This is a genomic window from Citrobacter sp. Cpo221 (genome assembly GCF_030332345.1).
Classification (GTDB): domain Bacteria; phylum Pseudomonadota; class Gammaproteobacteria; order Enterobacterales; family Enterobacteriaceae; genus Citrobacter; species Citrobacter portucalensis.
Genome location: NZ_JAOWIA010000057.1, coordinates 131,485 through 189,155 on the forward strand (window position 1 = coordinate 131,485; position 57,671 = coordinate 189,155).

The following is a 57,671-nucleotide window of genomic DNA, read 5'->3' on the forward strand; positions in this document are numbered from 1 at the left end:
CGCCGGAGGAATATCGGCAACACAATCATTTGGCCGGGATCTCAAAAAATGCCTGGAACTAAAACGGGTCTATTTACAGTGAGCATGCCTGGTTTTTGGGGAAACGTTTTGGGGAGAGTTTTGGGGAAAGAATTTTGAAGGCCCAAAAAAACGGGAACCAATCGGCTCCCGTTCTCATACAACCCAGAATGTGGATTACATGTTTTCGATGATTGCGTCACCAAACTCTGAACATTTCAGCAGCTTAGCGCCGTCCATCAGACGTTCGAAGTCATAGGTTACGGTCTTGGCGTTGATTGCGCCTTCCATACCTTTAACAATCAGGTCAGCCGCTTCAACCCAACCCATGTGGCGCAGCATCATTTCAGCAGACAGAATGATGGAACCTGGGTTCACTTTATCCTGACCTGCATACTTCGGTGCAGTACCGTGGGTTGCTTCGAACAGAGCGCATTCGTCACCGATGTTTGCACCCGGCGCGATACCAATACCACCAACCTGTGCGGCCAGCGCATCGGAGATGTAGTCACCGTTCAGGTTCATACAGGCAATCACGTCATACTCAGCCGGACGCAGCAGGATCTGTTGCAGGAACGCATCGGCGATAACGTCCTTAACCACGATCTCTTTACCGGTTTTCGGGTTCTTGATTTTCACCCATGGACCGCCGTCGATCAGTTCACCACCGAATTCTTCACGCGCTAACTGGTAACCCCAGTCTTTGAACGCGCCTTCGGTGAACTTCATGATGTTGCCTTTGTGTACCAGGGTAACTGAATCACGATCGTTGGCGATGGCGTATTCAATCGCTGCACGCACCAGACGTTTAGTCCCTTCTTCAGAACACGGTTTGATACCAATGCCGCAATGTTCCGGGAAGCGGATTTTCTTCACGCCCATCTCTTCGCGCAGGAATTTAATCACTTTCTCAGCATCGGCAGAGTCAGCTTTCCACTCGATACCCGCGTAGATATCTTCGGAGTTTTCGCGGAAGATGACCATGTCGGTCAGTTCAGGGTGTTTAACCGGGCTTGGTGTGCCCTGATAATAACGCACCGGACGCAGGCAGACATACAGGTCAAGTTCCTGACGCAGAGCTACGTTCAGAGAGCGAATACCGCCGCCAACAGGGGTGGTCAGAGGGCCTTTAATGGCAACACGATATTCACGAATCAGATCTAAGGTCTCAGCAGGCAGCCAGACGTCCTGGCCATAAACCTGAGTGGATTTCTCGCCGGTGTAGATTTCCATCCAGGAGATTTTACGCTCGCCTTTATAGGCTTTCTCGACAGCAGCATCGACAACTTTGATCATCGGTGGGGTTACATCAACGCCGATACCGTCGCCTTCAATGAACGGGATAATCGGATTTTCAGGAACGTTGAGTTTGCCGTTTTGCAGGGTGATCTTCTTACCTTCCGCCGGAACAACTACTTTGCTTTCCATTCACCTCTCCTTCGAGCGCTTCTGGTTCTGCTCGTCTGTCATCACGCTGCATGTGCATTTGCGTCCTGCTACACGGATGCGTTAGAGCAACTTTTTGTTAATGATTTGTAATGAGCGTGTCAATACTACCCTATTGTTCGCCGCCATGAAAGACACTCGTTCTTAGGCTATAATGCGGCAATTGATATAATCTGAAAATACCATGCAAAAAACTTCTTTTAGAAATCACCGGGTTGAGCGATTCAGCTCACGACAAGTCACTAAGCAGCGTAAAGAAAACCAGCCAAAACGCGTGGTTTTGTTCAATAAACCCTACGATGTTTTGCCACAATTTACTGACGAGGCTGGCAGAAGCACGTTAAAAGATTTTATTCCCGTGCCGGGAATTTATGCGGCGGGCCGACTCGACCGGGACAGCGAAGGGCTTTTGGTGCTAACCAATGACGGCGCGCTGCAGGCGCGGTTAACGCAACCCGGTAAGCGTACCGGGAAAATTTATTACGTCCAGGTTGAAGGCGAGCCGACAGCAGAAGCGCTGGACGCCCTGCGTAACGGAGTAACGCTCAATGATGGCCCCACGCTACCCGCAGGCATTGAAGTAGTAGAGGAACCCGTATGGCTGTGGCCGAGAAATCCGCCGATTCGGGAACGGAAAAACATTCCCACCAGCTGGTTGAAAGTTACCTTATATGAAGGCCGCAACCGTCAGGTACGTCGTATGACAGCGCATGTTGGATTTCCTACGCTGCGCCTCATCCGCTATGCCATGGGGGATTACACGCTGGAAAATCTTGCTAACGGCGAGTGGCGGGAACTGAAATCGTAACCGTACGGTTTAACGTGAGTGTTAACAGGGAAGAATGAAAAAAATGGATAAGCAGCTTTTTGCAGCATTCATCCTGCTCGGCGCGTCACCGTTTTGTTCAGCAAAACTGGACTGTGAGACGATTGCCGGAACAGCAGCCGGAGAGGCAAACTACCTTTATGAGTCTGCCAAAGTAAAAACCGACTCACGCCTGCATTTCTATTCTGCACCAGCAACAGAGTGTCAACTCCCCGCGTTCATGGTCAATGGCGACACCGTCGAGGTGCTCAGGAGTTCACAGCGCTACAAAAGCACGGGCATGCTTTCCAAAGATGAACCTTATCGTTACGTACGTTATCGGGACGCTAAAGGAACCTTCGCCACCGGCTGGGTCTCGGTAGTTGGGTTAACGCCGTTATCCAGTCCGCTTGCAGTAAGCGCGTCTTGCCAGACATGGGCAAATAAAGCGATGTCGCAGCGCGGGTTCTTACCCTCCTCCTCCGCAAACCACTATCAGGTAACAGGAGACACCCGCGCATGGTTCTATGCGATGCCAACCGAACAGTGTCGCAGCCCGTCCGTATTTTTAGTGCCCGGCGACCTCGTCTCTGTACAAGAACAATCCAACGATGATTTTATGGAAGCGGTCTATTACACCACCGATCGCCAAATCATACGCGGCTGGTTAAAAAAGTCGCAGTTACAGGCTATAAACAGCGGTGACCACTATCGCGGCGACATCAACCCGTTGTCGACAGACAAAGCAACAAGAGTCGCCACCCTTGGGCTACGTCACGACCACCAATGTATCTTTTATGAAAGCTGGAATGCTAAAAAGGCCATTGAAATTATCGTGCGCGAGGATCATCAAACCGCATTGTGCCGTGGAGGGGCCGACCCACAAACGTCACCTCCCGTGGCTTATATCAGTATCGACAAGGCCAGCGGTGAAATTAGCTGGCCTGATGTTACCGAAGGATTTGCTGAGGAATAAGGGGAAAACATGTTCAAACCGCACGTCACGGTCGCCTGCATTGTGCATGCAGAAGATAAATTCTTAGTCGTTGAAGAAACGATCAATGGCAAGGCCTTGTGGAATCAACCGGCAGGACACCTGGAAGCCGATGAAACGCTGGTGCAAGCCGCAGCACGCGAACTATGGGAAGAAACGGGCATTAAAGCGCAGCCGCAGCATTTCATTCGTATGCATCAATGGATTGCGCCGGACAGAACGCCCTTTTTGCGTTTTCTTTTCTCTATCGAGCTTGCCAATATGTGCGCTACAGAACCCCATGACAGCGATATAGATTGCTGTCGCTGGGTCAGCGCAGAAGAGATTTTCTCTGCGCCAAACCTGCGTTCGCCGTTGGTTGCAGAGAGTATTCGCTGTTATCAGAGCGGACAGCGCTACCCACTGGCCATGATCGGCGAATTTAACTGGCCGTTTACAGAGGGTGTCAAGTAAAGGGCTGCGTGCTAGAATATGCCGCCTTGAAGTTCAATGTCGTGAGTATTCCTATGTCTGAAAGCCCAAAAAAAGTGATCGTCGGCATGTCCGGCGGTGTCGATTCCTCCGTTTCTGCCTGGCTGTTACAACAACAGGGCTATCAGGTAGAAGGCCTGTTCATGAAGAACTGGGAAGAGGACGATGGCGAGGAATACTGCACAGCGGCCGCCGACCTTGCGGATGCGCAGGCTGTCTGTGACAAACTCGGTATTGAACTGCATACCGTCAACTTTGCCGCAGAATACTGGGACAACGTCTTTGAACTGTTCCTTGAAGAGTACAAAGCGGGCCGTACGCCGAACCCGGATATTCTGTGCAATAAAGAAATTAAGTTTAAAGCCTTCCTTGAGTTTGCCGCAGAAGATTTAGGTGCCGATTACATCGCCACCGGTCACTACGTGCGTCGCGCGGATGTCGACGGCAAAAGCCGCCTGCTGCGTGGGCTCGATGGCAATAAAGACCAGAGTTATTTCCTCTATACGCTCGGCCATGAGCAAATCGCGCAAAGCCTGTTCCCGGTCGGTGAACTGGAAAAACCGCAGGTGCGTAAAATTGCCGAAGATCTTGGTCTGATTACGGCCAAGAAAAAAGACTCCACCGGCATCTGCTTCATTGGCGAACGTAAGTTCCGCGAGTTTCTTGGTCGTTACCTGCCGGCTCAGCCAGGCAAAATCATCACCGTTGACGGCGAAGAGATTGGCCAGCATCAGGGGCTGATGTACCACACTCTGGGTCAGCGTAAAGGTCTGGGTATTGGCGGAACGAAAGAAGGGACAGAAGATCCATGGTATGTGGTGGATAAAGACGTTGAGAACAACATTCTGGTTGTCGCTCAGGGTCATGAACATCCACGTCTGATGTCCGTTGGGCTGGTGGCGCAACAGCTGCATTGGGTCGATCGCGAACCGTTCACCGGCACCATGCGCTGCACGGTGAAAACCCGCTATCGTCAGACCGACATTCCGTGCACCGTTAAGGCACTGGATGCTGAGCGTATTGAAGTCATTTTCGACGAGCCAGTCGCGGCGGTCACGCCGGGTCAGTCGGCTGTCTTTTACAATGGCGAAGTGTGCCTCGGCGGCGGCATTATCGAACAACGATTGCCTCTGCCGGTATAATTACTTACACATTTGATACAAGGAAGCAGTGAACGTGGCAAAGAATTATTATGACATCACCCTCGCCCTGGCAGGCATTTGTCAGTCGGCACGCCTGGTGCAGGAACTGGCGCACCAGGGGCATTGTGATGCCGATGCATTACACGTTTCACTGAACAGTGTCATCGACATGAATCCCAGCTCTACGCTGGGCGTGTTTGGCGGCAGCGAAGCCAATCTGCGTCTTGGCCTTGAAACGCTGCTTGGCGTACTGAACGCCAGCAGTCGTCAGGGACTGAACGCGGAACTCACCCGCTATACGCTAAGCCTGATGGTGCTGGAGCGTAAGCTGTCAGCGGCCAAGGGCGCTATGGACACGCTGGGAGACCGTATTAGCGGCTTGCAGCGCCAACTAGACCATTTTGATTTGCAGTCAGAAACGTTGATGAGTGCGATGGCTGGTATTTATGTTGACGTCATCAGCCCACTCGGCCCGCGTATTCAGGTCACGGGTTCCCCGGCCATCCTTCAGAGCCCACAAGTACAGGCTAAAGTACGCGCTTCGCTGCTGGCTGGCATCCGTGCTGCCGTGCTCTGGCATCAGGTTGGTGGAGGCCGTCTGCAACTCATGTTTTCTCGTAATCGCCTGACGACTCAGGCAAAACAAATTCTTGCTCATTTAACCCCGGAGTTGTGATCTATGGAATTATCCTCACTGACCGCCGTTTCCCCTGTCGATGGACGCTACGGCGATAAAGTCAGCGCGCTGCGCGGGATTTTCAGCGAATACGGTTTGCTGAAATTCCGCGTACAGGTTGAAGTACGCTGGCTGCAAAAACTGGCCGCGCACGCAGCGATCAAGGAAGTTCCTGCTTTTGCTGCCGACGCAATCGGTTTCCTTGATGCGATCGTCGCTAACTTCAATGAAGAAGATGCTGCGCGCATCAAAACCATTGAGCGTACGACCAACCATGATGTGAAGGCAGTTGAGTATTTCCTGAAAGAGAAAGTGGCGGATATCCCGGAACTGCACGCTGTTTCCGAATTTATCCACTTTGCGTGTACTTCAGAAGACATCAACAACCTGTCTCACGCGCTGATGTTGAAAACCGCACGCGACGAAGTGGTTCTGCCGTACTGGCGTAAGCTTATCGACGCGGTGAAAGATCTGTCTGTACAGTATCGCGATATTCCTCTGCTCTCCCGTACCCACGGTCAGCCAGCCACCCCTTCTACGCTAGGCAAAGAAATGGCTAACGTGGCTTACCGTATGGAGCGTCAGTATCGTCAGCTCAACCAGGTTGAAATTCTTGGTAAGATCAATGGTGCAGTCGGTAACTATAACGCCCACATCGCCGCTTACCCGGAAGTTGACTGGCATCAGTTCAGCGAAGAGTTTGTCACCTCGCTGGGCATCCAGTGGAACCCGTACACCACGCAGATTGAGCCGCACGACTACATTGCCGAGCTGTTTGACTGCATCGCCCGTTTCAACACCATCCTGATCGACTTTGACCGCGATGTCTGGGGTTACGTGGCGCTGAACCATTTCAAACAGAAAACCATCGCGGGTGAAATCGGCTCTTCCACCATGCCGCACAAAGTTAACCCCATCGATTTCGAAAACTCCGAGGGTAACCTGGGTCTGTCTAACGCGGTTCTGCAGCACCTGGCGAGCAAACTGCCGGTCTCCCGCTGGCAGCGTGACCTGACTGACTCTACCGTTCTGCGTAACCTGGGCGTAGGTATTGGCTATGCGCTGATCGCCTATCAGTCCACGCTGAAGGGCGTGAGCAAACTGGAAGTGAACCGCGATCATCTGCTGGATGAACTGGATCATAACTGGGAAGTTCTGGCAGAGCCGATTCAGACCGTGATGCGTCGCTACGGTATTGAGAAGCCGTACGAGAAACTGAAAGAACTTACCCGCGGTAAGCGCGTTGACGCCGAAGGTATGAAGCAGTTTATCGACGGTCTGGCGCTGCCGGAAGAAGAGAAAACTCGCCTGAAAGCAATGACGCCTGCCAATTATATTGGTCGCGCCATCACCATGGTTGATGAACTGAAGTAATCTGTTTGATGCCGGAGCGTGCTTGAGCCTGTTCCGGTCTTCCGTTCATATCGTAGTAAGCCGGAAAGCATCAGCGCTTCCGGCTTTTTTATTGTCCGCGAGATTATCCCTTCCCCCGGTTTATTAAATGTTTATCCCCACAGCCACATAATCAGCGTTAAACTATTCATACCATTATTTTAGGGAGAAACGATGATGCGCGTACTGGTTGTCGAGGATAATGCTTTATTACGCCACCACCTCAAGGTTCAGTTACAAGATTTAGGGCATCAGGTGGATGATGCAGAAGATGCGAAGGAAGCGGACTATTATCTGAATGAACATCTGCCGGATATCGCGATCGTTGATTTAGGACTCCCCGATGAAGATGGTTTGTCGCTGATCCGCCGCTGGCGCAGTAATGAGGTTTCGCTGCCGATTCTGGTATTAACCGCGCGCGAAGGCTGGCAGGACAAGGTGGAAGTCCTCAGCGCTGGCGCTGACGATTATGTCACCAAACCGTTTCACATCGAAGAAGTGGCTGCGCGCATGCAGGCACTGATGCGCCGCAACAGCGGTCTGGCATCGCAAATTATCTCCCTTCCGCCTTTTCAGGTGGACCTCTCTCGACGCGAGTTATCCGTCAATGATGAAGTTATCAAGCTCACTGCGTTTGAATACACCATTATGGAAACGCTCATCCGTAATAATGGCAAAGTGGTCAGTAAAGATTCGCTCATGCTGCAGCTTTATCCGGATGCCGAGCTGCGCGAAAGTCACACCATTGATGTTCTAATGGGACGTCTGCGTAAGAAAATACAGGCGCAGTATCCGGACGACGTCATCACCACCGTGCGTGGTCAGGGATATCTTTTTGAACTGCGCTAATGAATAAACTATTGCGTCATTTTTTCCCGCTATCGCTGCGGTTGCGCTTTTTACTGGCAACTGCGGGCGTGGTGTTGGTGCTCTCACTGGCCTACGGCATGGTTGCCCTGGTGGGCTACAGCGTCAGCTTTGATAAGACAACGTTCCGCCTGCTGCGGGGTGAAAGTAATCTGTTTTATACCCTGGCAAAGTGGGAAAACGGCAAGATAAACGTCGAGCTGCCTGAACATCTCGATATGCAAAGTCCAACAATGTCGCTGATCTATAACGAAAGCGGTGAATTGTTGTGGGCGCAGCGCAATGTTCCCTGGCTGACGAAAAGTATCCAACCGGACTGGCTAAAAACGAACGGTTTTCATGAAATTGAAGCCAATGTAAACGCCACCAGCACTTTACTGGGCGAAGATCACTCCGCTCAGCAGCAGTTAAAAGAAGTCAGAGAAGATGATGACGACGCCGAAATGACCCACTCCGTGGCGGTGAACGTCTACCCCGCCACAGCCAGAATGCCGCAACTGACCATTGTGGTTGTCGACACCATTCCTATAGAGCTAAAGCGCTCGTATATGGTCTGGAGCTGGTTTATTTATGTCCTGGTCGCCAATCTGTTGCTGGTCATTCCGCTGTTATGGGTGGCCGCCTGGTGGAGCCTGCGGCCAATTGAGTCGCTAGCGCGTGAAGTCCGTGAGCTTGAGGAACATCATCGTGAGATGCTAAACCCCGCCACCACACGCGAATTGACCAGCCTGGTTCGCAATCTCAATCGACTTTTAAAAAGCGAACGTGAGCGCTACGATAAATACCGCACCACGTTAACCGATCTCACCCATAGCCTGAAAACGCCACTGGCGGTACTGCAAAGTACGCTGCGCTCAATGCGTAATGAAAAGATGAACGTCAGCGACGCAGAGCCTATCATGCTGGAACAAATCAGCCGTATTTCCCAACAGATAGGCTATTACCTGCATCGCGCCAGTATGCGTGGCAGCAGTGCCCTACTCAGCCGCGAGCTGCACCCGGTCGCGCCGTTGCTGGATAAGCTCACCTCGGCGCTGAATAAAGTGTATCAGCGTAAAGGGGTCAACATTAATCTCGATATCTCACCTGAGATCAGCTTTGTGGGCGAACAGAATGACTTTGTCGAGGTGTTGGGCAACGTCCTGGATAACGCCTGTAAATATTGTCTGGAGTTTGTCGAGATTTCGGCGCAACTGTCTGAGGATCAGCTGCATATTCTGGTCGAAGACGATGGTCCTGGTATTCCGCAAAGCAAACGGGAAGTGGTGTTTGACCGTGGACAGCGCGTAGATACACTACGTCCCGGACAAGGCGTCGGTCTGGCGGTGGCGCGAGAAATCACCGAACAGTATGACGGGCAAATTATTGCTGGTGATAGCCTGCTGGGTGGCGCGCGCATGGAAGTTATTTTTGGCCGCCAGCAGCCGGGCCAGAAAGACGAGTAATCGTCGCATGTAATAAATATGTACTGACTTCACGCTTGAGGTTAAGTATCCGTTATAATCGGTTGCAGATACCAGCCTGCGGGATGCTCACTATGGAATACCAACTCACACTTAACTGGCCCGATTTTCTTGAACGCCACTGGCAGAAACGCCCGGTGGTCTTAAAACGCGGGTTTAATAACTTTATTGATCCTCTTTCTCCTGACGAACTGGCTGGACTGGCAATGGAAAGCGAGGTCGACAGCCGACTCGTCAGCCATCAGGATGGTAAATGGCAGGTTAGCCATGGTCCCTTCGAAAGCTACGACCATCTTGGCGAGAACAACTGGTCTTTGCTGGTGCAGGCGGTCAACCACTGGCACGAACCTACCGCCGCGCTGATGCGCCCGTTCCGTGAATTACCGGACTGGCGTATCGACGATCTGATGATTTCTTTCTCTGTACCCGGCGGCGGCGTTGGCCCGCACCTGGATCAGTACGATGTATTTATCATTCAGGGAACCGGTCGTCGTCGCTGGCGCGTAGGCGAAAAGCTGCAGTTGAAGCAGCACTGCCCTCACCCGGATCTTCTTCAGGTCGACCCGTTCGAAGCCATCATTGATGAAGAGCTGGAACCCGGCGATATCCTGTACATTCCACCGGGATTCCCGCACGAAGGCTATGCGTTAGAAAACGCGATGAACTATTCGGTTGGCTTCCGCGCGCCAAACACTCGCGAGCTGATCAGCGGGTTCGCCGATTACGTTTTGCAACGCGAACTGGGCAGCACCTATTACAGCGATCCTGACCTGCCACCGCGCGATCATCCGGCAGATGTTCTGCCGCAGGAAATGGACAAGCTGCGCGAAATGATGCTGGGTCTGATTAATCAGCCAGAACATTTTCAGCAGTGGTTTGGCGAGTTTATCTCTCAGTCTCGTCATGAGCTGGATATTGCCCCGCCGGAGCCACCGTATCAGCCAGACGAAATTTATGATGCCCTGAAACAAGGTGATGTTTTAGTGCGTCTGGGCGGATTGCGCGTATTGCGCATTGGCGATGACGTCTACGCTAACGGTGAGAAAATTGACTCGCCACATCGTCCTGCGCTGGAAGCGCTGGCCAGTCATATTGTGCTGACGGCTGAGAACTTTGAGGATGCGCTGGAAGATCCTTCTTTCCTTGCCATGCTTGCCGCGCTGGTCAACAGCGGGTACTGGTTCTTCGAAGGGTAATAGACTGTGCCTGATGCGACGCCATGCGTCTTATCAGGCCTACTGGAGTGAAATATTGTAGGCCGGATAAGCAAAGCGCCATCCGGCAACTACACATGCTTTATTTTTGTTTCGCGGCCAATTCAGCAATACGCACAATCACCTGCACCGCTTTTTCCATTCCTTCCAGCGTCACAAACTCATGCTTGCCATGATAGTTGTAGCCGCCGGTGAACAGATTCGGACACGGTAATCCCATAAACGACAGCTGCGCGCCGTCAGTGCCGCCACGGATCGGTTTCAGCACCGGCTCAATATCACAATCGCGCATCGCCTGCTGGGCGATATCCAGCACGTGCGGATGCTCAATCACTTTTTCGCGCATATTGTAGTAACTGTCTTCAATCACCAGTTCGATATAGCAGTCTGGGTGTAACCCTTTGCCAACCTTCTTGGCGATATCCATGATCTTGCGTTTACGCGCTTCAAACTGCTTACGGTCAAAATCACGAATAATGTAGTGCATATCCGCCCGATCGACCGTCCCTTTCATGCTCGCCAGATGATAAAAGCCTTCATAGTCTTCCGTCTTTTCAGGGCTTTCATCTGCCGGAACCTCAGCGTGAATACGCGCCGCCAGGGACAGCGCATTCACCATCACCCCTTTTGCGGTGCCGGGATGCACATTGTTGCCAACAATTTTGATATTAACCGACGCGGCGTTGAAGTTTTCAAACTCCAGCTCACCTACGCCACCACCGTCAACGGTATAGGCCCACTGCGCATCGAATGCCGCAACATCAAAATGCTTCGCCCCTTTACCCACCTCTTCGTCCGGCGTAAAGGCCACGCGGATATCACCGTGCGGAATATTTTTTTGGATAAGCACAGCCAGTGCGGTCATGATTTCCGCCACGCCTGCTTTATCATCCGCGCCCAACAACGTTTTACCGTCTGTGGTGATCAGCGTCTGACCCAGAAGTTGATGCAGCACCGGGAACATCACCGGCGATAAAACTTCATCACCAATGCCTAACGCAATATCGCCACCGCGATAGTTTTCAACGATTTGCGGATTGACATTTTTACCGCTGAAATCCGGTGAGGTATCCACATGGGAAATAAAGCCGATCGCAGGAATATTGCCAGCAACGTTAGCAGGTAACGTTGCCATCAGCGTGCCTTTTTCGCTCAGTGAAATATTAACCAGCCCCATCTCTTCGAGCTGTTGTTTGAGCAGTTGTAATAATTTCCACTGTCCTTCGGTGCTGGGTACCTGCCGCACGCCCGATTTTGATTGGGTGTCCAGCGACACGTAGTGTAAAAAACGCTCAAGTAGTTTATCCATGCAGTCACCCTCACTTTTTGTGACAACATTATCAATAAGCAACAAAAGACAAATATTGCGTCAGGTCACTTTTATCCCCGCAAGTGAGAATATTTCGCCCTGACATCCCCTCTGACTATAGGGCTAAGTCAGTAATTCGCAACAAGGATTGGCGATTACAATGGTTTGCCGTAGAATAACGGCCCTCATTAAGAGTCATCAAGGTGGTTAACCACAAACCCCGCATCGGTCAGCCATCCGTTGCGTTTACATGGGACAGAGTAAAAAATTGAATAAACAACCGCGTTCGCTTTCTCCACTGGTGCAATTAGCGGGAATTCGCAAAAGTTTCGATGGCAAAGAGGTGATTTCCAGCCTGGATTTGACCATCAATAATGGCGAGTTTCTTACGCTGCTTGGCCCCTCTGGCTGCGGTAAAACAACCGTTCTTCGCCTGATTGCCGGTCTGGAAACGGTTGATTCCGGTCATATTTTGTTGGACAACGAGGACATCACTCACGTTCCAGCGGAAAATCGCTACGTGAATACCGTCTTCCAAAGCTATGCGCTATTCCCCCACATGACTGTGTTTGAGAATGTGGCCTTTGGTTTGCGCATGCAAAAAACGCCCGCAGCCGACATTTCTCCCCGCGTTACCGAAGCCTTGCGCATGGTGCAACTGGAAGAGTTCGCCCAGCGAAAACCGCATCAACTTTCCGGCGGACAGCAGCAGCGCGTAGCGATTGCCCGAGCAGTGGTCAACAAACCCCGCTTACTCTTGTTAGATGAATCCCTCTCTGCGCTGGACTACAAACTGCGTAAGCAGATGCAGAATGAGCTGAAAGCGCTGCAGCGTAAGCTTGGTATCACTTTTGTCTTTGTCACACACGATCAGGAAGAAGCGCTGACTATGTCTGACCGCATCGTGGTGATGCGCGATGGTAAGATTGAGCAGGACGGTACGCCGCGCGAAATCTACGAAGAGCCAAAGAATCTGTTTGTCGCCGGGTTTATCGGCGAGATCAATATGTTTAACGCCACGGTGATTGAACGTCTGGATGAACAGCGTGTTCGTGCTAACGTTGAAGGCCGCGAGTGCAATATTTATGTCAACTTCGCGGTAGTTCCCGGACAAAAGCTGCACGTTCTGTTACGCCCTGAAGATTTACGCGTTGATGAAATCAACGATGATAATCATATCGAAGGCCTGATCGGCTACGTGCGCGAACGCAACTACAAAGGCATGACGCTGGAGTCGGTTGTGGAACTGGAAAATGGCAAAATGGTGATGGTCAGCGAATTCTTCAACGAAGATGATCCTGACTTTGACCACTCGCTCGACCAGAAAATGGCAATTAACTGGGTAGAAAGCTGGGAGGTCGTACTGGCTGATGAAGAGCACAAGTAAATTCCAGAGTGTGGTGATCTTCACCATTGTCGGTTGGCTTGTGTTATTTGTCTTTCTGCCCAACCTGATGATCATCGGCACCAGCTTTTTGACCCGTGACGACGCCAATTTCGTCAAAATGGTCTTTACGCTGGAGAACTATACGCGTCTGCTCGATCCGCTCTATTTTGAGGTGCTGGTTCACTCCCTCAATATGGCGCTGATTGCCACGCTCGCCTGTCTGGTACTCGGCTACCCGTTTGCCTGGTTTTTGGTGAAACTGCCGGAAAAAGTACGCCCGCTGCTGCTATTCCTGCTGATTGTTCCGTTCTGGACCAATTCCCTTATTCGCATCTACGGACTCAAAATTTTCCTCAGTACCAAAGGCTATCTCAACGAGTTTCTGTTATGGCTCGGCGTTATCGATACACCCATTCGCATTATGTTTACCCCCAGCGCGGTGATTATCGGGCTGGTATACATCCTGCTGCCGTTTATGGTGATGCCGCTCTATTCCAGCATTGAAAAGCTCGATAAACCGCTGCTGGAAGCCGCACGCGATTTAGGTGCCAATAAGCTTCAGACCTTCACTCGCATCATTATTCCGTTGACGATGCCGGGGATTATCGCCGGATGCCTGCTGGTCATGCTGCCCGCAATGGGGCTGTTTTACGTTTCCGACTTAATGGGCGGTGCGAAAAACCTGCTGATTGGTAACGTAATTAAAGTTCAGTTCCTGAACATCCGCGACTGGCCGTTTGGTGCAGCCACCAGCATTACGCTGACCATCGTGATGGGTCTGATGCTGCTGATCTACTGGCGCGCCTCCCGCTTACTGAACAAGAAGGTGGAACTCGAATGATCGGTCGACTGCTTCGCGGCGGTTTTATGACCGCTATCTACGCGTATCTGTATATTCCAATCATCATTCTGATTGTGAACTCCTTTAACAGTTCGCGCTTTGGCATCAACTGGCAGGGTTTTACTACCAAATGGTACGGCCTGCTGATGAATAACGACAGCCTGTTGCAGGCAGCACAGCACTCGCTGACGATGGCGGTGCTATCCGCCACGTTTGCCACCTTGATCGGCTCACTTACTGCGGTTGCGCTGTACCGTTACCGTTTTCGCGGTAAACCGTTCGTCAGTGGCATGCTGTTCGTGGTGATGATGTCGCCGGATATTGTGATGGCAATATCTCTGCTGGTGCTGTTTATGCTGATCGGCATTCAACTGGGTTTCTGGTCGCTGCTGTTCTCGCATATCACTTTTTGTCTGCCTTTTGTGGTGGTGACGGTTTACTCTCGCCTGAAAGGTTTTGATGTCCGCATGCTTGAGGCGGCTAAAGATTTGGGTGCCAGCGAAGTAACTATTCTGCGCAAGATAATACTACCACTGGCTATGCCTGCGGTGGCTGCGGGTTGGTTGCTGAGTTTTACGCTGTCGATGGATGATGTTGTTGTTTCATCTTTTGTCACCGGGCCGGGTTATGAAATTTTGCCATTAAAAATCTACTCAATGGTTAAAGTCGGCGTATCACCAGAGGTGAACGCACTGGCGACCATTTTGTTGGTTCTGTCGCTGGTTATGGTGATTGCCAGCCAACTTATTGCACGTGATAAAACCAAGGGCCGCTAAGGCCCTTAATTCAGGGGACGTTAAATGATGAAAAAATGGTCACGCCACCTGCTCGCGGCGGGAGCTCTGGCACTGGGCATGAGCGCCGCTCACGCGAATGACAACAACACGCTCTATTTCTATAACTGGACCGAGTATGTCCCGCCAGGGCTGCTGGAACAGTTCACCAAAGAAACCGGCATTAAGGTTATCTATTCGACCTACGAGTCGAATGAAACCATGTACGCCAAGCTCAAAACCTATAAAGACGGCGCATACGATTTGGTGGTTCCGTCCACCTATTACGTCGATAAAATGCGTAAAGAAGGCATGATCCAGAAGATCGACAAATCGACGTTGACCAACTTCCACAACCTCGATCCGGAAATGCTCAACAAGCCGTTTGACCCGAACAATGACTACTCCATCCCGTATATCTGGGGTGCGACGGCCATTGGCGTCAACAGCGATGCTATCGATCCTAAAACCGTCACCAGTTGGGCCGATCTGTGGAAGCCGGAGTACAAAGGCAGTCTGCTGTTAACCGATGATGCGCGAGAAGTGTTCCAGATGGCGCTGCGCAAGCTGGGATATTCCGGCAATACCACCGAGCCTAAAGAGATTGAAGCTGCCTATAACGAGTTGAAGAAGCTGATGCCTAACGTTGCTGCATTTAACTCTGACAACCCGGCCAACCCGTATATGGAAGGCGAAGTTAATCTGGGGATGGTGTGGAACGGCTCCGCGTATGTTGCGCGTCAGGCGGGCACACCGCTGGAAGTGGTATGGCCGAAAGAAGGTGGCATTTTCTGGATGGACAGCCTGTCTATTCCGGCTAACGCGAAAAACAAAGAAGGTGCGCTGAAGCTGATTAACTTCCTGCTGCGCCCGGACGTGGCGAAAGAGGTTGCGGAAACTATTGGTTATCCGACGCCAAACCTGGCAGCGCGTAAGCTGTTAAGCCCTGAAGTCGCAAATGATAAAACGCTCTACCCTGACGCAGAAACCATCAACAAAGGGGAATGGCAGAACGATGTCGGTTCCGCCAGCGCTATCTATGAAGAGTATTACCAGAAGCTGAAAGCAGGACGCTAATTCAGCGGTGTAAGGAATGCCCGATGGCGCTACGCTTATCGGGCCTACATCAATGCAAACCGTAGGCCGGATAAGGCATTTACCGCCATCCGGCAAAAAAAAATCACAGCCCTTTCAATAACTTCTCAACAAACTCAGGCACTACCTGGCTTGCCGGACCGTAATACTTCTCTTCAAACTCGCTGCCTACCTGGCTCGGTTCGAGGTTTAGTTCTACCGTATGTGCCCCATGCAGCCGCGCCTCATGCACAAAACCCGCTGCCGGATAAACATGTCCCGATGTGCCAATCGCAATGAACACATCTGCCATTGCCAGTGCCATATAAATTTCATCCATACCCAGCGGCATTTCACCAAACCACACTACGTGTGGTCGCAGCGGTGCCGGAAACTGGCAGCAATGACATTTATCTTCCGGGGTCACATCGCCCGTCCATTCCAGAATCTGCCCGCTTTGCGAACAGCGAACTTTGAGCAACTCGCCGTGCATATGGATAACGTTCTGGCTGCCCGCACGCTCATGCAGATTATCAATGTTCTGCGTCACCAGTAAAAAACGATCGCCCAACTCGGCTTCGAGTTTTGCCAGTGCGATATGCGCCGCGTTGGGCTGGATTTCCGGCTGTTGCAACTGATGGCGACGGGCGTTATAAAACGACTGAACCAATTCCGGGTTTCGACTAAATCCTTCCGGAGTCGCAACGTCCTCTACCCGATGTTCTTCCCAGAGACCATCCGCCGCGCGGAATGTTCGAATTCCTGACTCAGCGGAGATTCCCGCTCCAGTCAGTACCAGCACTCTTGGTTTTTCCATCAATTCAGGCACCACTCTGTCTCTGAAAAAGATTCGTTGACGCAGGCGATCGCGCAAATGGCGTTTATTTTTACGAAAGCGGCTTAACCGATGACCCCGACGCGACAGCATAACAACCTCTTTGTATTAATCGGTAAGATGTAGGAAAGCAGCCCCGCGCATCCCGCCGGCATCACCGTGCCGTGCCTGCTCAATACGCGGTACCCGGGCAACCGGCAGCAGATGACGCGGCAATCGGTTCGCCAGTTGCGTCGTAATAGCGGTAAAATTCGACAAGCCTCCGCCAATCACCACCAAATCAGGATCGACGATAGTCAGGATATTCCCAAGACACACCGCCAGCAAATCCAGATAGCGTTCAACGTGGGCCAGCGCGTGCTCATCACCCTGCTCCCACAGCGCGATAATTTCGCGGGCATCCAGCGGTTGATGGTAGTAATGCTGATACAACCACGCAAATCCACCGCCGGAAAGATAACTTTCGATGCATCCCAGTTGACCGCATCCGCAGCGGCGCAGCGGGAAATCAAAGCCCATCAGCGTCAGCGCATCGACCGGCAAACGAATATGACCAAACTCACCGGTGATATAGCTGCGTCCGGTGATGGATTTCCCGTTAAGCACCAGGCCGCCGCCGACGCCCGTACCGAGGATCAACCCCATCACCAGCGGATACTGGGTGAACTCGTCATCCCAGGCTTCGGAGAGAGCAAAACAGTTCGCATCGTTATCCAGACGCACATCGCGGTCAAGGCGAGCGCTGAGATCGGCGCGGAGCGGTTTGCCACTGGCGGCAGGAACGTTGGCCGCGTACAGCGTGCCGTCTTCGGTTTCCGGCATGCCCGGAATGCCGATGCCTACCGAACCTTTGATGCCAAACCGCTGATCCGCTTCCGTCACCAGATTGCAGACCGCATCAAGGAAAGCGTCGTAGCTGTCGCGAGGCGTAGGAACGCGAGTTTCCCATTGCAGACGACGTTGCTTATCAAACACGCCCAGCGCAATTTTGGTCCCGCCGATGTCAAATCCGTAATACATCACCGCTCCTTGATACACGTCATCCTTCAAGATGCCTCTGCGTTGGCTACGCCTTGATGCAGCATGAATGCTGTCGTGTATTATTGTTGTTATTGGCCGCTAAGTACTCTCGCAGGATCAATATTGCTGGCGCGACGCGCCGGATACCAACTTGCCAAAAGACTCAGCACGAGTGCTGTCACCAGCACGTAAATCACATCCAGCCAGTGTAATTCCGATGGCAGGAAGTCAATGAAATAGATATCGCCGGACAGGAACTGATGGCCGATAAGCGCCTCAATCCCGTTTATGATCGGCGTCAGTTGCAACGAGACAACCACCCCGATGACGACGCCTATCAGGCTACCGAACAGACCCGCCAGCAGGCCGTACCAGACAAAAATGGCACGGATCAACCCATCTTTCGCCCCGAGTGTTCTTAATACCGCAATATCGCCACTTTTGTCTTTTACCGCCATCACTAACGTGGAAACGATATTAAAACAGGCCACGCCAATCACCAGCACCATAGCCAGATACATAATGGCGCGGATCATTTGAATATCGCGGTACATATAGCCGTAGGTGCCAATCCAGCTCTTGATGTAAACATAGTTATTGGTGACTTCACCCGCGTCTCGCACCAGCTTATTGGCGTTAAACACGTCGTTAACCTTCAGCGCGATCCCGGAAACGCTGGTTCCCATATCGAGATATTGCTGCGCATCTTCCATTGGGATCATGGCAAAGCTGTGATCGAGCTGACCGCTCAGTTGCAGGATCCCCGTCACGTGCAAACGCACGCGTTTAGGCTGCTGTAGCTTATGATCCGCACTGGCGTTAGGGATCATAATCGACACCCAGTCGCCCTGCTTCACCTTCAGCGCATCGGCAATACCCTTACCAATGATGATTTGTTGTTCACCGGCTTTAAAATTATCCCAGGCGTGGTTTTGCACAAAGGATGGCAGCGCGCTTAAACGCTGTTCCTGTTTCGGGTCAACGCCCTTCACCTGCACCGCGCGTAAGTTCGCCCCGCTCTCCACCAGTCCGGTAAAGTTGATATAAGGCGCCGCGGCGACAATACCCGGCACTTTTTGTACCTTGTCGAGCGCTTCCTGCCAGTTATTCCACGGCTGATTTACGGCTTCAATCTCTCCGTGTGGGACTACGGCCAGAATACGGTTGTTCAGCTCACGCTCAAATCCGTTCATGGCACTTAAACCGACGATCAGCACCGCCACACCCAACGCGATGCCAACGGTAGATATCACCGAAATCAAAGAAACCATACCGCCGCGACGCCGACCACGGCTAAAGCGCAGACCAATCAATAACGATAAAGGCGAAGCCATTACTCAGCTCCCATCAAGCTCAGTTCAGCCGTCAGGCGACCATCGCGCATTTCAAGCTGGCGACTCATCCGCTTCGCCAGTTGCAGATCGTGCGTCACCACCAGAAATGCCGTGCCCTGAGAGCGGTTCAGCTCGCCCAGAAGCTCAAAAATGCTGTCCGCGTTACGCGCATCCAGGTTACCTGTTGGCTCATCTGCCAGGACCAGGCGCGGGTTATTCACCAGCGCACGCGCGATGGCCACACGCTGGCGTTCGCCGCCAGACAGTTCAGACGGGCGATGACTGGCACGATGATCCAGCCCTACTGCTTTCAGCATATCCCGTGCGCGCTCGGTGATTTCAGCCGGTTTTTTCTTGCCGATCAGCAGCGGCATCGCTACGTTTTCCAGCGCGGTAAAATCCGGCAGCAAATGGTGGAACTGGTAAATAAAGCCCAGCTTCTGATTACGCAGTTCCGCTTTCGCCGCCGACGAGAGCTTGCTCATTGGCTGACCGCTAAAAATGACGTCGCCGGAAGTCGGGGTATCCAACCCACCTAACAGATGCAGCAGCGTACTCTTGCCGGAGCCGGAGCTGCCGACAATCGCCATCATCTCACCTTCACCGACGCAAAAACTGACATCGTGCAGTACATCGGTCTGCACAGTGCCTTCCTGATAGCGTTTGCACAGGTTGTCGCATTGCAACAGGATCTTATTCATAACGTAAAGCCTCAGCGGGTTGAGTGGCGGCAGCGCGCCAGGAAGGATAAAGCGTAGACAGCAGCGCGATGGCCATCGCCACCAGCGCAATGACGATAACCTGCAGCGGCTCGATAGCGACCGGCAGCGCAGCGCCATCCAGCAGCACACCAATAATTGGCATCAGATTGTTCAGTTGGCTGGCGAGCAATGCACCCAGTACAGCGCCCAGCAGCGCGCCAATCACCCCGGCACTGGCCCCCTGAACCATAAACACCATCATTATCTGCCGCGGCGTTAGCCCCTGCGTTTGTAAAATCGCCACTTCCCCTTGCTTCTCCATTACCATCAGACCCAGCGAGGTAATAATATTAAAAGCCGCCACCGCCACGATCAGGCTAAGCAGCAGCCCCATCATGTTCTTTTCCATGCGCACGGCCTGGAACAGTTCCCCTTTGCGCTCGCGCCAGTCCTGCCATTTGGTGCCTTGCGGCAGCGTTTGCTGGCTCAGCGAGTCAACTTTTAACGGTTCGTTCAGCCACAGACGCCAGCCAGTGATATTACCCACCGGATAGCGCATCAGACGCGAGGCATCCTGAATGTTGGTCAGCATCTGGTAGCCATCGACTTCGCTGTTGGCGGCGAAAGTGCCAATCACCGTAAACAAACGCTGGCTCGGCAAACGCCCCATCGGCGTAAACTGGCTGGCCGAGGGCACCATCACACGGATTTGATCGCCACGGTTCACGCCCAACTGCCCGGCAAGCTGCTCGCCGAGGATGACATTATACTTACCCGGTTGCAGATCTGTTTGCTTCACATTGACCAGATACGGCGTTAACGGATCTTTTTGTGCCGGATCGATACCGAGCATCACGCCGACCGCCACGCTACGCGCGCTTTGCAGCACCACATCTCCCGTAGTTATGGGTGCAACGCGGTTGACGCCGTTCAACACCACCGCTTTTTCCGGCAGTTGTTGCGGGTTGAGGGAACCCTGTTCAGACGAGAGTACGGCCTGAGGCATCAGGCCAAGAATATTGTTTTGCAGCTCGCGCTCGAAACCGTTCATCACCGACAACACCGTGACCAGCGCCATTACCCCGAGAGTAATGCCTATGGTGGAGAGCCAGGAAACGAAGCGACCGAAGCGATCTGCTGCACGCCCACGCATATAACGCAGGCCGATGAATAGAGCGACAGGTTGGTACATGAAATCCGTCTGGTTGCTGTTAGCAAAGTCACGAGTATATAAGCGAAAGCGGAATGGGTAAATGACTGAACCGTAAGTGTTCGTCAGCACTATTCCTAAAAGTATAAATAAATCAATTCGCTAAAGTTGTCCCTCTTCCCTTCAGCCCGGGTCCCTGATCTTTATCTTAAAAAAACAAAATGCAGACAGTTACGCATTACAGCGCACAGTGGGTTGCGCAGGATGGCAGGCTATAGCCAACAATATGGATACGCCGTCTCGATGAAGAAAAAAGAACTATGGATTAATCAAATCAAAGGGTTATGTATTTGTCTGGTGGTGATTTACCACTCGGTAATCACATTTTACCCGCACCTTACTACTTTTCAGCATCCGCTTTCAGAGCTGCTGAGCAAATGCTGGATTTACCTCAATTTGTACCTGGCGCCATTTCGCATGCCGGTGTTTTTCTTTATTTCGGGATATCTGATCCGTCGCTACATTGATAGCGTCCCGTGGACAACCTGCGTGGATAAACGGATCTGGAGCATTGCCTGGGTGCTGGTACTTTGGGGTGTGGTGCAATGGCTGGCGTTAGTCGCGATCAATAACTGGTTGGCCCCACAGCGCGATCTGAGCCATGCCGCCAACGCCGCTTATGCCGATTCGATCACAGGTTTTACCCACGGAATGCTGACCGCCAGCACCAGCTTGTGGTATCTGTATGCGCTGATTGTCTATTTTGTTCTGTGTAAGATTTTCAGCCGCTGGGCGGCGCCGCTGTTGGCGTTATTTGTGGTGCTGAGCGTGGCGATCAATTTTGTCCCGACGCCGTGGTGGGGAATGAACAGCGTGATTCGCAATCTGCCCTGGTACAGCCTCGGTGCATGGTTTGGCGCAACGCTGATGGTATGGATCAAGGAGGTGCCTCTGCGCCGCCATGCGGTCATTGTTCTGGTTAGCGCAATCGCCGCTGTCGTCGCGTGGCTGGCAAATGTCTCACTATTACTTTCTCTGCTTTCCATTGTGCTGATCATGAAGCTGTTTTATCAATTTGAGCTGCGCTTTGGTATGCGTGAGTCCGGCCCGTTAAGCGTGATTGGTGCCAATACCATCGCTATCTACACTACCCACCGTATTTTGGTTGAGCTGTTCAGCTTAACGCTAATCCCCAAAATCAATCATGCCGCCTGGCCTGCCTATGCGGAGCTGGCCCTGCTGCTGGTGTATCCGTTCGCCTGCCTGCTGCTGTGCACCTTGTTTGGCCTGTTGGTACGTAATATTTCACAAAAAACAGTGGCTGACCTGCTCTTTTCCCCGCCTTCTTTATCGGCTGTCTCGCGCTAACCCCTACGCGCTTTTTGCCCCCATCAGGGGGCGAATCAATTTGCTTATGAGAAACGATCACGGATAATAAAGAACATTGCTTATCAGATGTATATCTAAACGAGATCCTGACAACCGAATGCCTGAACAACATCGTTATACGCTCCCGGCGAAAGCTGGCGATCAGCGCCAGTTAGGTGAGCTTACCGGTGCAGCCTGCGCAACGCTGGTCGCCGAAATCGCCGAACATCACGCGGGTCCAGTGGTCCTGATCGCGCCGGACATGCAAAATGCGCTGCGTCTGCATGATGAAATTCGTCAGTTTACCGACCAGATGGTGATGAACCTGGCCGACTGGGAAACGCTACCCTACGACAGCTTTTCTCCCCATCAGGAGATTATCTCCTCGCGGCTCTCCACGCTGTATCAACTGCCTGCCATGCAGCGCGGCGTGCTGATCGTTCCGGTAAATACACTGATGCAGCGCGTTTGTCCGCACAGCTATCTGCACGGCCATGCGCTGGTCATGAAAAAGGGCCAGCGACTTTCACGTGACGCTCTGCGTGAACAGCTGGACAGTGCGGGCTATCGCCATGTTGATCAGGTCATGGAACACGGCGAATACGCCACCCGCGGCGCGTTGTTGGATCTGTTCCCGATGGGCAGCGAGTTGCCTTATCGTCTGGATTTCTTTGATGACGAAATCGACAGCCTGCGTCTGTTTGATACCGACACCCAGCGCACGCTGGAAGAAGTCGATGCCATTAATTTGCTTCCCGCCCACGAATTCCCGACTGACAAAACGGCCATCGAGCTATTCCGTAGCCAGTGGCGCGATACCTTTGAGGTGAAACGCGACGCCGAACATATTTACCAGCAGGTCAGCAAAGGCACGTTACCTGCGGGTATTGAATACTGGCAACCGCTGTTTTTCTGCGAGCCGCTGCCGCCGCTGTTCAGCTACTTCCCCTCCAATACATTATTGGTGAATACCGGTGATATCGAGACCAGCGCAGAACGCTTCCAGGCCGATACCCTGTCACGCTTTGAAAATCGAGGTGTTGATCCGATGCGCCCGCTTCTGCCGCCGGAATCGCTGTGGCTGCGGGTTGATGAGCTGTTTTCTGAACTTAAACGCTGGCCGCGCGTTCAACTGAAAACCGAGAGTCTGGCGAACAAAGCAGCAAATACCAACCTCGGGTTCCAGAAGCTGCCGGATATTGCCGTTCAGGCGCAGCAAAAAGCGCCGTTAGATGCGTTACGTAAATTCCTTGAAGGCTTCACCGGTCCGGTGATTTTCTCGGTGGAAAGTGAAGGCCGCCGTGAAGCGCTTGGCGAACTGCTCGCCCGTATCAAAGTGGCGCCGAAGCGGATATTGCGACTCGATGAAGCCGTAGATAACGGTCGTTATCTGATGATTGGCGCAGCTGAGCACGGCTTCATCGATAGCAAACGCAATCTGGCGCTGATTTGTGAAAGCGATCTGCTTGGGGAACGCGTGGCGCGCCGCCGCCAGGATTCTCGTCGCACCATCAACCCGGATACGTTAATTCGTAACCTCGCAGAGCTGCATCCCGGTCAACCGGTGGTGCATCTGGAGCACGGCGTGGGCCGTTATGCCGGTATGACCACGCTGGAAGCGGGCGGCATCACCGGTGAATACCTGATGCTCACTTATGCCAACGACGCCAAACTGTACGTGCCGGTGTCGTCACTGCATCTGATCAGCCGCTATGCCGGTGGCGCGGAAGAGAATGCGCCGCTGCATAAACTTGGCGGCGATGCCTGGTCACGCGCCCGACAGAAAGCCGCTGAGAAGGTGCGCGATGTTGCGGCAGAGCTGCTGGATATTTATGCCCAGCGCGCGGCGAAAGAAGGCTTTGCCTTTAAGCATGACCGTGAACAGTACCAGCTGTTTTGCGACAGCTTCCCGTTTGAAACCACGCCTGACCAGGCGCAGGCGATTAACGCGGTACTCAGCGATATGTGTCAACCGCTGGCCATGGACCGCCTGGTGTGCGGCGACGTCGGCTTTGGTAAAACCGAAGTCGCGATGCGCGCGGCCTTTCTCGCCGTAGAGAACCACAAGCAGGTTGCCGTGCTGGTGCCGACCACCCTGCTCGCACAGCAGCACTTCGACAACTTCCGCGACCGCTTTGCCAACTGGCCGGTACGCATTGAGATGTTGTCCCGTTTCCGTAGCGCCAAAGAGCAAGCGCAGATTCTGGAGCAAGTTGCCGAGGGAAAAATTGATATTCTCATCGGCACGCACAAACTGCTGCAAGCGGATGTGAAGTTAAAAGATCTGGGTCTGCTGATTGTCGATGAAGAGCACCGTTTCGGCGTTCGCCACAAAGAACGCATCAAGGCGATGCGCGCAGATGTCGATATTCTGACCCTGACGGCAACGCCAATTCCACGTACGCTCAATATGGCAATGAGCGGCATGCGCGATCTGTCGATTATCGCCACGCCGCCCGCTCGTCGTCTGGCGGTCAAAACCTTCGTGCGCGAATACGACAACCTGGTGGTACGCGAGGCGATCCTGCGTGAAGTTCTGCGCGGGGGACAAGTTTATTATCTGTTTAACGACGTCGAAAACATCCAGAAAACCGCTGACAGGCTGGCTGAACTGGTGCCGGAAGCGCGTATTGGTATCGGTCACGGACAAATGCGCGAGCGCGAACTGGAACGCGTGATGAACGATTTCCACCATCAGCGTTTTAACGTGCTGGTGTGTACCACCATTATCGAAACCGGGATCGACATCCCCACCGCTAACACCATCATCATCGAACGAGCGGATCACTTCGGTTTAGCGCAATTACACCAGCTGCGCGGTCGTGTGGGACGTTCTCACCACCAGGCTTACGCCTGGCTGCTGACGCCGCATCCGAAAGCAATGACCACCGACGCGCAAAAACGTCTGGAAGCCATCGCCTCGCTGGAAGATTTGGGCGCAGGTTTTGCGCTGGCGACCCACGACCTCGAAATTCGCGGCGCCGGGGAATTACTGGGTGAAGATCAGAGTGGTTCCATGGAAAGCATCGGCTTCTCATTGTATATGGAACTGCTGGAAAACGCGGTCGATGCGCTCAAAGAAGGGCGTGAGCCGTCACTGGAAGATCTCACCAGCCAGCAAACCGAAGTTGAACTGCGCATGCCGTCTCTGCTGCCGGATGACTATATCCCGGATGTAAACACCCGACTGTCGTTCTACAAGCGCATTGCCAGTGCGAAAGGCGAAAACGAACTGGAAGAAATTAAGGTTGAGCTGATAGACCGTTTTGGCTTGCTGCCCGACCCGGCTCGTACGCTGCTGGATATCGCCCGTTTACGCCAGCAGGCGCAGAAACTGGGGATCAGAAAGCTCGAAGGCAATGAAAAAGGCGGTACCATTGAATTTGCCGAGAAAAACCACGTCAACCCGGTCTGGCTGATTGGTTTACTGCAAAAGCAGCCGCAGCACTTCCGTCTGGACGGTCCAACCCGGCTGAAATTCATGCAGGAGTTGAGCGAGCGTAAAACGCGGATCGACTGGGTCCGCCAGTTTATGCGTCAGCTTGAAGAAAACGCCGTAGCATAAGCATAGCAAACAGGCCGGGTGAACACACCACTCACCCGGCCTGATGAATTTACAAACTCTTTGCACTTCCCTGCACTTCCCGACACAGCAAACAGCCATAATTCTCGTTTACTTTTACATAATAAAAACCACGTAAAAACAATGGATTTATGGTGATGTTAAACAATAAACGACTCTCTCGCTGGCTCGCGTTTTTTACGCTTGCAGCGACATTCGCGTTAGCACTTCCGGCTCAGGCAAACACCTGGCCGCTGCCGCCACCGGGAAGCCGTCTGGTGGGTCAGAATGCCGTTCATGTTGTTGAAGACAATGGCGGCTCTCTGGAGGCGATTGCGAAAAAGTACAATGTCGGCTTTCTCGCGCTACTGCAGGCCAACCCTGGCGTTGACCCTTACGTACCACGTCCGGGCAGCGTTTTGACGATCCCGTTACAAACTTTGCTACCTGACGCTCCGCGCGAAGGTATTGTTATCAACCTCGCCGAACTGCGTCTTTATTATTACCAGCCGGGGACCAATTCGGTGACCGTGTATCCTATTGGTATTGGCCAGTTAGGTGGTGACACGCTGACGCCTACGATGGTAACCACCATCTCTGATAAACGCGCCAATCCCACCTGGACGCCAACGGCAAATATCCGCGCGCGATACAAAGCAAACGGGATTGACCTGCCTGCCGTTGTGCCTGCCGGTCCGGATAACCCGATGGGCCATCATGCGATTCGCTTAGCGGCATACGGCGGCGTGTACCTGTTGCACGGTACAAATGCTGATTTTGGCATCGGAATGCGTGTCAGTTCCGGCTGTATTCGTCTGCGCGACGGTGATATCGAAACCCTGTTCCGTCAGGTAACGCCCGGAACTAAGGTCAATATTATCAATACGCCGATTAAAGCATCCGTTGAGCCTAATGGCGTGCGCCTGGTGGAAGTACACCAACCGCTGTCCGAAAAAATCAATGACGATCCGCAACTGCTGCCGATCGTGCTGAACGCGTCCATGCAGACATTTAAAAATGCGGCGCAAACAGATACCGCCGTCATGGATCATGCGATGGAGATTCGCTCAGGCATGCCGGTCGATGTGACCCGTCATCATGACGTTGCTCAACAACCGCTGTAATCGTAGCGTATAAAAAAAACCCCGCTGGATTTTATTCCGCGGGGTTTTTTTATTTAACTCGCAGTGGCATTGCGATGGGTTAAATCTTATTTGTAGATAACAGCAGTTCCGTGAAGAGTGTTAGGACCGGTAACGGAAGTAATACGGAAAGACTTCGCACCCATCTCATCGGCTTTCTGCGCCAGTTGATCTTCCAGAGAACCTAAGTTAGTCCCCGCATTCGCAGAAATAGTACCGACTTTCTCTTGACCCGCAGGAGTGGACTGAACTTCAACAGCGGCAAAGCTTGCAAATGACAGTGAGCTAAGAACAGCAGCGACAAACAGTGTTTTTACGTTTTTCATGATAGTGACCTTTAGCAGATGAATGGGTGTCGAAAAGATTAACTTAACGATCGATAGGTAAATCATAGATGTGATCCAGGTCACACGTCAACATTTTTTTATAATGATCGTTATATAAAATATAAAGGTCTTATTTTTCATGCTAATAGCTATAAATTATTTTTATCGTGAATCCGCTGGAGTGTGCAGTCGAATATTTTTATAATGGTTATTCAATAAACCCAACAAAGGTACATCGGCGCCATGACAACTGAAACGACAGGTTGTGCTAAAAAAAGCCGTGGCCGACCAAAAGTGTTCGACAGGGAAGCCGCGCTTGATAAGGCCATGACACTCTTCTGGCAGCACGGATATGAAGCGACATCACTCGCCGATCTCGTGGAAGCCACCGGCGCAAAAGCGCCCACGCTGTATGCGGAGTTCACCAATAAAGAAGGGTTGTTCCGTGCCGTACTGGACCGCTACATCACCCGCTTTGCGGCGAAACACGAAGCCCAACTGTTTTGTGAAGAAAAAAGCCTTGAGTCCGCACTAGAAGACTATTTCACCGCCATAGCGGCCTGCTTTACCAGCAAGGACACCCCGGCGGGATGTTTCATGATTAACACTTCTGCGACGCTGGCAGCCTCTTCCCGCGATATTGCGCACACGGTGAAATCCCGCCATGCAATGCAGGAACAGACGCTTACCCAGTTTCTTCGCCAGCGCCAGCAACGAGGCGAAATTCCAGCCCATTGCGACGTGCAAAAACTGGCTGAATACCTGAACTGTATTTTACAAGGTATGTCGATCAGCGCCCGGGAAGGTGCAACGTTTGAAAAACTGATGCAGATCGCACACACAACGCTGCGTCTGTGGCCCGAACTCGTCAAAGCTTAACCCTTTCCCGCAATTCCCCCGCAGTACTCACAACCCCGGGAGCTGATAAAGCCCCCGGTTAGAATTTCATGCATTACCCCTACATTCTTCATTGTTTTCATCATCTTACCCGATCATTTTTTGTAAAAGGTATTGATAACGACAATTATTATCAGCAATATTCGCATTTGTTTTAACGCCTGTTTCACAATGTAACCATCGGTTTCTCTACCGCTATAACAAAAACAGACCGACTTTTTTAAAAGGAATACAAATGCATAAGCGTCTCTGGGTGCTCAATCCTCTTCTGTTATCTTTAACTCTACCCGCTGTTGCGGCTGAGGAAGAGAACCTCATCGTCAGCGCCAACCGTAGCCAGCGCACCGTGGCAGAAATGGCGCAAACGACCTGGGTTATTGAAGGAAGCGAGATTGAACAACAGGTTCAGGGAGGAAAAGAGTTCAAGGATGTTCTTGCTCAGCTAATCCCAGGAATCGATGTTAGTAGTCAGGGACGCACAAACTACGGCATGAACATGCGTGGTCGCGCCATTGTCGTGCTCATTGACGGCGTCCGTCTGAACTCCTCGCGAACCGACAGCCGTCAACTTGACTCCATTGACCCGTTTAATATTGCGCACATTGAAGTCATTTCAGGCGCAACCTCACTTTATGGCGGTGGCAGTACCGGCGGATTAATCAACATTGTCACCAAAAAAGGCCAGCCGGAGCGTGAAGTAGAACTCGAACTGGGGAGCAAAAGCGGTTTCAACAATAGCAACGATCATGATGAACGTGTTGCCGCGGCGGTGAGTGGCGGAACCGATCGCGCTTCCGGGCGTATGTCCGTCGCGTATCAACGATTTGGCGGCTGGTATGACGGTAATCACGATGCCCTGCTGCTGGATAACACCCAAACCGGGCTACAGCACTCCGATCGTCTGGACATCATGGGCACCGGGACAATTGAACTTGACGACAACCGTCAGTTGCAACTGGTTACTCAGTACTATAAGAGTCAGGGGGATGACGATTACGGGCTGGATCTCGGCGAGAACATGTCCGCCGTGACCGGAAACGGCAAAGCATACACCAGCAGCGGACTGAATTCCGATCGTATTCCCGGCACCGAACGTCATCTTATTAGCCTGCAATATTCAGATGCGGATTTTTATGGCCAGAACCTGGTCAGCCAAATCTATTACCGTGATGAATCACTGAAATTCTATCCCTTCCCTACGCTCAGCAAAGGTAAGGTCACCAGTTTCTCCGCATCACAGCAGGACACAGACCAGTTTGGTGCCAAAATTACTCTCAACAGCCAGTTGATGGATAACTGGGAGCTGACGTGGGGTGTCGATGCCGATCACGAAACCTTCGACTCCAATCAGAAATTCTTCGATCTGGCCTGGTCCCTGCCCTCCGGCGGTATGGATAACCGTACAGCTTATACCACCGGACGTTACCCCGGTTACAGCATCACCAACTTCGCGCCTTTCCTGCAAAACAGCTATGACATTAACGACATCTTTACCCTCAGCGGCGGTGTGCGCTATCAGTGGACCGAAAACAGGGTTGATGATTTCGTTGGCTATGCCCAACAGCAGGGAATCGCGACCGGGCTTGCGAACTCTGCCGATACCATTCCGGGCGGCAAAACCGATTACGATAATTTCCTGTTCAACGCCGGTATCCTTGCCCACCTGACCGACCGTCAGCAAACGTGGTTTAACTTTTCTCAGGGCGTGGAGCTTCCGGACCCAGGGAAATATTACGGTAACGGTACCTATTCGCTGGTTGGCGATCATTACCAGCTCCAGCGCAGCGTCAACGTGGCGGATTCACGTCTGGAAGGGATTAAAGTGAACTCGTACGAACTGGGGTGGCGCTACACCGGCGATAGTCTGCGCACGCAACTGGCCGCTTACTACTCGACTTCGGATAAATCGATCGTTATCAACCGCAGCGATATGACCATTAACGTTCAGCCCGACGATCGCCGCATTTATGGCCTTGAAGGTGCAGTGGATTATTTCATTGCGGATACGGACTGGAGCCTGGGCGGCAACTTCAATGTCATTAAATCGGAAGTGAAGCAGAACGGTAAATGGCAAAAATGGGATGTCACGCTGGCCTCACCGTCCAAAGCAACCGCGTGGGTCGGCTGGGCACCAGAACCGTGGACCTTGCGCGTACAGAGCCAGCAAACATTTGATCTGACCGACGCCAGCGGTAACAAGCTGGATGGCTATAACACCATGGACTTTATCGGCAGCTATCAGCTCCCGTTGGGTAAGCTGACCTTCAGCGTGGAAAACCTGCTGAATGAAGAGTACACCACACTGTGGGGACAACGTGCGCCACTGCTGTACAGCCCAACCTACGGCAGCCCGTCACTGTATGAATACAAGGGCCGGGGTCGTACTTTTGGTCTGAACTACGCCTTAACCTTCTGATAAAAAAAGCCCCCCAGCCTGAGCGAATGGGGGGCTAATGTTCAGGATAATGCTATTTTACGCTTTGTTATTCAGTACCAACTGTCCGTTGTTATCCAACGGAATTTGCGCACCGGGGTCCTTATCCATACGGATTTTCCCCTGCTGATCGCCAATTTTGTACGTCACGTCGTAGCCCAGCATCTTTTCAGATTTGTCATACACCGTTTTACAACGTTGCTGCGTGGTGGTGTAAGTATCGTTTTCCTGCATCGAACCCTGAATCTGGTTTCCTGCATAGCCGCCGCCTAAAGCACCGGCCACGGTGGCAATATCTTTACCACGTCCACCGCCAAACTGATGCCCAATAACACCACCCGCAACCGCGCCCAGCACGGAACCCGCGATACGGTTTTCATCTTGTACCGGCTTACGGTGCGTGACCGTTACGTTCCGGCACTCCTGACGTGGTGTTTTTACCGACTCTTTAATCGGTGTTGCAGAGACAACTTGCGCATACTGTGGGCCACGCTCGAAAACGTTCAGACTGGCCACCGCTGCAACACCCAGCGCAGCAGCTACGCCAATCCCTATACCCGCCAACATTGATTTATTCACGGGACTTCCTCCTTTTTTGCTATTAGCAACAACTTTGCAACAGAAGGTAAGGAATGCCAATCAGATTACGGATGAAAATAGCGGGAGGTGGAGCGAAAGCGGAATGATTCAGACAACTCTGAAGGAAGGCGCCGGATGCGTAAAATCATCCGACGCCACAAGTCGATATTAATGCAGTTTCAGACGCGGGCGAATCACCCGGTTGATACTGCCGACCAGCATCATCAGGCCGGTTTTGAAGTAGCCGTGCAAAGCAATCTGGTGCATGCGGTACAGTGAGATGTACACAAAGCGCGCAATACGCCCTTCCACCATCATCGAACCACGGGTCAGGTTGCCCATCAGGCTACCCACGGTAGAGAAGTTAGAGAGCGAGACCAGAGAGCCGTGATCTTTGTACTGATACGCTTTCAGCGGCTTGCCGTTCATCTGTGCCAGAATATTGTTCATCGCACAGGTCGCCATCTGGTGTGCAGCCTGAGCGCGCGGAGGCACAAAACCGCCTTCCGGACGGGCGCAGGAAGCGCAGTCGCCAATCGCGTACACGTCAGGATCGCGCGTGCTCTGCAGAGTTGGCTCAACCACCAGTTGGTTAATACGGTTCGTTTCCAGACCGCCAATGTCTTTCATAAAGTCTGGCGCTTTGATACCCGCCGCCCACACCATCAGATCGGCTTTAATGTATTCGCCATCTTTGGTGTGCAGTCCGCCTTCGTCAGCGCTGGTTACCATCGTCTGGGTCAGTACGCGTACGCCCAATTTGGTTAACTCATTATGCGCAGCACCGGAAATACGCGGCGGCAACGCAGGCAGAATACGCTCACCGGCTTCGACCAGCGTAACGTTCAGCGCGTCGTTGGTCAGCCCTTTGTAACCATAGCTGTGCAGTTGTTTTACCGCATTGTGCAGCTCAGCGGAGAGTTCAACCCCCGTCGCACCGCCACCCACAATGGCGATATTCACTTTTCCGTTAGCGCCCAGATTCGCGGAATACTTCAGGAACAGATTCAGCATCTCCTGGTGGAAACGACGCGCCTGATGCGGGTTATCGAGGAAAATGCAGTTTTCTTTCACGCCAGGGGTGTTGAAATCGTTGGACGTACTGCCCAACGCCATCACCAGCGTGTCATACGGCACTTTACGCTCAGGAACCAGCAGCTCACCCTTCTCATCACGCAGCTCAGCGAGAGTAATGGTCTTCGCTTCACGATCGATATCCACCACCGAGCCTAACTGGAACTGGAAGCCATGGTTACGGGCATGAGCCAGATAACTCAGCGCATCCACACCTTCGTCCAGTGAACCCGTCGCCACTTCATGCAGTAACGGTTTCCACAAGTGACTGTGGTTTCTGTCTACCAGTGTGATTTTGGCCTTTTTCTTACGCCCGAGTTTTTTACCCAGCTGCGTCGCCATTTCCAGTCCGCCAGCACCGCCGCCGACAATCACGATCCTTTTCAATGGTGTAGTCAACGTGACCCCCTCAAATTTATTAACCAATTGTTAATTAAAGGTTATGAGCATAGCCTTTAATTAACAACAAGTTACGGTAATGAAAATGTTCTTCGAGAGTGAGAATAACACGAACGGTGCATTGGTCATACCAAAATTGATGTGTATCAAGTTTTGATGCTGAAAAGATAGACAACCGGAACTTTAAGAACAAAAAAACAGCCCGATGGCTGTAATGCCAGTCAGTTAGCACCTCAGTTTCAGAAAGCTTCAAGCTGTGCTGCCCGAGGTAAAGAACATGCTATCTCGGAGAAAGAGTTCCGTTCACCTCATGCTCATCATTTCTCTTAAGCACCGATTCCTGTGAACGTGTAAAGGGCGTTCTCCGCCACGCCCTTTACAATCCCGGCTCCCGGCAGGAAAATTGTTGCTGCGCAATACCCTCCGCTTATTCCTCCAGGCTACCGGGCCGGGCGCGAGGAAGCGTCCTTGCAAAGCGCGCCCTGAGCCAGCATCCATGCTGGCTCTCCCGGCCTTACGGAAACACGTCGGCAATTTTCAGCCGGACCAGCCCACACCTGACCATCTGCGTTTTTTGTTTAAACAGCAAAAAAGATTTAACTGGAAGTCAGTGCGTTGAAGCGATGACCCCGGTCCGGCTGAAAATCGATGAGGCATTGACGGCTGACCGGGTCTGTCCGCAGGGATGCGGACAGAGGGGACGGCCTGCATGGACGCAGGCTCGACCCCGACCCGACAGGCAGACGGCATAAGACGAATAACTCGCGCAGCGACGATTTTCCCGCCGGGAGCCTGGGTTGCAAGGGAGGCGGCGGTGAGCCTCCCTTGCACGTTCACAGGTATCTGCGCTTCAGAGAAATGATGAGCATGAGGTGAACGGAACCCTGAGCCGGGATCACATGTTCACCATACGTTCGTAACTGACGAGCATTAGCCTGGCGGCTGTTTATTTAAACGCTCAATAAGAATTAACCTAACGTTTTGAACGCTTTGATGCGCTGCAAATGCGGAGAGATATTCTTAAACTTATGCGTCTGCTCTTCGTCCCAGACTATCTCGTAAAAATGATGCAGCTCTTCCGACGAACGCTGACTGTTAAGCGCTTCATCATGACGTGACAGGATCACCAGGCAGCGATCGCGATTCTTCTCACGGAAATTGGTCACGCATTTTGTTGCGATGTCTGCATACTCCTCAGGTCTGTCGATTTTGCCTTCCATGTTCTCATACGGGAACAGGTTGGGATTAAACACTACCTGACGAATATCACACAGGAAACCAATCCGTTCAGCCCAATATCCCCCGAGCCCCACACCACAAATCAGTGGACGGTCATCCACATTCAGCTGCAGCATTTTGTCCACTTCTTTCAGCAGATGCTGCATATCATGTTTAGGATGCCGCGTACTGTAGCTAATCAGCCTGACATCCGGGTCGATGAATTGCAGCTGCAACACCTTCTCATGGTTGCCCGGGCTGTTAGAGTCAAAACCGTGTAAATAGATAATCATCGCATCCTCGCCAAACTTGCGTTAATGACCTGCTTTCTCTTCCTGCCAGCGCTCATGAAGTTGGTTAAGTTGAGCGCTTACCGTCTTCCAGCGTGCCGAGTCCATCAGTTCCTGACGTGAAAATGAACCTTTATGATACAAACGTGTAACACGTTCTGCATTGATCGGCGACAGATTATCTAACACACTGACCGCTCCCTTACGATTATTGCAGACCAGGATCATATCGCAACCTGCATCCAGCGATGCCTGTCCACGCTCCGCATAGCTTCCCATAATCGCCGCCCCTTCCATCGACAAATCGTCGGAGAAAATGACACCATCGAAGCCAAGCTCCTGGCGCAGCACCGTTTTCAGCCAGTGAGGTGAACCACTCGCCGGACGCGGATCTACATCACTGTAGATGACGTGCGCAGGCATAATGGCATCCAGTTTGTTTTCCGTAATCAACGTCTGGAACACGGACATATCTTTCGCACGAATCTCGGCTTCTGGGCGTGGATCGGTTGGGGTTTCTTTGTGTGAATCCGCCGTCACCGCCCCATGTCCTGGGAAATGTTTACCGGTCGTTTTCATGCCAGCAGTATGCATCCCGTCAATGAAGCGGGTCGCCATCGCCAGCGCTTTTAGCGGATCGGCATGGTAAGAACGCTCGCCGATTGCCGCGCTGATATGGCCCACATCCAGTACGGGTGCAAAGCTGATATCAATGTCCATCGCGATCATTTCGCTGGCCATCAACCATCCGGCGTCCTGAGCCAGTTTGCCGCCCTCTTCCAGACCGTGCAACGCAGCAAAGGATTGAGCCGCAGGCAGGCGGGTAAAGCCCTCACGAAAACGCTGTACGCGTCCGCCTTCCTGATCTACCGCCACCACCAGATGGTTACGTGACGCAGCCCGGATCTGGCGCACTAATTCACGCAGCTGTTCCGGATCATGATAATTTCGGGTAAAGAGGATCAACCCACCTACCAGCGGATGCGCCAGAATCTCACGCTCTTCAGCGTCCAGCTCATACCCTTCGACATCCAACATTACTGGGCCCACACTGCTCTCCTTATCCTTTCATTGTTAGCTGCCGCCAGGTTTCATCGGCCAGCCTGATAAATTGTCGATCGCCGGTTTGCCGCCAGCGATACTCAAACCACCCCGCCTTCAGCATCATTATCCAGGGTTGCCATTGTCTGACTTGTCGCCACAAAACGTCTGGCTCAATGTGCGCTCGTTGGCCGTAGGTGCTAACCAACTGTTGGTGCTGGGATTCATCGCTGACCCATACCGCCGCCAGCTCCAGGGCAATATCACCGTCTCCGGCGTATTCCCAGTCAATCAGCCGCAGCCCTGAGTCTGTTCGTACGATGTTGTCACCGTGAACATCCATATGCAGCGGCCCCAGACGCAAAGGTCGAGGCTCACCTCGTTTCCTTAGCCGCTTCAGCGCGCGCAGCCAGCATGGCGTACGACGCGCCGGATCGCCACACTGCCAGTACTGTTCAAGTAGCGGCAGCAGGCTGATTCGCCAGCCCAATCGGGGTTGCTGGTGCAGATGATACAGTAAGCCTGCGAGTTCGTCGGCGTCCGGTAATCTGGATTCTACCTTACCGTGAAAAAACTCGACTGCCATCCACCCACGCGTATAAAAGTGAGGACGTGGCGCAAGGCTTTCTGGCAGGTGTTTTAGCGCATGATATTGGCGTAAGAAATGAGATTCCGGCGCGTCAGGGTCGTGATGGCAGCGCAGCACCAGCCGGTGGGAACGGTGTTCAATGATGCAGCTCCCGCCGCTCAGACCGGTTTGGCTGGCTGCGACGGGATGATACTGCGGGAAATAGCGCGACAACACTTCGCCGCGCGTGAGTTTGTTATTGTTGCTGAACGGCACCTTTACCTGACCAGATTATCTCGCCAGTTTGTACCAGCATTAATTGCATTTGCAGCGCAGGCGAATTGACGTTGCCAGATGCGCTGGAATAAAGCACATACTGCGCACCAACGTTACGGGCGATACCAATCGCTTTACTGCGTGTTCCCAGGCTATCGTTTGGCGACAGACCTAACTGCTGCTTGGCGACAGCCAGTTGTTGGGCAGAAATCAGCGTAAACTTACCGTTATTCGCCAGCGCGTTACGCAAGGTCTCGGTGGCTTCCCCCGCGTTCAACGAGCCGTTGGTACGGTTATTCACGCTATCAACCAGCAGAACGCCACCCGCTTTGACGCCGTCGGCCTGCAGCATTTTGCCGACCATCGGCTGCATCGCCCCATTCCAGTCATAATGACGTTGACGTGGCGTCGGCTGCGCCGTTTGGTCCTCGTGCTCAATCGGGCCCGGCTGCTGCGGTATGGTTGGCACCGTTGGCACAACCGGCACCGGCTGTTGCGGCTGCGCAGGCTGTTCCGGCACCGGCTTGACTTCCTCTACCGGCGCGGGCTCACGTTGCACCACACAGCCAGAGAGAAACATCGCCAGCGCGGCAATCAGTGCGTAGCGATTCATTTTGTTCATCAAGATTCACCCCTTACAAATAAAGATAAAGTCTAACCTTGTGCGCCCCCAGATAATTGGCGCTGCCGTACAGCGTCACCGACGAATGAGCCGGAACAGTCACACTGCGTGGCGCTTCCAGAGGGTGCATTTCCAGCCCTCTGGCGTCATACCAGTAAAACCGATAATGAACGGTAACGGGTTCTTGTCTTTCGTTATAGAGTCGAGAGGATGCCGAGGCCTGAATATCAGACGTGGTTAACGTGGGCTGCTCTGCTGTAATACCCGCCGCCAGAATTGTTGATTCCATCACCAGCGACTGTTCATCACTTACTGGGATTTCAGGGTGTGAACGACAACCCGCCAGCAACAGCAAGCCCAGTGAAAGCGCAATGCATCCTCTGGTCATGCTTACAGACCTTTATGCGCAAGCATTGGGCCAAGCGTACGTCCACCCAGCAGGTGCATATGAATGTGATACACCTCCTGCCCCCCGTGGCGGTTGGTGTTCATGATTAAGCGGTACCCATCTGCAGCAATGCCTTCCTGCTCAGCAATTTTCGCCGCAACGGTGATCATGCGGCCCAATGCCTGTTCATGTTCCGCCGTCACATCGTTGACAGTTGGGATCAGAATATTAGGAATGATCAGGATATGCGTTGGTGCCTGAGGGGAAATATCACGAAACGCAGTGACCAGTTCATCCTGGTATACGATATCCGACGGAATCTCACGACGAATAATTTTGCTGAATATAGTTTCTTCTGCCACGACGTTTTCCTTTTTCATTAACAGCCCAGGCGTTTTGCCATGCTACGCCGGGTAACTCTGCGAGTATAGAGTATGAGCGAGTTCCTCACGCTCTTTCAACTTTAACCCTCGATTTTTTAAGCGAAAACCTCAGTCAGTGCTGCTCTTATAACCATTTTCCTGCGCTATTGCTCAAGCATAGTACTGAAACAATATTTCATTTATGTCGTAGCATCTGTTTACACATTAATTGCTAATGCGTATATTTCGCATTTGTATTTACATGCGCATTTAATAGTTTACAACCAAAGGGTTCATCACAACTACCGGTGATTCGAACTTAATATTAATAATTATCAAGGACTTTTCGATGTCTTTCACAACACTCAACGGGAATGTTCAACGCCAACCGGGGCTTGCCCCTTCTTTGCTGGCAGCATGCATCACGCTAGCCCTTTTACCTTCCACCAGCCTCGCAGCCCCTGCAGAAGAGACAGTGATCGTGGAAGGTTCTGCTCCTTCGGCATCCAGTGAGGAGCAAGATTACAGCGTTAAATCAACGACCGCTGGCACAAAAATGCAGATGACACAGCGCGATATTCCGCAATCGGTCAGCATTGTCAGCCAGCAACGCATGGAAGATCAGCAATTGCAAACGCTGGGCGATGTGATGGACAACACGTTGGGGATAAGCAAAAGCCAGGCGGATTCCGATCGCAGCAGCTATTACTCGCGCGGATTTCAGATTGATAACTATATGGTCGATGGGATCCCGACCTATTTTGAATCCCGCTGGAATCTCGGTGACGCCCTTTCTGACACCGCCCTTTTTGAGCGTGTCGAAGTGGTCCGTGGCGCAAACGGGCTAATGACCGGGACGGGTAACCCTTCAGCCTCCATTAACATGATCCGTAAGCATGCCACCAGCCGCGAGTTCACCGGTAATGTTTCAGCGGAATATGGCAGCTGGAATAAACAACGCTATGTGACCGATTTGCAAAGCCCGCTTACGGCAGACGGCAACGTGCGCGGCCGCATCGTGGCGGGTTACCAGAATAACGACTCCTGGCTTGATCGCTACAATAGCGAAAAAATGTTCTTCTCTGGGATTGTCGATGCCGATTTGGGTGACACCACCAGCCTGTCTGCGGGCTATGAATATCAGCGCATTGATATCAACAGCCCAACCTGGGGTGGATTGCCGCGCTGGAATACCGATGGCAGTAAAAACAGCTATGACCGTTCGCGCAGCACTGCGCCGGACTGGGCTTACAACGATAAAGACTTCAACAAAGTGTTTGTCACCATCAAACAACGTTTTGCCGATACCTGGCAGGCGACCATGAACGCCACCCACTCCGAGGTCAAGTTCGACAGTAAAATGATGTACGTCGATGCCTATGTTAATAAGGCCGACGGCACGCTGATTGGCCCATATGGCAACTATGGACCGGGATATGACTACGTCGGAGGAACCGGCTGGAACAGCGGCAAACGTAAAGTGGATGCTGTCGATCTATTCGCCGACGGCGGTTACGATCTGTTTGGTCGTCAGCATAATCTGATGTTGGGCGGCAGCTACAGTAAACAGAATAACCGTTATGAAAGCTCGTGGGCGAACGTTTTCCCCAACGAAATCGGCAGCTTCTATACCTACGAGGGTAACTTCCCGGAAACCAACTGGAACCCGCAGTCATTGGCTCAGGACGATACCACGCACATGAAATCGCTGTACGCCGCAACGCGTATTTCGCTAGCCGACCCACTGCATTTGATTGTCGGCGCGCGTTACACCAACTGGCGTATCGACACCCTGACCTACAGCATGGAGCAAAACCACACCACGCCGTATGCGGGTCTGGTCTATGACATTGACGATAACTGGTCTACCTACGCCAGCTATACCTCAATCTTCCAGCCGCAGAACAAGCGCGACAGTTCCGGTAAATATCTCTCTCCGATTACCGGCAACAACTATGAACTTGGCCTGAAGTCCGACTGGATGAACAGCCGTTTAACCACCACTCTCGCGGTGTTTCGCATTGAACAGGACAACGTAGCGCAATCAACCGGCGTGCCAATCGCTGGTAGCAATGGCGACACGGCCTATAAAGCGATGGATGGAACGGTCAGCAAAGGGGTCGAATTCGAAGTTAACGGTGCAATCACCGATAACTGGCAGATGACATTTGGCGCGACACGCTATGTTGCTGAAGACAACGAAGGCAATGTGGTAAACCCGAACCTGCCACGGACCACGGTAAAACTGTTTACCCGTTATCGCCTGCCAGCCATGCCGGAACTGACCGTAGGCGGTGGAGTTAACTGGCAGAATCGTGTTTACAGCGATACGGTCACGCCTTATGGCACATTCCGCGCGGAACAGGGAAGCTACGCCCTGGTAGATTTGTTCACCCGCTACCAGGTAACAAAAAACTTCTCAGTGCAGGGTAACCTCAATAACCTGTTCGATAAAACCTACGACACGAATATCGACGGTTCTATCGTTTATGGCGAGCCGCGCAACGTCAGCATCACCGCCTGCTATCAGTTCTGACACCGGGTATTGCGTAGAATCGCTAACTCGCTGACTTAGGTTGCAAATTCTCATCAAACTCCAGCCGCTTTCTGTCGGGTTCCACCGCAGTCAGCGGCTTCACTTCGGCAAGCGTCTGCTGACAGCGTCCCACCAGCACCTGATACTCGCGAGTGCCCTGTTTTTTCCACACCAGTTCCTGCTCAGTTAACATACGAATCGCTTTCGCCGGACTGCCGACAATCAGATGGTTGGCAGGCATCTCAGCGCGAGCTTTCACAAACGCCGAGGCACCAACGATACTGTTTTCACCGATGGTCGCGCCATCGATAATCACCGCACTCATGCCGACCAGCGCGTTACGCCCTATCACACAGCCGTGCAGAATCGCCCCGTGGCCGATATGTCCGTCCTCCTCAACCACCGTATCCTGGCCGGGAAATCCGTGCATCACACAGTTATCCTGGATATTCGCCCCATCTTTAACCACGATGCGCCCAAAATCTCCGCGCAGGCTGGCGTTAGGGCCAACATAAACACCTTTGCCGAGAATGACATCGCCAATCAGCACTGCGGTTGGGTGAACATAGCTTTCTGCAGGAACTACCGGGATCATCCCGTCAATCTGGTAAATCGGCATGGCTTCTCCTGTTACATCTCGGCTAATCCGCCGAAACGTTGATAATAGAGCGGCCCCGGCGCGGGCAGTTCCCCCACCGAACTCTCGCCTTTTTCGCTGACGAAAACCTGGGCGCCGGGCGCAACACGTTGATAAATATTAATGCACAGCTGACGCGCCGTCTGACCCAGCCAGTGAGCAGGCAGCAATTCTTCCGGCAGCAGCGGATCTTTGAGCACAACCCGACGATAGAAGTGAATAAGCAACAGGCGGATCTGGAAGCAGCGCTCTGGCGTAAGTTCGTCCGGCCCGGCGTCACGCAGTAGCGGTAACAACGGACGGAACAGCGTGATAAACGCCTCGTACATGGCATTTTGTTCGGTTAAGTGCCAGCACCCTTCTACCCGCTCACGCAGTGCAGCGCGGGAGAGTGCCAACGGCGAATGCGCCTCAAAAACGATGACATTTTCCGCCACCCCAGCCTCATGGAGCAGCGACTGTACGTCCGCCAGCTTTTGCGATGGCGACGCCAGCAGACTCGGCGCCAGTACGCCAAAACCTTGCCATAACAGCTGCTTTTTAACTTCGGCCAGGGTATTTTTCTCCAGCCCCTCCGACAGCAGCAGCAGCCAGGTACCGTCCCACTCAGGGGCGCTGGCACGATAGATTTTGCTCTCGGCGCGGCGCGTCAAGCGTAGCCCTTTATCACTCAGGCGGTAGAAACTGCGGCGGCCGATACGTATTACGTCCAGCCATTCTTCTTTATTAAGGCGAAACAGTGCGGTACGTACAAAACGTTCACCGAAGCCAAGCCCTTCCAGCAGCGCGGCAACGCTACCGAGCCAGACTTCTCCACCGCGTTGCGATAAACAGTCCCCGTAAAGCGAGGCGATAAGCGAGGTGCCGCTGACCGGCATCGCGGTGACCGCCTGCTGGATAAAATTATCGAGCTTTTCCATATGATTCATAGTGTTGTTATTTTTGTCCTTTTTGAATCATAGCACAGGAATAAAGCAGCGAAACGCCAGGAGTTTGTAGGCCGGATAAGGCAACGCCGCCATCCGGCAGTGTTGCACTGTTCTGCCTGATGGCGCTACGCTTATCAGGCCTACAGGGTTAACCGTTGGCGGCAACTTTGCGCAGGTCGAACACCCGGCACGCCTTACCTTCAGAGCGCGGGATGCTGCCGCAGTTAACAATGCTTACGTCGGTGGAAATACCCACCATCGACTTAATACGATGACGCAAATGATGGCAAATCTGGCAGCGCTGCTCATGGCTCAGCACCAGGCTACTCTCTTTAAGCTCCACGCGTACCGAAAGCGAATCAAGATGCCCTCGGCGATCCACTTCCAACTGGTAATGCGGAGCCAGATGCTCAATCTTGAGGATCTCTTCTTCCACCTGCGATGGGAAGACGTTGACGCCGCGAATAATCAGCATATCGTCGCTGCGCCCGCTAATGCGATCCATACGACGCATCGTGCGCGCGGTACCCGGCAGCAGGCGCGTCAGGTCGCGGGTACGATAACGAATGACCGGTAGCGCTTCTTTCGTCAGCGTGGTGAACAGCAGTTCGCCGTGCTCGCCGTCGGCCAGTGGCGTACCGTCATCCGGATTGACCACTTCCGGGAAGAAATGATCCTCCCATATTGTCGGACCATCACCCGTTTCGATGCACTCCATCGCCACGCCCGGCCCCATCACTTCCGAGAGGCCATAAATATCCAGCGCCGTAATACCGAGGCGACGTTCGATCTCCGCGCGCATCCCCGTGGTCCACGGTTCTGCGCCAAATACACCGGTACGCAGTGAACAACCCCGCGCGTCACCGCCCATCTGGCGCTCCAGCTCTTCAATCAGGTTCAGGCAGTAAGACGGCGTGACCATAATCATGTCAGGTTTGAAATCGCGAATCAGCTGCGCCTGCTTTTCAGTCTGCCCGCCGGACATTGGGATAACCGTTGCCCCTAAGCGCTCCGCGCCGTAGTGCGCGCCCAGGCCGCCGGTGAAAAGGCCATAGCCATAAGCGACGTGGATTTTATCTTTCGCGGTACCACCTGCGGCACGCAGCGAGCGGGCGACGATGTTCGCCCAGGTATCGATATCATTTTGCGTATAGCCCACCACAGTCGGTTTACCCGTGGTGCCGGATGATGCATGGATACGCACCACCTGCTCCATCGGTACCGCGAAGGTGTCGAAGGGATAGTTGTCACGCAGGTCCTGCTTGGTGGTGCAGGGAAACTTGCTCAGATCGCTCAGCTCACGGAAATCATCCGGGTGAACCCCCGCCGCGTCGAACTTACGGCGGTACATCGGGACATTTTCATAGGCGTGTTTTAACGTCCATTTCAGGCGCTCGGTTTGCAAAGCCTGTAATTCGTCACGCGATGCGGTTTCAATCGGATCTAATTTTGTTGTTGTCGTTGTCATTTTGTAGGGCACTCGCAGGTCAATTAGCTCACACTCGCTCAAGGATCATGGCAATGCCCTGACCCACGCCAATACACATCGTACACAGCGCATAACGTCCATTGCGTCGTTCCAGCTCCAGCGTTGCGGCCAGCGCTAACCGCACACCGCTCATCCCCAGCGGGTGACCTAAAGCGATAGCCCCCCCATTGGGATTCACGTGTTCTGCGTCATCTGCCAGTCCAAGCTGTCTCATCACACCCAACGCCTGGGCGGCAAAGGCTTCATTCAGCTCAATCACATCCATATCGTTGATATTCAGCCCGGCGCGCTCCAGCACTTTTCGTACCGCAGGAACTGGCCCAAGCCCCATAAACTTCGGCTCCACGCCCGCCGTCGCCATCGCGACAATGCGTGCACGCGGCGTTAGTCCCTGGGCCTTTATGTGTTGCTCGCTGGCTACGATCATTGCTGCCGCGCCGTCGTTCACCCCAGAGGCATTGCCTGCGGTAACCACGCCGTTCTTACGAAACGGTGTTTTCAGTTGTGCGAGTTGCTCCAGCGTGGTTTCTGCACGCGGATGTTCATCTTCACGTACTGCGCTAACTGCCCCTTTCTTGCCAATGATTTGTACCGGCACAATTTCCTGCGCCAGAATGCCGTCACGCTGGGCTTTCGCCGTGCGCTGCTGGCTGCGATACGCAAAGGCGTCCTGGTCCTCTCGGCTTATATTTAACAATTCAGCTACATTCTCCGCCGTTTCCGGCATGCTGTCAGTTCCGAATTGTTGCTGCATGAGCGGGTTCACAAAACGCCAGCCAATGGTGGTATCAAACATCTCGGCCTGACGCTGAAACGGCGCGGTGGCTTTGCCCATTACAAACGGCGCGCGTGACATTGACTCAACACCACCAGCGATCAGCAGGTCGGCATCACCGGCTTTGATCGTGCGAGCAGCGAAGCCGATCGCATCAAGCCCGGAGCCGCACAGACGGTTGATGGTCGTGCCGGCAACGCTGTGCGGATAACCCGCCAGCAGGGTCGCCATATGCGCCACGTTGCGGTTATCCTCGCCCGCCTGGTTGGCGCAACCGAAGATCACATCGTCAATAGCACTGGGATCCAGGCGTGGGTTGCGGTTGAGTAATTCACGCAACGGGATGGCCGCCAGATCGTCGGCACGCACGCCTGCCAGCGCCCCGCCGTAGCGACCAATCGGGGTACGAATACCGTCACAAATAAATGCGTCACGCATTAGACTTCTCCTGTAATCGTGCCACCGATGCGGTGGGATTTGCCGCGAAACAGAGCCACGGTTTTGTGTTGCTGATTGACAATTTCAATGTCGTAAACGCCAGTGAGTTTGCCTTGCTGCTTGACCCGCGCGGTGGCGGTCAGTTTGTCACCTGCAAAGGCCGGACGCAGAAAGTCGATACTGGCCGCTGAGGCTACTGCTGCCAGTCCCTGACTGTTGCAGGCGTAAGCAAAGGCGGTATCCGCCAGCGAAAACAGTTGCCCGCCGTGACAGGTCTGATGGCCATTCAGCTGCGACGGCGACACGGTCATGGTCATCTGCGAATAACCGTCGTCCATCTCAATAATTTCAATCCCCAGCGCCTGCGCGCAGGTGTCTTTCACATACATGGCGCGGGCGTTGCGCCAGGCTTCATTACTCATGACGCATCTCCATCAGCACTTTCTGGCGCAGCAGCGCACTCGGGCGATAGCGTTCTTCGCCATAGTGCTGTTGTAGGTTTTCCAGCAGACGCAGCACACGTCCCCAGCCGAGCGATTCGCCCCAGGCCAGCGGCCCGTGCGGGTAGTTAACCCCCAAGCGCATAGCGATATCGATATCCTCGGCGCTGGCGACTCCTTTTTGCAGCGCATCCAGCGCTTCGTTCGCCAGCATCGCTACCGTGCGCCATACCAGCAGCCCTGGGTAGTCGGCAATACGCAGCACTTTTTTGCCCTGCTGCTGGAAGTAGTACACCGCTTTGTCGGTGGCTAAAGCCGGGTTGGTTGGTGCGCTTGCCAGCACGACGGTGTCGCCCACAGCATGGTCATGCACCACCACCGGGCGCTGGTGCTGCACGCTTAAGGCCAGCGCGGTTTCACCGGTTGTTTCAAGGAGCAGCACATCATCCAGTTCAGTGACAACGTCACGCTTGATATTTTTTGCTGCATTTTCAGGCGCTACCGCTGCAACAGCCAGTTCAGGCGATACTTCAGCAGGCCAGCGATAGACGCCGTGGCCGCTCTTCTTGCCCAGACGCCCCGCCAGAGCGAGCTCCTGTTGCAGCAAAGACGGTAGAAAACGGCGGTCCTGCCAGAAGGCGTTAAACACCGAACAGGTCACGGCAAAATTGACGTCCTGACCAATCAAGTCGGTCAGCGCCAGCGGTCCCATCGGGAAGCCGCCGCCGTCACGCAGCGCCGCATCAATCACTTCCGCTGACGCAACCTGTTCTTCCAGCGCGCGCCAGGCTTCAGCGTAGTACGGACGCGCCACGCGATTGACGATAAAACCCGGCGTTGAGCGGCAGCGCACCGGCTGCTTGCCCCAGGCGATTACGCACTGGCAAAGCAGCTCGACTACCTCAGTTGAGGTGGCAAGGCCGCTCACCACTTCCACCAGTTTCATCACCGGTGCCGGGTTAAAGAAGTGCAGCCCCGCCACACGTTCCGGATGCTTCACTCCCGCCGCAATTGCGGTGATTGAGATCGACGAGGTATTACTGGTCAGCAGCGTTGACGGCAAACAGATCTCCGCCAACTGACTAAACAGCGCTTTTTTAATTTCCAGCCGCTCGGAAGCGGCTTCAATCACCAGTTGTGCATCGGCAAGCTGATTCAGTTCAGTCGCGGGTACGATTCGTGCCAGCAGCTCACTGGCCTGTTCCGCACTAATTTTTCCACGACCAACACGAACGTCGAGTCGCTGGCGAATACCCTCAATAGCGCGAGTAATCGCCTCAGCGGAAATGTCATACAGCAGGACCGAATGCCCGGCGCTGGCAGCCACTTCGGCAATGCCTGCACCCATTGTTCCGCCGCCGATCACGGCAACGCGGTGAAGAGTTTTCGTCATGGCTTATTTCCCGCTGAACTGTGGTGGGCGTTTGCCGAGAAAGGCGCTGACCCCTTCGCGATAGTCGTCGCTGCGACCGGCCATGCGCTGGTAGTCGCGCTCAAGCTCAAGCTGCTGATCCAGCGTGTTGGTTTCGGAAAGCTGCAAGGCTTTCTTAATCAGCCCCAGGCCATAGGTCGGCTGCGTCGCGAAACGGCGCGCCATGGTCAACGCGGTATCTTTCAACTCGGCATCGTCGACCACTTGCCAGATCATGCCCCACTGCGCGGCCTGTTCGGCGCTGAGGTTATCGCCAAGCATCAGTAAGCCGACGGCGCGAGCGCGACCGGCTACGCGCGGCAGCACCCAGCTTCCGCCGCAGTCCGGCACCAGGCCGAGCTTGCTGAAGGCCATGACAAACTTCGCCGAGCGCGCGGCGAGGACGATGTCGCAGCCCATGGCCAGCGTGGCACCGGCACCAGCGGCAACGCCGTTGACGGCACAGATAACCGGCTTCGGCAGCGCGGCTAAGCGGCGCACCAGCGGGTTGTAGAAGCGTTCCACCGACATGCCCAGATCCGGCGCGGGGCCGCTCGGGTCAACGTTACGGTCGTTCAGATCCTGTCCGGCGCAAAACCCGCGTCCGGCACCGGTGATCAGCAGGCAACGAATGGTGTCGTCGCGCTCGGCCTGTTTCAGGCAGTCGGCGAGCTGCTGGTGCATCACGTCGTTAAAGCTGTTGAGTCGGTCCGGGCGGTTCAGGGTGATAGTCATCACGCCCTGCTCCACTTCGCTGAGAATAAATGCGTCCACGATTAGCGTCCTTTAAATTCCGGTGTGCGTTTTTCTAAAAAGGCGCTGACGCCTTCACGACGATCTTCGGTGCCGCTCAGCAGCGTAAACAGCTGACGTTCCTGCACCAGACCTGCCTGGAGACCCACTTCTTGCGCAGCGCGTAGAGACTGTTTTGCCGCCCGCAGCGCCAGCGGTGAGTGACGGGCGATGGTCGCCGCCAGCTTGAGCGCGTATTCATCGGAGAGGTTCGCCGGGTGAATGTCACTCACCAGCCCGGCCCGTTGTGCTCGTTCGGCATCAATGCTTTCACCGCTCAGCACCATTCGGCTGGCCAGCGCTTTGCCAACACAACGGATAAGCCGCTGCGTACCGCCCGCCCCTGGCATGGTGCCGAGAGTAATCTCCGGCAGACCAAAGCGCGCGTTATCCCCGGCAATCACCAGGTCGCACAGCAGCGCCAGCTCGCAGCCCGCGCCCAGTGCGTAACCGTTAACCACCACGATCAACGGCTTGTTGAAGGCATCAATACGTGCCCACAGGCGTGGGCGAATATCGTCGAAAGTGGCGGGCAGATCTTTTTCCGCCATTTCATTAAGATCGGCCCCGGCGGCGAAATAGCTCGGGTTACCGCCAATCACGCAAACGCTGATGCTGGCGTCCGCCGCCGCGCTTTCCAGCGCGTCAGCAATCTGCGTTAGCAGCGCATTGTTCAGGGCGTTACGCGCCTGCGGACGGTTCAGAGTCAGTTGCAGTACACGGTCGTGACGGGAAATCAGCAGTTCGCTCATGCCATCCCCCGCGCATCGAAGTCGACCACTACGTCACCGCTGGTTGGCAGCGCCTGGCAGCTCAGCACATAGCCCGCCGCCAGTTCATCGGCTTCAAGGCTGTAGTTGGCGGCCATCGCCACCTCGCCACTGACCACCTTGCATTTGCAGGTGGCGCACACGCCGCCTTTACAGGCGAACGGCAGGTCAGCGCCCTGGCGCAGCGCGGCGTCGAGAATGCTGTCATCTTCCGCATTCAGTGAAATCAGGCGATCGCGCCCATCCTGACGAAGGGTGACCGTGCGGCCTTCCGCCTGGATGCCGGTGGCGCGTTTCACGCTGGTCCCCGGCGTATTAAAACGCTCAAGGTGAATGGATTTTTCCGCTATACCCAGTTCGCGCAGTGCCACTTCGGCTTCATCCATCATCGCCGATGGGCCACAGATAAAGGCGTCATCAAAGCGGCTGAAATCGAGCAAGTTTTTGCCCAGCGCACGCAGTTTGTCGCCGTCAATACGACCCTGTAGCAGATCGCTGTCCATCGACTCCTGACTGAACAGGTGCACCACCTGTAAACGCTGCGGATAGCGGTCTTTCAGATCGGCCAGCGCCTGACGGAACATCATGCTGTGGCTGCTGCGGTTGCCGTAGATCAGCGTGAACTGGCTGGCCGGTTCGGTCGTCAGCGTCGCTTCAATAATCGCCATCATCGGCGTAATGCCGGACCCGGCGGCAATCGCCAGATATTCGGCTTCGCGCTCGGCCTGCGGCTGGTAGCCAAAATGGCCTTGCGGCACCATCACTTCCAGCGTCATACCCTGCTGGATATCCTGCTGGGCATAGCGGGAGAAACGCCCACCGTCGATAGCTTTAACCGCGACGCTAATTTCCGACGGCAAGCGGCTGCGACAAATGGAGTAACAACGACGCAGCTCTTCTCCACCGAGGTGAGCTTTCAGCGTCAAATGCTGGCCCGGTCGAAAGGCGTAGTCATTACGCAGCGCGTCAGGAATGGTGAAAGTGATGGTCACCGCATCGCGCGTTTCCGCTTCGACGTTGGCCACGGTAAGCGAATGAAATGTTGTCATCGCAACCTCAAATACATTTAAAGTAATCAAAGGGTTCACGGCAGCTGTCGCAGCGATATAACGCTTTACAGGCCGTGGAACCGAATTCGCTAATCAGCGAGGTATGGGTGCTGGCGCAGCGCGGGCACTGTACGTCAGTTGGCATTTCGGCATGACAGGCGTGGGCCTGCGGCGGGCTGATACCATACTGGCGCAGGCGTTCACGGGCGTCCAGGCTCATCCAGTCAGTGGTCCACGGTGGGTCAAGCTGCAAGACGATATGTACTGGCGTATAGCCGTGCTCCGCCATCACCATGCGAATTTCACCCAGTAGATGCTCGGTGGCCGGGCAGCCGGAGTATGTCGGCGTAAAGCCGATTACCCAGCCGTCGCCGCAGCGCTCAACGCTGCGTACCATGCCGAGATCGGTGATGGTCAGCACCGGCACTTCCGGATCGGAAATCGCACTTAACAGCCCCCAAACGGTGTGCACCTCTGGCGGTGCGACCGCGGTAAGACGTTGCATAGCCACCCCCTGCTACCACTGCTGACCAGGATACGCACGCTGCAAGTACTGCATCTCGGCCAACATCGGCCCGAGATGTTCGCTGTGTAGCCCCTGCTTACCGCCGTTGCGAAACGCCGCCTCTTGCGGAACGTGTAAACCAGAATCAATCAGCGCAGTGTGTACCGTCGTCTGCCATTCGGTTTGCAGTTCGCGCGGATCGACGGCAATGCCCTGCCTGGCCAGAGCGATCTCCAGTTCGTCGGCAAGGAACAATTCGCCGGTGTAACGCCACAGATTGTCCACCGCCTTCTGCATCAGTTGCGCGGAGTAGTCAGTACCATTCCCCAGTCGCTCCAGCCAGCCGCGGCTGAAGCGCAGGTGATAACGCACTTCTTTCAGTCCTTTGGCAGCGATAGCCGCAATCTGCTTATCGCGGCTGTTAACCAAACGAGTGAACAGCGCCACGTGCCAGACGTCGATAAAGAACTGGCGAGCGATCGTGTCGGCAAAGTTGCCGTTAGGTTGTTCTACCAGCAACAGGTTGCGGAACTGACGCTCGTCACGGCCAAAAGCCAGCGTGTCTTCGTCGCCGCTACCCGCCAGTTCGGCTGCGTAGCTGAGGAAGTTGCGCGCCTGCCCCAGCAGGTCGAGGCCGATATTAGCCAGCGCCAGATCAATCTCCAGCTCCGGCGCATGGCCGCACCAGGCACCCAGACGCTGAGCCAGCACCAGGCCGTTATCGCCCAGACGCAAGGCATAGGTTGCAACGGGATTCAGGTTATTCATCGTTGCCTCACATATGTTCCATGCCGTCCGGCACGGTGTAGAACGTGGGATGGCGATAGACTTTGCTCTCCGCCGGGTCGAAAAATTCACCGCGTTCTTCCGGCTGCGACGCAACAATTTCGCTGGCTTTCACCACCCAGAGGGAGCAGCCTTCGCTGCGGCGAGTGTAGGCGTCGCGGGCATTTTCCAGCGCCATCTGGTCATCGGCGGCATGCAGACTGCCAACGTGACGGTGCGATAACCCCTGTTTGCTGCGGACAAAAACTTCGTATAACGGCCAGTATATTTTGCTCATGACTCTCTCCTTACGCCGCGTCGCGGGCCTGTTGCTTTTCGGCGTGCGCCAGTGCGGCCTCGCGCACCCATGCCCCTTCTTCCCAGGCCTTACGCTTTGCGCCCAGACGTTCGTGGTTGCAGACACCACGACCGTTGATGACCTCATTAAATTCCTGCCAGTCGATCTCGCCGAATCGATATTTCCCCGTCGCTTCATCAAGCTGTAGGTCGGCGTCCGGCACGGTCATACCGAGGATTTCTACCTGCGGGACCGTGTTATCAACAAAGCGCTGACGCAGTTCGTCGTTGGAGTGCAGTTTGATTTTCCACGCCATGCTGCGGGCGCTGTTCGGTGAGTTGTCGTCGTTCGGGCCAAACATCATCAGCGCAGGCCACCAGAAACGGTTGATGGCGTCCTGCAGCATCTGACGCTGTTCCTCGCTACCGGTAGCCAGCGCCATACACGCTTCGAAGCCCTGACGCTGATGGAAGCTCTCTTCTTTGCAGATTTTGACCATCGCCCTGGCATACGGGCCGTAGGAGGTACGACACAGCGCCACCTGGTTAACAATCGCCGCGCCATCGACCAGCCAGCCGATCACACCGATATCCGCCCAGCTCAGAGTTGGGTAGTTGAAGATGGAGGAGTATTTCATCTGGCCGTCGAGCATCTTCTGGTACAGATCTTCACGCGCGCAGCCCAGTGTTTCCGCCGCGCTGTAGAGGTACAGACCGTGTCCGGCCTCGTCCTGTACTTTTGCCAGCAGAATGGCCTTACGCCGCAGCGTGGGTGCGCGGGTTATCCAGTTGCCTTCCGGTAACATGCCGACAATTTCCGAGTGCGCATGCTGGCCAATCTGGCGGATCAGCGTCTTACGGTATGCGTCCGGCATCCAGTCCTGCGGCTCGATGGCCGTTTCCTGCGCGATGCGCTGGTCAAAGCGTTGTTCTTCTGTCACGTCATCACCTTATGATTCCGATAATTTCAACAAATCAATATTTGTGAATCACTTTGTTTTATAAAAGTTACATCTTGGTTAAATAAAACCACAAATTTTGTTTGCTGGTTTTGCGATGCTTGTCGCAAATGGTTTTTGTTTATCCATTAATAACAGATAGATAACCAATGAAGGTAAGGTGTTCGCGATCTCATTGTTAATAAATTATTAAAATCTCGCTTGCATTTTGTGATTCATAAAAGAACTATTTAAAGAGATATTACGGAACACATCTGGAGATTAACGATGCAGCAGTTAGCCAGTTATTTATCCGGTGCCTGGCAGACAGGCCGGGGCCGCACCCGCACCATCCACCACGCCCTTACCGGTGAAGCGCTTTGGGAAGTGACAAGCGTTGGACTGGATATGGCGCAGGCGCGCCGCTTTGCTATTGAGCACGGCGGCAAAGCGTTACAGGCAATGAGTTTTATTGAGCGCAGCGCGATGCTAAAAGCGGTGGCGAAGCATTTAATGGAACTGAAAGCCGATTTCTATGCCATATCTGCGCAAACCGGAGCAACGCGCGGTGACAGCTGGGTCGATATCGAAGGCGGCATTGGCACGCTTTTCACTTATGCCAGTCTCGGTGGCCGCGAGCTGCCGGACGATACACTGTGGCCGGAAGACGAACTGATCCCGCTGTCCAAACAGGGCGGTTTTGCCGCACGCCACGTGCTGACCTCCAAATCCGGTGTTGCGGTGCATATCAACGCCTTTAACTTCCCCTGCTGGGGTATGCTGGAGAAGCTGGCGCCAACCTGGCTTGCCGGGATGCCAGCCATTATCAAACCTGCAACCGCCACCGCGCAGCTCACTCAGGCAATGGTGAAAGCGATTATCGACAGTGGCCTGGTACCGAACGGCGCAATTAGCCTTATCTGTGGCGGCGCGGGTGACCTGCTCGATCACCTCGACAGCCAGGATGTGGTGACCTTTACCGGTTCTGCTCATACCGGGCAGCAGTTGCGCGTGCACCCCAACCTGGTGGCTAAATCGGTTCCATTCACCATGGAAGCGGATTCACTCAACTGCTGTGTGCTTGGTGATGACGTCACCCCAGAACAGCCTGAGTTTGCATTGTTTGTACGTGAAGTCGTGCGCGAGATGACGACCAAAGCCGGGCAGAAATGTACCGCTATCCGCCGCATTATCGTGCCACAGGCGCAGGTGAAAGCAGTCAGCGAGGCGCTGATTACCCGTCTGCAAAAAGTGGTAGTGGGCGATCCGGCGCAGGAAGGCGTGAAGATGGGGTCGCTGGTGAATAACGATCAGCGTCAGGACGTGCAGGATAATGTGAATCGTCTGGTTGAAGCCGGGTGTGAGGTGCTGCTGGGCGGAAAAGCAGATCTGAGCACGGCTGGGGCTTTCTTCCCGCCAACGCTGCTGTTTTGTCCGCAGCCGGATGAAATTGCCGCGGTACATGCAATTGAAGCCTTTGGTCCGGTCGCCACGCTGATGCCGTATCAAAATACCGGGCATGCCATGACGCTGGCGCGCGCCGGTGAAGGCAGTCTGGCAGGAACGCTGGTGACGGCGAGCGGCGAACTGGCGCGAGAGTTTATCCTCGGTGCGGCCCGCGCCCACGGGCGTATTCAGGTGCTGAACGAAGAGTCCTCGGCGGAATCGACCGGTCACGGCTCTCCGCTGCCACAGCTGGTCCACGGCGGGCCTGGACGTGCAGGCGGCGGTGAAGAGCTGGGCGGTCTGCGTGCGGTGAAACACTACATGCAACGCACCGCCATTCAGGGCAGCCCAACCATGCTCGCGGCGGTAAGCCAACAGTGGGTGCGTGGCGCTCGGGTAGAGGAAGATCGTATTCACCCGTTTCGTAAATACTTCGAAGAGATCCAGCCGGGCGACAGCCTGCTGACGCCACGTCGTACACTGACCGAAGCGGATATCGTTAACTTTGCCTGCCTCAGCGGTGACCACTTCTACGCCCATATGGACAAGATTGCAGCAGCCGATTCCATTTTCGGCGAGCGCGTGGTGCACGGTTACTTCCTGATTTCCGCCGCAGCCGGTCTGTTTGTTGACGCGGGCGTCGGTCCGGTGATTGCCAACTATGGCATGGAAAACCTGCGCTTTATCGAGCCGGTTAAGCCGGGCGACACTATCCAGGTGCGTTTAACCTGCAAACGCAAAACAGTGAAACGTCAGCGCAATGCCGAAGAAAAAGCGACCGGCGTGGTGGAGTGGTCGGTGGAGATCTTTAATCAGCACCAGCAGGCGGTGGCGCTGTATTCCATTCTGACGTTGGTTGCGCGTCAGCATGGGGATTTCCCGGCGTAAGATTCCGGTGTAGGTTCGCTCGATCAGGCTTGAAACAAAAAGCAAAAAGCCTGCTTAGTTTCCTGAGCAGGCTTCTTAAATATGGCTCCTCTGACTGGACTCGAACCAGTGACATACGGATTAACAGTCCGCCGTTCTACCGACTGAACTACAGAGGAATCGTTGTGGAGGCTTATCTTAGCGGCGAAAAAAATTTTGTCAAACCCCATTTCCTCGAATGCGAATCAATTGATGCTTCTCTCGACAGTTTGTTGCATTTACAGACATTTTAAATAGAAAAAACTTTGCAGCTTTTTTGATTCTCCCTCATCATTTGAAATGAGGTTTCAACTTTCTTCGTTAAGGTCCACTTTGAACGTCTCCGCTGCCTTACGCCAGGTCGCTTCCCGCACGCCCTGGTATGCCAAACGCAAGAGCTATAAGGTTCTCTTTTGGCGCGAAATCACTCCGCTGGCTGTCCCCATTTTTCTGGAAAACACCTGTGTGCTATTGATGGGTGTTCTGAGTACCTTCCTGGTCAGCTGGTTGGGAAAAGAAGCGATGGCCGGTGTCGGACTCGCCGACAGCTTTAATATGGTCATCATGGCATTTTTCGCCGCCATCGATCTGGGCACCACCGTGGTTGTAGCATTTAGCCTCGGGAAACGAGATCGTCGACGGGCCAGAGCCGCGGCCAGACAATCGCTGGTGATCATGACAATTTTTGCTACCGTTCTGGCAGCTGTCATTCACTATTTTGGTCAACAGATTATTGACGTTGTGGCAGGTGAAGCAACGCCAGACGTTAAAGCTTTGGCACTCACCTATCTGGAGCTGACGGTGCTCAGCTACCCGGCGGCAGCCATTGCGCTGATCGGCAGTGGCGCACTACGTGGAGCCGGAAATACAAAAATACCGTTGTTGATTAACGGCGGCATGAACATCCTGAATATCATCATCAGTAGCATCCTGATTTACGGGATCTTTTCCTGGCAAGGTCTGGGATTTGTGGGAGCAGGCCTGGGACTGACCATTTCGCGCTACATCGGGGCGATTGCCATCATCTGGGTACTGATGATTGGTTTTAACCCCGCGCTGCGAATTCCCTTCAAAAGCTATTTTAAGCCACTCAATCTCGCCATTATCTGGGAAGTGATGGGGATCGGCATTCCGGCAAGTATTGAGTCAGTGCTGTTCAATGGCGGTAAACTTTTGACGCAGATGTTTGTTTCAGGCATGGGAACCAGCGTTATCGCCGGGAATTTTATTGCATTTTCTATCGCCGCGCTTATCAACTTACCGGGGAATGCTTTAGGTTCCGCGTCGACAATCATTACCGGCAGGCGTCTGGGAAATGGTCAGATTGCCCAGGCTGAAATCCAGCTGCGGCATGTATTCTGGCTGTCGACGATCGGCCTGACGGCAATTGCCTGGCTAACCGCTCCTTTCGCCGGAGTGATGGCCTCATTTTATACCCACGATCAGGATGTAAAAGAGGTCATAGTCATCCTGATTTGGCTCAACGCAGCATTTATGCCGATATGGGCTGCATCCTGGGTGTTACCAGCAGGCTTTAAAGGTGCGCGAGATGCACGTTTTGCTATGTGGGTATCGATGCTGGGCATGTGGGGCTGCCGTGTAGTCGCGGGTTACACCCTGGGTATCGTATTAGGATGGGGCGTTGTCGGCGTTTGGTTAGGTATGTTCTTCGACTGGGCCGTACGCGCCGCGTTATTTTACTGGCGTATGGTTACCGGCCGCTGGTTGTGGAAATACCCGCGCCCCGAACGCGAAAAGTGCATAAAACAACCGGTTGCGTCTGAATAAGCGGCGAAATGGGGAATATTTCAGCAAACGATCGCATTTATCTATTCAGGCTTTGACAACGCTGAACGGCATCGCTAATATTCGCCTCGTTCACACGATTCCTCTGTAGTTCAGTCGGTAGAACGGCGGACTGTTAATCCGTATGTCACTGGTTCGAGTCCAGTCAGAGGAGCCATATTTAAGAAGCCTGCTCAGGAAACTAAGCAGGCTTTTTGCTTTTCTGCGATCCCATTTGCCGGGTAAAGCGCTTCACTCCACATCCAGGCTTTTCCATACTGACGACGGGAGAATGTCCGTCTGCTTATGCTAAATGTCTCTATGATCCAATTCGTTAACGTCATGGTTAAGTATCTTATCGTGCAACGACATCAAAATGAGCCCCATACTTGCCCATGCCGATACTGCTGAAAGCAGCGCTAACCGCTTTATTAGTAATTCCACTGAGTACAATAGCCGGTGAGAAAGTCACGCTACGTTGCCCGGACAGAGGCTGGGCGGAGGTGACATTTCATCTGTTCCAACACGTTAGCGTGCTGTGGGAAAACAATAGTTTTTATGTTTCCGATGCCCGGCGTAGTCAGAGTAATAAATTCTATATGTTTACCAATCGAGATGTTCTTTCGGTGAAGAATGGATTTCAGTTTATTTATGCGGATTCGGGACGGGCGGTGTCTTGTTCGATATTGTCGCGGGTACCGACGCAGGATCTGAGGCTGGAGACCTTGAGGTAACGCAGCTTTCTACCCGCCATTCAGCGACGTCAGGGAAGCCAGTTTACTCACGGGCTTTTGTAGTTAAATCTGATAATCAATCACCGCCTCATCTGGCTCCATCGCCTGGCGCTTAATTTCATCGACGGATAAGCCTGCATTGCATAGCTCGATGAATCGCCAGACGTAGTTGCGCTGCAACTGTCCGCGTTTAAGCCCTAGCCAAACGGTATTTGCATCAAACAAATGCCGGGTATCAAGACGGGTTAAGGTCCCCTCTTCCTGCTCGCCGCTGGATTGCTCTGCCACCAGCCCAATCCCCAACCCCAGCGACACGTAAGTTTTAATCACATCCGAGTCCTGGGCGCTGAGAATAATATCCGGTATCAGCCCTTTGCGAGCAAATGCTTCATCGATGCGGGAACGCCCTGTAATCCCCTGACGATAGGTAATTAACGGCCAGTGAGCAATAGACTCCAGCGTGAGCGGAGAAGCTTTCACTAATGGATGGTCGTGAGGAACAAGCAGGCTGTGGTGCCAACGAAACCAGGGAAAAGCCACCAACAATGGATCGCTGCTCAGCCGCTCACTGGCAATTCCGATATCTGCCCCGCCATTTTGTAGCAGGACATCAATCTCCTGTGGCGTACCCTGAATAAGTTCCAGACGCACCTCAGGGAACAGCTCACGAAAGGCTTTTATCACCGCAGGCAAGCTATAGCGTGCCTGGGTATGCGTGGTGGCAATCGTCAGAACGCCGGACGTGTCATTGGTAAACAGATCCGCCAGTCGACGAACATTACTGGCCTCATTCAGAATACGCTCGGCAATAATCAGCAAGGCTTTACCCGGTTCGGTCATGCCCAACAGGCGTTTACCGCGACGGATAAAAATCTCGATGCCAAGTTCATCTTCAAGTTCACGAATGTGTCGGCTGACACCCGACTGCGAGGTATACAGTATATTCGCGACCTCTGTCAGGTTGTAATCCTGACGGGCCGCCTCGCGGATTATTTTAAGTTGCTGGAAATTCACATTTCGCTCCGGGCACATCAGACATTACGCTATTGTTAAAGTCTGATGCCCGGCATAACAAATAATAAAAACCTGCATCTTATTCCTTGTGGGAATAAGGTTTAGCTGACCAGCTGCAGCTCGCGATTTTCCAGCGCCGGACGGCTGACCAGCGACAACAGGATCTCCTTCACGGCCTGCGCCTGGGGCGATAAGCTCCCTCTGGCTGATACGTTCAACGATAATGGCAGATTCATCGATGGTGTTGTGATGCGTGCCATCCAGCCGTTAGCCGCATTGCATAATGAACGGGCGGCCGACTCAGGCAACACTGTGACACCCATACCACTGGCAATGGCGGCCGTTAGGGTGGAGATAGACTCAATTTCGCCAATCACTTTAGCCGTTAAGCGACGTAGCGAAAATGCTTCATCCACGCGCAGGCGAACCGCGCTGTAATCCCGTGGCAAGAACAAATTCATCTGCGCCACCGCGGCTAAATCGACGCTTTGGCCAGGACACTCACGCGTGCCGACCAGGTAGAGATCCTCTTTAAGCAACGGTTGACTGCTGATGCC

At 53.6% G+C, this 57,671-nt stretch carries 52 protein-coding genes and 2 tRNA genes (1 of these 54 running past the window's edge); 22 read left to right on the forward strand and 32 right to left on the reverse strand.

Going from position 1 to position 57,671, the window contains the following annotated elements; genetic code table 11:
- Window positions 1-195: 195 nt before the first annotated feature.
- Complete coding sequence (icd, locus tag OGY72_RS16230) at window positions 196-1,446, reverse strand: NADP-dependent isocitrate dehydrogenase (RefSeq protein ID WP_003030769.1); 1,251 nt, start codon at window positions 1,444-1,446, stop codon at window positions 196-198.
- Between the two features lie 202 nt (window positions 1,447-1,648).
- Here icd and rluE point away from each other — a divergent pair, with 202 nt between their 5' ends.
- The 9 genes from rluE (at window position 1,649) to roxA (ending at window position 10,470) form a co-directional block, all read left to right on the forward strand.
- Window positions 1,649-2,272: a 23S rRNA pseudouridine(2457) synthase RluE gene (gene rluE / locus OGY72_RS16235; protein WP_003832405.1), complete on the forward strand. Its 624-nt coding sequence runs from the start codon at window positions 1,649-1,651 to the stop codon at window positions 2,270-2,272.
- Window positions 2,273-2,306: 34 nt separating this feature from the next.
- The gene (locus OGY72_RS16240; protein WP_279274842.1) at window positions 2,307-3,245 is read left to right on the forward strand and encodes a hypothetical protein; all 939 of its coding nucleotides are present in this window, start codon (window positions 2,307-2,309) and stop codon (window positions 3,243-3,245) included.
- 9 nt (window positions 3,246-3,254) lie between these two features.
- Entirely contained in the window at window positions 3,255-3,716 is a 462-nt protein-coding gene (locus OGY72_RS16245) for an NUDIX hydrolase (protein ID WP_008784446.1), read from the forward strand.
- 53 nt (window positions 3,717-3,769) lie between these two features.
- On the forward strand, window positions 3,770-4,876 hold the full coding sequence (mnmA, locus tag OGY72_RS16250) for a tRNA 2-thiouridine(34) synthase MnmA (protein ID WP_003832402.1): 1,107 nt from the start codon (window positions 3,770-3,772) through the stop codon (window positions 4,874-4,876).
- Window positions 4,877-4,910: 34 nt separating this feature from the next.
- A complete protein-coding gene (gene hflD, locus OGY72_RS16255; RefSeq protein WP_003832401.1) occupies window positions 4,911-5,552 on the forward strand; it encodes a high frequency lysogenization protein HflD in 642 nt (213 codons plus the stop codon).
- 3 nt (window positions 5,553-5,555) lie between these two features.
- A complete protein-coding gene (gene purB, locus OGY72_RS16260; RefSeq protein WP_003832400.1) occupies window positions 5,556-6,926 on the forward strand; it encodes an adenylosuccinate lyase in 1,371 nt (456 codons plus the stop codon).
- 195 nt (window positions 6,927-7,121) lie between these two features.
- Window positions 7,122-7,793, forward strand: coding sequence for a two-component system response regulator PhoP (phoP, locus tag OGY72_RS16265; RefSeq protein ID WP_003846709.1), 672 nt, complete (start codon window positions 7,122-7,124; stop codon window positions 7,791-7,793).
- Window positions 7,793-9,256: a two-component system sensor histidine kinase PhoQ gene (phoQ, locus tag OGY72_RS16270; RefSeq protein WP_126318419.1), complete on the forward strand. Its 1,464-nt coding sequence runs from the start codon at window positions 7,793-7,795 to the stop codon at window positions 9,254-9,256. The genes phoP and phoQ overlap by 1 nt, the downstream gene beginning before the upstream one ends.
- Window positions 9,257-9,348: 92 nt before the next feature.
- Window positions 9,349-10,470 (forward strand): [50S ribosomal protein L16]-arginine 3-hydroxylase, encoded by a 1,122-nt coding sequence (roxA, locus tag OGY72_RS16275; protein WP_003030786.1) that lies wholly within the window; start codon window positions 9,349-9,351, stop codon window positions 10,468-10,470.
- Between the two features lie 100 nt (window positions 10,471-10,570).
- Here the strand turns inward: roxA and pepT are convergent, their stop codons facing one another.
- Window positions 10,571-11,797 (reverse strand): peptidase T, encoded by a 1,227-nt coding sequence (gene pepT / locus OGY72_RS16280; RefSeq protein ID WP_286548319.1) that lies wholly within the window; start codon window positions 11,795-11,797, stop codon window positions 10,571-10,573.
- A 250-nt stretch (window positions 11,798-12,047) separates the two neighbouring features.
- Between pepT and potA the strand changes: the two genes are divergently transcribed.
- From potA to potD, 4 genes are read left to right on the forward strand one after another with little or no spacing between them, the layout of a single operon-like run.
- On the forward strand, window positions 12,048-13,184 hold the full coding sequence (potA, locus tag OGY72_RS16285; protein WP_003832287.1) for a spermidine/putrescine ABC transporter ATP-binding protein PotA: 1,137 nt from the start codon (window positions 12,048-12,050) through the stop codon (window positions 13,182-13,184).
- Window positions 13,168-14,025, forward strand: coding sequence for a spermidine/putrescine ABC transporter permease PotB (gene potB / locus OGY72_RS16290; RefSeq protein WP_003832285.1), 858 nt, complete (start codon window positions 13,168-13,170; stop codon window positions 14,023-14,025). The genes potA and potB overlap by 17 nt, the downstream gene beginning before the upstream one ends.
- Entirely contained in the window at window positions 14,022-14,801 is a 780-nt protein-coding gene (potC, locus tag OGY72_RS16295) for a spermidine/putrescine ABC transporter permease PotC (protein WP_003030794.1), read from the forward strand. The genes potB and potC overlap by 4 nt, the downstream gene beginning before the upstream one ends.
- A gap of 27 nt (window positions 14,802-14,828) precedes the next feature.
- Window positions 14,829-15,875 (forward strand): spermidine/putrescine ABC transporter substrate-binding protein PotD, encoded by a 1,047-nt coding sequence (gene potD / locus OGY72_RS16300; RefSeq protein ID WP_048233838.1) that lies wholly within the window; start codon window positions 14,829-14,831, stop codon window positions 15,873-15,875.
- Window positions 15,876-15,978: 103 nt separating this feature from the next.
- Here the strand turns inward: potD and cobB are convergent, their stop codons facing one another.
- From cobB to lolC, 5 genes are all read right to left on the reverse strand, one after another.
- Window positions 15,979-16,800, reverse strand: a complete 822-nt coding sequence (cobB, locus tag OGY72_RS16305) for a Sir2 family NAD+-dependent deacetylase (protein ID WP_003832281.1) — start codon at window positions 16,798-16,800, stop codon at window positions 15,979-15,981.
- A gap of 15 nt (window positions 16,801-16,815) precedes the next feature.
- On the reverse strand, window positions 16,816-17,727 hold the full coding sequence (gene nagK, locus OGY72_RS16310) for an N-acetylglucosamine kinase (RefSeq protein WP_003832280.1): 912 nt from the start codon (window positions 17,725-17,727) through the stop codon (window positions 16,816-16,818).
- 89 nt (window positions 17,728-17,816) lie between these two features.
- Entirely contained in the window at window positions 17,817-19,061 is a 1,245-nt protein-coding gene (lolE, locus tag OGY72_RS16315; RefSeq protein ID WP_003030804.1) for a lipoprotein-releasing ABC transporter permease subunit LolE, read from the reverse strand.
- Window positions 19,061-19,762 (reverse strand): lipoprotein-releasing ABC transporter ATP-binding protein LolD, encoded by a 702-nt coding sequence (lolD, locus tag OGY72_RS16320; protein WP_003832278.1) that lies wholly within the window; start codon window positions 19,760-19,762, stop codon window positions 19,061-19,063. The genes lolE and lolD overlap by 1 nt, the downstream gene beginning before the upstream one ends.
- Window positions 19,755-20,954, reverse strand: coding sequence for a lipoprotein-releasing ABC transporter permease subunit LolC (gene lolC, locus OGY72_RS16325; protein ID WP_198579738.1), 1,200 nt, complete (start codon window positions 20,952-20,954; stop codon window positions 19,755-19,757). The genes lolD and lolC overlap by 8 nt, the downstream gene beginning before the upstream one ends.
- A 261-nt stretch (window positions 20,955-21,215) precedes the next feature.
- On the opposite strand from lolC, the gene OGY72_RS16330 reads away from it, so the two are divergent.
- The 3 genes from OGY72_RS16330 (at window position 21,216) to ldtC (ending at window position 26,966) form a co-directional block, all read left to right on the forward strand.
- Complete coding sequence (locus OGY72_RS16330; RefSeq protein ID WP_286548326.1) at window positions 21,216-22,280, forward strand: acyltransferase family protein; 1,065 nt, start codon at window positions 21,216-21,218, stop codon at window positions 22,278-22,280.
- 118 nt (window positions 22,281-22,398) lie between these two features.
- Window positions 22,399-25,845, forward strand: coding sequence for a transcription-repair coupling factor (gene mfd, locus OGY72_RS16335; protein ID WP_126956043.1), 3,447 nt, complete (start codon window positions 22,399-22,401; stop codon window positions 25,843-25,845).
- Between the two features lie 155 nt (window positions 25,846-26,000).
- Window positions 26,001-26,966: a L,D-transpeptidase LdtC gene (gene ldtC / locus OGY72_RS16340; protein WP_032944376.1), complete on the forward strand. Its 966-nt coding sequence runs from the start codon at window positions 26,001-26,003 to the stop codon at window positions 26,964-26,966.
- 86 nt (window positions 26,967-27,052) lie between these two features.
- Here ldtC and bhsA read toward each other — a convergent pair whose 3' ends face one another.
- On the reverse strand, window positions 27,053-27,310 hold the full coding sequence (bhsA, locus tag OGY72_RS16345) for a multiple stress resistance protein BhsA (protein ID WP_003030810.1): 258 nt from the start codon (window positions 27,308-27,310) through the stop codon (window positions 27,053-27,055).
- Between the two features lie 243 nt (window positions 27,311-27,553).
- Here bhsA and comR point away from each other — a divergent pair, with 243 nt between their 5' ends.
- Together comR and OGY72_RS16355 are read left to right on the forward strand one after the other, a co-directional pair.
- A complete protein-coding gene (comR, locus tag OGY72_RS16350) occupies window positions 27,554-28,189 on the forward strand; it encodes a TetR family copper-responsive transcriptional repressor ComR (protein WP_286548329.1) in 636 nt (211 codons plus the stop codon).
- A 253-nt stretch (window positions 28,190-28,442) separates the two neighbouring features.
- The gene (locus OGY72_RS16355; protein ID WP_286548331.1) at window positions 28,443-30,623 is read left to right on the forward strand and encodes a TonB-dependent siderophore receptor; all 2,181 of its coding nucleotides are present in this window, start codon (window positions 28,443-28,445) and stop codon (window positions 30,621-30,623) included.
- A 57-nt stretch (window positions 30,624-30,680) separates the two neighbouring features.
- On the opposite strand, the gene OGY72_RS16360 is transcribed toward OGY72_RS16355, so the two are convergent.
- From OGY72_RS16360 to hinT, 8 genes are all read right to left on the reverse strand, one after another.
- Complete coding sequence (locus OGY72_RS16360; RefSeq protein WP_003030814.1) at window positions 30,681-31,220, reverse strand: glycine zipper 2TM domain-containing protein; 540 nt, start codon at window positions 31,218-31,220, stop codon at window positions 30,681-30,683.
- 168 nt (window positions 31,221-31,388) lie between these two features.
- Window positions 31,389-32,693, reverse strand: a complete 1,305-nt coding sequence (gene ndh / locus OGY72_RS16365) for an NADH-quinone dehydrogenase (RefSeq protein ID WP_003832263.1) — start codon at window positions 32,691-32,693, stop codon at window positions 31,389-31,391.
- A gap of 968 nt (window positions 32,694-33,661) precedes the next feature.
- Window positions 33,662-34,204 (reverse strand): alpha/beta hydrolase YcfP, encoded by a 543-nt coding sequence (gene ycfP, locus OGY72_RS16370; RefSeq protein WP_003030817.1) that lies wholly within the window; start codon window positions 34,202-34,204, stop codon window positions 33,662-33,664.
- A 21-nt stretch (window positions 34,205-34,225) separates the two neighbouring features.
- Window positions 34,226-35,251, reverse strand: a complete 1,026-nt coding sequence (gene nagZ / locus OGY72_RS16375) for a beta-N-acetylhexosaminidase (RefSeq protein WP_003832260.1) — start codon at window positions 35,249-35,251, stop codon at window positions 34,226-34,228.
- 10 nt (window positions 35,252-35,261) lie between these two features.
- Window positions 35,262-36,086 carry a thiamine kinase gene (gene thiK, locus OGY72_RS16380; protein ID WP_286548334.1) on the reverse strand — a complete coding sequence of 275 codons (825 nt, stop codon included), beginning with the start codon at window positions 36,084-36,086 and terminating at the stop codon, window positions 35,262-35,264.
- Complete coding sequence (gene lpoB, locus OGY72_RS16385) at window positions 36,067-36,708, reverse strand: penicillin-binding protein activator LpoB (protein ID WP_126318439.1); 642 nt, start codon at window positions 36,706-36,708, stop codon at window positions 36,067-36,069. Before lpoB ends, thiK begins: the two co-directional genes overlap by 20 nt.
- Before the next feature lie 13 nt (window positions 36,709-36,721).
- Window positions 36,722-37,096 (reverse strand): YcfL family putative periplasmic lipoprotein, encoded by a 375-nt coding sequence (locus OGY72_RS16390; protein WP_286548336.1) that lies wholly within the window; start codon window positions 37,094-37,096, stop codon window positions 36,722-36,724.
- Between the two features lie 2 nt (window positions 37,097-37,098).
- Complete coding sequence (gene hinT / locus OGY72_RS16395; protein ID WP_286548340.1) at window positions 37,099-37,458, reverse strand: purine nucleoside phosphoramidase; 360 nt, start codon at window positions 37,456-37,458, stop codon at window positions 37,099-37,101.
- A gap of 349 nt (window positions 37,459-37,807) precedes the next feature.
- Between hinT and fhuE the strand changes: the two genes are divergently transcribed.
- Window positions 37,808-39,994: a ferric-rhodotorulic acid/ferric-coprogen receptor FhuE gene (gene fhuE, locus OGY72_RS16400; protein ID WP_286548342.1), complete on the forward strand. Its 2,187-nt coding sequence runs from the start codon at window positions 37,808-37,810 to the stop codon at window positions 39,992-39,994.
- Window positions 39,995-40,016: 22 nt separating this feature from the next.
- Here fhuE and paaY read toward each other — a convergent pair whose 3' ends face one another.
- The 13 genes from paaY to paaA all read right to left on the reverse strand — a co-directional run bounded on the left by paaY (window position 40,017) and on the right by paaA (window position 51,232).
- A complete protein-coding gene (gene paaY / locus OGY72_RS16405) occupies window positions 40,017-40,613 on the reverse strand; it encodes a phenylacetic acid degradation protein PaaY (RefSeq protein WP_100272609.1) in 597 nt (198 codons plus the stop codon).
- A gap of 11 nt (window positions 40,614-40,624) precedes the next feature.
- Window positions 40,625-41,551, reverse strand: a complete 927-nt coding sequence (gene paaX / locus OGY72_RS16410) for a phenylacetic acid degradation operon negative regulatory protein PaaX (RefSeq protein ID WP_286548345.1) — start codon at window positions 41,549-41,551, stop codon at window positions 40,625-40,627.
- A gap of 157 nt (window positions 41,552-41,708) precedes the next feature.
- Window positions 41,709-43,028, reverse strand: a complete 1,320-nt coding sequence (gene paaK / locus OGY72_RS16415; RefSeq protein ID WP_003832244.1) for a phenylacetate--CoA ligase PaaK — start codon at window positions 43,026-43,028, stop codon at window positions 41,709-41,711.
- A 28-nt stretch (window positions 43,029-43,056) separates the two neighbouring features.
- Complete coding sequence (gene pcaF / locus OGY72_RS16420) at window positions 43,057-44,262, reverse strand: 3-oxoadipyl-CoA thiolase (RefSeq protein ID WP_048214430.1); 1,206 nt, start codon at window positions 44,260-44,262, stop codon at window positions 43,057-43,059.
- Window positions 44,262-44,684 carry a hydroxyphenylacetyl-CoA thioesterase PaaI gene (gene paaI / locus OGY72_RS16425; protein ID WP_003832239.1) on the reverse strand — a complete coding sequence of 141 codons (423 nt, stop codon included), beginning with the start codon at window positions 44,682-44,684 and terminating at the stop codon, window positions 44,262-44,264. Before paaI ends, pcaF begins: the two co-directional genes overlap by 1 nt.
- Complete coding sequence (paaH, locus tag OGY72_RS16430; RefSeq protein WP_286548349.1) at window positions 44,677-46,095, reverse strand: 3-hydroxyacyl-CoA dehydrogenase PaaH; 1,419 nt, start codon at window positions 46,093-46,095, stop codon at window positions 44,677-44,679. The genes paaI and paaH overlap by 8 nt, the downstream gene beginning before the upstream one ends.
- 3 nt (window positions 46,096-46,098) lie before the next feature.
- Window positions 46,099-46,887, reverse strand: coding sequence for a 2-(1,2-epoxy-1,2-dihydrophenyl)acetyl-CoA isomerase PaaG (gene paaG / locus OGY72_RS16435; RefSeq protein ID WP_126318447.1), 789 nt, complete (start codon window positions 46,885-46,887; stop codon window positions 46,099-46,101).
- Between the two features lie 2 nt (window positions 46,888-46,889).
- Window positions 46,890-47,657 carry a 2,3-dehydroadipyl-CoA hydratase PaaF gene (gene paaF, locus OGY72_RS16440; RefSeq protein ID WP_286548351.1) on the reverse strand — a complete coding sequence of 256 codons (768 nt, stop codon included), beginning with the start codon at window positions 47,655-47,657 and terminating at the stop codon, window positions 46,890-46,892.
- Window positions 47,654-48,724 carry a 1,2-phenylacetyl-CoA epoxidase subunit PaaE gene (paaE, locus tag OGY72_RS16445; protein ID WP_286548352.1) on the reverse strand — a complete coding sequence of 357 codons (1,071 nt, stop codon included), beginning with the start codon at window positions 48,722-48,724 and terminating at the stop codon, window positions 47,654-47,656. The genes paaF and paaE overlap by 4 nt, the downstream gene beginning before the upstream one ends.
- A 7-nt stretch (window positions 48,725-48,731) precedes the next feature.
- The gene (gene paaD, locus OGY72_RS16450; protein ID WP_286548353.1) at window positions 48,732-49,229 is read right to left on the reverse strand and encodes a 1,2-phenylacetyl-CoA epoxidase subunit PaaD; all 498 of its coding nucleotides are present in this window, start codon (window positions 49,227-49,229) and stop codon (window positions 48,732-48,734) included.
- A 12-nt stretch (window positions 49,230-49,241) separates the two neighbouring features.
- On the reverse strand, window positions 49,242-49,997 hold the full coding sequence (gene paaC / locus OGY72_RS16455; RefSeq protein WP_020996485.1) for a 1,2-phenylacetyl-CoA epoxidase subunit PaaC: 756 nt from the start codon (window positions 49,995-49,997) through the stop codon (window positions 49,242-49,244).
- 7 nt (window positions 49,998-50,004) lie between these two features.
- On the reverse strand, window positions 50,005-50,292 hold the full coding sequence (gene paaB / locus OGY72_RS16460) for a 1,2-phenylacetyl-CoA epoxidase subunit PaaB (RefSeq protein WP_286548355.1): 288 nt from the start codon (window positions 50,290-50,292) through the stop codon (window positions 50,005-50,007).
- 10 nt (window positions 50,293-50,302) lie between these two features.
- Complete coding sequence (gene paaA, locus OGY72_RS16465; protein WP_032942998.1) at window positions 50,303-51,232, reverse strand: 1,2-phenylacetyl-CoA epoxidase subunit PaaA; 930 nt, start codon at window positions 51,230-51,232, stop codon at window positions 50,303-50,305.
- Between the two features lie 285 nt (window positions 51,233-51,517).
- Here paaA and paaZ point away from each other — a divergent pair, with 285 nt between their 5' ends.
- The gene (gene paaZ / locus OGY72_RS16470) at window positions 51,518-53,563 is read left to right on the forward strand and encodes a phenylacetic acid degradation bifunctional protein PaaZ (RefSeq protein WP_126956023.1); all 2,046 of its coding nucleotides are present in this window, start codon (window positions 51,518-51,520) and stop codon (window positions 53,561-53,563) included.
- An 82-nt stretch (window positions 53,564-53,645) separates the two neighbouring features.
- Here the strand turns inward: paaZ and OGY72_RS16475 are convergent.
- Window positions 53,646-53,721: transfer RNA gene (locus OGY72_RS16475), tRNA-Asn, on the reverse strand.
- 160 nt (window positions 53,722-53,881) lie between these two features.
- Between OGY72_RS16475 and OGY72_RS16480 the strand changes: the two genes are divergently transcribed.
- Both OGY72_RS16480 and OGY72_RS16485 read left to right on the forward strand, forming a co-directional pair.
- Window positions 53,882-55,369 carry an EmmdR/YeeO family multidrug/toxin efflux MATE transporter gene (locus OGY72_RS16480; RefSeq protein WP_003846749.1) on the forward strand — a complete coding sequence of 496 codons (1,488 nt, stop codon included), beginning with the start codon at window positions 53,882-53,884 and terminating at the stop codon, window positions 55,367-55,369.
- A 99-nt stretch (window positions 55,370-55,468) separates the two neighbouring features.
- A tRNA-Asn gene (locus OGY72_RS16485) sits at window positions 55,469-55,544 on the forward strand.
- A 619-nt stretch (window positions 55,545-56,163) separates the two neighbouring features.
- On the opposite strand, the gene cbl is transcribed toward OGY72_RS16485, so the two are convergent.
- The gene (gene cbl, locus OGY72_RS16490; protein ID WP_003832224.1) at window positions 56,164-57,114 is read right to left on the reverse strand and encodes an HTH-type transcriptional regulator Cbl; all 951 of its coding nucleotides are present in this window, start codon (window positions 57,112-57,114) and stop codon (window positions 56,164-56,166) included.
- A gap of 101 nt (window positions 57,115-57,215) precedes the next feature.
- Window positions 57,216-57,671, reverse strand: the final stretch of a protein-coding gene (gene nac / locus OGY72_RS16495; protein ID WP_008784390.1) for a nitrogen assimilation transcriptional regulator NAC. 462 nt of this gene lie beyond the right edge of the window; the window shows 456 of its 918 coding nt (coding positions 463-918); its start codon lies off the right edge, out of view — the gene reads right to left on this strand; its stop codon occupies window positions 57,216-57,218.

Excerpts from the sequence above, each read along its gene's own strand:
- purB (WP_003832400.1), top strand. The coding sequence starts at position 5,556 with ATGGAATTATCCTCACTGACCGCCGTTTCCCCTGTCGATGGACGCTAC.
- paaE (WP_286548352.1), bottom strand. The coding sequence starts at position 48,724 with ATGACAACATTTCATTCGCTTACCGTGGCCAACGTCGAAGCGGAAACG.
- phoP (WP_003846709.1), top strand. The coding sequence starts at position 7,122 with ATGCGCGTACTGGTTGTCGAGGATAATGCTTTATTACGCCACCACCTC.
- pepT (WP_286548319.1), bottom strand. The coding sequence starts at position 11,797 with ATGGATAAACTACTTGAGCGTTTTTTACACTACGTGTCGCTGGACACC.
- paaF (WP_286548351.1), bottom strand. The coding sequence starts at position 47,657 with ATGAGCGAACTGCTGATTTCCCGTCACGACCGTGTACTGCAACTGACT.
- mnmA (WP_003832402.1), top strand. The coding sequence starts at position 3,770 with ATGTCTGAAAGCCCAAAAAAAGTGATCGTCGGCATGTCCGGCGGTGTC.
- phoQ (WP_126318419.1), top strand. The coding sequence starts at position 7,793 with ATGAATAAACTATTGCGTCATTTTTTCCCGCTATCGCTGCGGTTGCGC.
- lpoB (WP_126318439.1), bottom strand. The coding sequence starts at position 36,708 with ATGAACAAAATGAATCGCTACGCACTGATTGCCGCGCTGGCGATGTTT.
- paaD (WP_286548353.1), bottom strand. The coding sequence starts at position 49,229 with ATGCAACGTCTTACCGCGGTCGCACCGCCAGAGGTGCACACCGTTTGG.
- lolE (WP_003030804.1), bottom strand. The coding sequence starts at position 19,061 with ATGGCTTCGCCTTTATCGTTATTGATTGGTCTGCGCTTTAGCCGTGGT.
- lolD (WP_003832278.1), bottom strand. The coding sequence starts at position 19,762 with ATGAATAAGATCCTGTTGCAATGCGACAACCTGTGCAAACGCTATCAG.
- paaB (WP_286548355.1), bottom strand. The coding sequence starts at position 50,292 with ATGAGCAAAATATACTGGCCGTTATACGAAGTTTTTGTCCGCAGCAAA.
- paaZ (WP_126956023.1), top strand. The coding sequence starts at position 51,518 with ATGCAGCAGTTAGCCAGTTATTTATCCGGTGCCTGGCAGACAGGCCGG.
- pcaF (WP_048214430.1), bottom strand. The coding sequence starts at position 44,262 with ATGCGTGACGCATTTATTTGTGACGGTATTCGTACCCCGATTGGTCGC.
- bhsA (WP_003030810.1), bottom strand. The coding sequence starts at position 27,310 with ATGAAAAACGTAAAAACACTGTTTGTCGCTGCTGTTCTTAGCTCACTG.
- nagK (WP_003832280.1), bottom strand. The coding sequence starts at position 17,727 with ATGTATTACGGATTTGACATCGGCGGGACCAAAATTGCGCTGGGCGTG.
- paaI (WP_003832239.1), bottom strand. The coding sequence starts at position 44,684 with ATGAGTAATGAAGCCTGGCGCAACGCCCGCGCCATGTATGTGAAAGAC.
- potA (WP_003832287.1), top strand. The coding sequence starts at position 12,048 with ATGGGACAGAGTAAAAAATTGAATAAACAACCGCGTTCGCTTTCTCCA.
- potC (WP_003030794.1), top strand. The coding sequence starts at position 14,022 with ATGATCGGTCGACTGCTTCGCGGCGGTTTTATGACCGCTATCTACGCG.
- OGY72_RS16330 (WP_286548326.1), top strand. The coding sequence starts at position 21,216 with ATGAAGAAAAAAGAACTATGGATTAATCAAATCAAAGGGTTATGTATT.
- paaC (WP_020996485.1), bottom strand. The coding sequence starts at position 49,997 with ATGAATAACCTGAATCCCGTTGCAACCTATGCCTTGCGTCTGGGCGAT.
- paaY (WP_100272609.1), bottom strand. The coding sequence starts at position 40,613 with ATGCCGATTTACCAGATTGACGGGATGATCCCGGTAGTTCCTGCAGAA.
- paaK (WP_003832244.1), bottom strand. The coding sequence starts at position 43,028 with ATGACAACGACAACAACAAAATTAGATCCGATTGAAACCGCATCGCGT.
- roxA (WP_003030786.1), top strand. The coding sequence starts at position 9,349 with ATGGAATACCAACTCACACTTAACTGGCCCGATTTTCTTGAACGCCAC.
- cobB (WP_003832281.1), bottom strand. The coding sequence starts at position 16,800 with ATGCTGTCGCGTCGGGGTCATCGGTTAAGCCGCTTTCGTAAAAATAAA.
- mfd (WP_126956043.1), top strand. The coding sequence starts at position 22,399 with ATGCCTGAACAACATCGTTATACGCTCCCGGCGAAAGCTGGCGATCAG.
- ldtC (WP_032944376.1), top strand. The coding sequence starts at position 26,001 with ATGTTAAACAATAAACGACTCTCTCGCTGGCTCGCGTTTTTTACGCTT.
- OGY72_RS16245 (WP_008784446.1), top strand. The coding sequence starts at position 3,255 with ATGTTCAAACCGCACGTCACGGTCGCCTGCATTGTGCATGCAGAAGAT.
- lolC (WP_198579738.1), bottom strand. The coding sequence starts at position 20,954 with ATGTACCAACCTGTCGCTCTATTCATCGGCCTGCGTTATATGCGTGGG.
- icd (WP_003030769.1), bottom strand. The coding sequence starts at position 1,446 with ATGGAAAGCAAAGTAGTTGTTCCGGCGGAAGGTAAGAAGATCACCCTG.
- OGY72_RS16390 (WP_286548336.1), bottom strand. The coding sequence starts at position 37,096 with ATGACCAGAGGATGCATTGCGCTTTCACTGGGCTTGCTGTTGCTGGCG.
- comR (WP_286548329.1), top strand. The coding sequence starts at position 27,554 with ATGACAACTGAAACGACAGGTTGTGCTAAAAAAAGCCGTGGCCGACCA.
- rluE (WP_003832405.1), top strand. The coding sequence starts at position 1,649 with ATGCAAAAAACTTCTTTTAGAAATCACCGGGTTGAGCGATTCAGCTCA.
- OGY72_RS16480 (WP_003846749.1), top strand. The coding sequence starts at position 53,882 with ATGAGGTTTCAACTTTCTTCGTTAAGGTCCACTTTGAACGTCTCCGCT.
- OGY72_RS16355 (WP_286548331.1), top strand. The coding sequence starts at position 28,443 with ATGCATAAGCGTCTCTGGGTGCTCAATCCTCTTCTGTTATCTTTAACT.
- potB (WP_003832285.1), top strand. The coding sequence starts at position 13,168 with ATGAAGAGCACAAGTAAATTCCAGAGTGTGGTGATCTTCACCATTGTC.
- ycfP (WP_003030817.1), bottom strand. The coding sequence starts at position 34,204 with ATGATTATCTATTTACACGGTTTTGACTCTAACAGCCCGGGCAACCAT.
- paaX (WP_286548345.1), bottom strand. The coding sequence starts at position 41,551 with ATGGAAAAGCTCGATAATTTTATCCAGCAGGCGGTCACCGCGATGCCG.
- fhuE (WP_286548342.1), top strand. The coding sequence starts at position 37,808 with ATGTCTTTCACAACACTCAACGGGAATGTTCAACGCCAACCGGGGCTT.
- potD (WP_048233838.1), top strand. The coding sequence starts at position 14,829 with ATGAAAAAATGGTCACGCCACCTGCTCGCGGCGGGAGCTCTGGCACTG.
- OGY72_RS16240 (WP_279274842.1), top strand. The coding sequence starts at position 2,307 with ATGAAAAAAATGGATAAGCAGCTTTTTGCAGCATTCATCCTGCTCGGC.
- paaH (WP_286548349.1), bottom strand. The coding sequence starts at position 46,095 with ATGACGAAAACTCTTCACCGCGTTGCCGTGATCGGCGGCGGAACAATG.